Here is a 57671-nt window from a genome sequence, read left to right on the forward strand (position 1 = left end):
ATATGCGGTCTGCCGTTCTCATCTACCGTCACAAGCAACATTGCTTCATGAATCTTTTGATCAAGATCATGTCCATTCAAAAATGTACAAAGGCCTTCAGATAGACCATTCATATTCAATCCCCCTCAAAAATCGATCAATGTGGAGAAGATAGGACAAAAGTATATGAGTCACAAAATCATCCGAACTTGTTGGTGAATCCGTTCGGATGATTTGTTGAAAATCGTCATTCCTGTCATCGCGTCGTCAAAATCCTTCGCTTGCCGAGGCGTCTACGGATTTTGACGACGCTTAGAACGTGCTTTCATATCTTATTGTTCAGCTTCCTGAGTCTCCTGTTTTAGATTTGTCCCAGCCTCGTCCGTCCTAAATTACTTACCTTTTTCAGTATCAGGTAACCTTTCTGGTACAGCAGGTACCTCATGGGCATTCGGAACATCTTCAGGATCAACCTTGAAAGCTGGATTATATTTTTCCGGGTTAACCATGGCTTCAGGCTCAGATGAACGCCATGTATACAAACAAACTGAGCATAGATAAACTTCCCAAGTCCCTTGGACGGGTGACTCACTCACCATCGTCGCTTTCTTTGACTCGCAGCGTGGACAGATATGCATGGTCATCACTCCTCATTATTTTTCATTTTATCTTGTAAAATCTTTTCCCATTTTTCCGTTGCTACTGGAGAATCAAGCGGCTGTGAATAATGGCCTCTTGTCTCTGGTGCTGTCGGTGTGGTCGCATCCAATATCATTTTATCAGTGATGCCCGCTGGTTCAGAACCTGGATCAAGCGGTAGAACAGATAAGTTCGGAATCGTGATGGCGTCATGTTTCGGATGCATTTTCGTCGAAATCGCCCACATGACTTGTGGTAAGTTAAATGGGTCAACGTTTTCATCAACGACAATCACTGTCTTACAATAACCTAAACCGTGTGGCGTTGTCAGCGCTCGCATGCCAACAGACTTCGCAAATCCGCCGTAACGATTTTTCGTCGAAATGATAGCCAAAAGACCGTGGGTGTACATCGCATTGACAGCGACAATTTCTTCTGGATAGGCTTCTTTAAGCTGCTGATAAAGAGGCACACACGTATTGATGCCCATCATATAATCGATCTCTGTCCATGGCATACCGAGATACAATGTTTCAAAGATTGGGTTCTTACGATGATAGACACGGTTGACTTTGATCACAGGCATGCTGCGGCCGCCGGAATAGTGACCGGTAAATTCGCCAAACGGTCCTTCATATTCCCGCTCACCAGCAAGAATTTCACCTTCAAGAACAACTTCAGCACCCCATGGAATATCCAAATTGGAATCCTTGGACTTCACAATTTTATAAGGTTCACCTTGAATAGCTCCAGCCATTTCATATTCGGATTGATCATAGAGAATCGGCGTTCCCGCAATCGTTGTGATCACCGGTTCATTTCCAAGCGCAATGGTCACGGGTAAATTTTCGCCACGCTCCTCGGCTTGACGCAAATGAATCGCGATATCGTGTTGAGGGACGGGTTGGATACCCAGGCGGTCTTTTCCTTTGACTTGCATGCGGTAGATACCTAGATTTTGCTTTCCGAAGTTCTCCGAATCTGTGTAATCACGGGAAATCACACAAGCCTTGTCAAGGTAAAAGCCGCCATCACCTTGATTCAAACGGAACAACGGGAGCATATCAAACAAGTTAATATTTTCGTTCACTTCACATTCGTGGAACGGAGCGGTTTCCTCGCGTTGAACACCAACCGGGAATTGATCATAACGGCGGGCAAATTCAAAAAATTGATCTTTAACTGGTGTATTCTTGTCCATCCCCATCATTAAGGCGTGGTTGGACCATGAACCGATGATATTCAAAGCGATTTGCGCATTGTTATAACCGTTAATATTGTTAAATTTAAGCGCAGGTGTTTGTTCGCCAAGATTACTGATAGCTCTTGCCGCTGATCCAATATCCGGTTCAGGCATGACTTCCTCGTCAATGTTCAAAAGTTGCCCTTCTTCTTCAAGCTTTGATAAGAAATCGCGAAAATCCTTATAGGCCATGTCAGTACCTCCTAATATGTTTCTTTAATCGTTTTTCATTCCCTGCCAGCGTTTGGCTTCTGGGATATGGATACCAAATTGATCAAGTGTCCTAAATGCGACATGATCGATCAATTCATCAATCGTTTGTGGATGATTGTAGAAAGCAGGCATTGGCGGGCAAATGATCGTCCCCATCCTCGATAATTCAAGCATATTTTCTAAATGGATCGTGCTGAGCGGAGTTTCTCTCGTTAACAGCAACAATTTCTTTCGCTCTTTTAACATCACATCCGCAGAACGGGTTAACAAATTATCAGCGAGCCCCATGCGAATGGCGGCCATTGATTTCATGCTGCATGGCGCAACAATCATACCATCGACTTGAAAAGAGCCACTCGAAATTCTGGCAGCCTGATCTTTATGTGAATAGGCATAATCAGCCAGTTGTTTGACATCATCTACAGTGTAAGATGTTTCATGCTTGATGGTGGCCATCGCCCAGGATGATAAAATCAAATGGGTTTCCACGTCGGATGCTTTAAGTAGTTGCAATAGCCTGATGCCGAAGATCGCTCCAGTTGCACCAGAAATGCCGACAATCACTTTCATAACGTCCCCCCTCACCTGAGTGCCTAATGTCCCTTTCACTTCTCAATTGTACTCTGTCAGTTTTCATATTGGAAATATCTATTAAATCTATTTATAATACTTAATAGGTATTAAAAGGAGGGCATTCGATTGGACATCCGGCAATTAAAATATTTTGTCGCCATCGCTGAAGAAGGTAACATAACGAAAGCAGCCCATCGTCTCCACATGGCTCAACCGCCTCTAAGTCGACAATTAAAACAAATGGAAGATGAACTCGATGTTCAATTATTCGAAAGAAACAAGAAAAAGCAGGTGACCTTAACTTACGAAGGCAACGTATTTCTCAATCGGGCCAAAAACATCTTAAATCAATTTGAGGATTCAATCATTGAAGTGCAAGAATTGAAGGAAAAAGTCAGCGGGACTCTAGCTATAGGCTCTACAATTTTTTGTGCAAATATGATGTTATCGAAGATTGTCTCCCTTCGTGAAAACCATCCTGATTTGACATTTAACATCTGGGAGGGTGATTCGGTTCGTTTAAACGAGCTATTGGAGAACAGACAAATTGAGATTGCGATTACATCAAGCCCTGTACCTAAAGGGAATATCGAAAGGAAAAAGTTATCATCCGATCCTTATGTCTTGGTGTTGCCTAAGAAATGGTCCATTGATATACCTGACAACATCGAATTAGCTGGGATTTCTGACTTGCCTTTGGTACTGCTCAGGCCTAACCGGGGTATTGGCCTGTATGATCACGTCATTCTTGAATTTAATCGTCGAGACCTGCATCCGAATATCCTTTGTGAATGTCATGATTCCGTTCTCTTGTTCAGTTTGGTGGCGGCAGGATTCGGGGCGACAATATTACCATCATCCATGCTGTCGCTGAGTGACATCAGCCAGTTCCGAACCATTAATATCAAAAGCAATCCTCTATTATTAGAACCAGCCATTCTTTGGCGCTCAAATAGTTACCTATCGAAGCCGGCACAGGAATTTATCGCGCTTTTTGGTGATGATTAATATAGCGGAATCGTGCACACCTCGCTCTTATGGGACATCCCGCTGTCTATGGGACAGTCTCGGGACACAATAACTGCTTTGTGGGACAGAATGATGTCAGTTTGGGACAGTTTTATTTCAGTGCGGGACAGCCTTGGGACATCCCGCTTCCTATGGGACAGTCTCGGGACACGATAACTGCTTTGCGGGACAGAATGATGTCAGTTTGGGACAGTTTTATTTCAGTGCGGGACAGCCTTGGGACATCCCGCTTCCTATGATAGAAGACACCCTATCTCATCTTCTCTAATGGCCAGATTCTAACGTCTTTTTGCTTAGAAAAACGTAACAAGGGCGCCGGATCCTCCTTTATTTGGATACGGCGGTCAATCATTGTATTTTTTTCAATATGCGCTTCTGCTTTCTGTAACAACCATGGCTGATGATGAATGTTACAGCGGTAAACCCTTTGATTGTGAACCGTGTAAAGGCAGTATCGCTCGGCTAACCAGTAGTCCAGTGTCCCTTTTTCTGCTTGATAGGGTTCCGATATAGCTTGGTATTGACAGCGGAAGTCTCGTTGACCATTATATCTTTTACTTGTATACGACACCTTTCCCGACTCGGACGTCACATTCATGCGGGCATGAAAATACGGCAAGTGGTAGGCAATCCCTGCCAGCTTAACAGCCATCCAACTGGCTGCATCAAGGCTAAAAAAATACACCCCGGGTTTGCCGTCCACTGTAACATAGGTCCGGACATTCAATTCGGGAAAACGTGACATGAACGGAACTGGTGGAATACCACGTGGCCGGACACCACTCATGCTAAGAGCAACTAAACTGATCCAAGCATCACCCTTGTATGTATCTAGCGGCAATGAATTTGGAAGGAAGCGACCGAGCATGTCCGGATCAACAGGCCAATGAGCAAACAACAGATCATGCCACGTTTGTTTCATGATCCACGGCTGATTAGGCAGCGGCCATGGTCGATGAGTCGTGTCTAATCCCATGAATGACCATCCTTTCAACGAGTCTTCAGTCAATGACTTCAATCAAGCGTCGATCGTGATCATTTTGTCTCGTGGCAATTAGTTTACCAATTCTCTGCGTTGTTTTCCCCAAATTGATAATAAAATATGTTTAAAAAGACGGGACAAGATCCCGCCTTTTTGTAAATGCCTTTATTTTACAATATCCTTATGATAGTCGGTGTTGCCAACATAGCCCGGAATACTCCAGATATTCTTGTCTTTACGCTGAGCGATACTCTCAACATCCCTTAGTGTATTAATATATTTTAAGTTGGGAGGGTATATATAGGCCAGACGCGCCAATCCTTCTCTCAGGATCATCTGATTATACATCTTGCCGTCAACATAGACATAAGCTAATAAACGGTCATATTTGCCACGTTTCGGATCGCCGATTTCTAATTTAATGTTTTTCCCATCAAGGAGCTTCTCTGCAAATGCCGTTGCCTCTTTACCATATGGATCGTGACCGGCATAAGTTTCCGGCGTGTCGATCAAAAGCATCCGGATCGTTTCTTTTTTGCCATTCATTTTGACATCAATTGTGTCGCCATCCGTGACATCGATCACTTTCGCTGATACAGCATTATCTGGAGGATCGATGGGCTCTATTTCTTTCTGTGGCGATTGGGGCTGCTCAGTTCCCTTGTCAGGATTTGTGCTACATCCTGCTAACATCATGGTCATCATTAAGGCGATTAACCATTTCTTCATGTAATCCCTCATTTAATTTAGAATGATTAAGGTTCATACAAATTTTACATGACGAAGTTGGTTATGAATACGGATATTTGCTTAAATTCGATTTTTTAAAGAGAAACCGAATTAAGGCACATTAAATTTGCGTTGGGGTACATTTCATTTAATTAAGGAGCATAAGTGAGGTTAAAAGGCCCAATCAGAAAGGTAAGAAACAAAAAAGTAGTAGGGGGCGTCTCAAAAGTTTCAATCATCCTTCTAAGCCGCCCCTTTCCACCTGTTTTTAATTGTTAATAGGATCACTAAGTTATTCCCACTCAAACGGCGTCTCTTGATACACATAATAGTTCAGCCAGTTCGAGAACAATAGATGGGCATGCGAACGCCAACGATTGAGCGGTTTATTGTCTGGATTATCACCTGGAAAGTATCCTTTGGGTATCGCAGCATCCAAGCCTCGATCAATATCGCGCCTGTACTCTTCAGCCAGTGTTTCAGCCCCATATTCTAAGTGCCCAGTAATCATGACATGCCGTTCGTCTTTTGATAACATCATAAACGGTCCGGCATCTTCTGATGAAGACAACAATGTCAATTCAGGATGAGCAAGAATCTCTTCTTCTAAAACGTCAGTATACCGGGAATGCGGTGCTAAGAATTCTTCATCAAACCCTCTCACAAGTTTGACCGTTGAATCGGCAAGCTGATGTTTGAAAATGCCTGTACACTTTTCTGGAAGATCGAATTTGCCTATGCCATAGTGATAATAAAGGGCCGCTTGGGCTCCCCAACAGATATGTAAAACAGAGGTGACATGTGTTTTCGTCCATTCCATAATTTCAGTGAGCTCTTGCCAATAGTTCACTTCCTCGAAAGGCAACTGCTCTATTGGGGCCCCAGTAATAATCATCCCATCAATCCGGCGATCTTTAATGTTAGAAAAGGTTTCATAGAACTGTGCAAGATGAGACTGACTTGTACTTTTGGACTCATGCGTAGCAGTACGAAGAAAAGTAACATTCACTTGCAGCGGTGTGTTCCCCAATAGACGCAAGAGATGGGTTTCCGTTTTTTGCTTTTCCGGCATGAGATTTAAAATCACAATATTTAATGGACGAATGTCTTGAGTCACCGCCCGCTCATTCTCCATAACAAATATGTTTTCCTTTTCAAGCGTATTGCGCGCAGGCAACAACTTAGGGATGTTAATCGGCAATGGGATCCCCCCTATATAAAATGTCAATAATGATTCATAAAATGATGTGAATAGTATTAATCTGTTCTTCGAGTTTTCCCTAGCTTTAAACGGTCAACAAATGAATATCAACATTATAACGTATGATGCTTTCATTTGTTAATGTTTTAACTCAGTTATCCAAAGATTGAAATGCCTCGCACCATGTATAATTCCAAGCGTTTGAATCAAAATAGGGAGGCATTTGACATTTTTTGAAGGAGTGGCATGACTATTGGGACAACCCAAGCCATCGGCATGGACCGTGATGGCCATTGCATCAATCCCCTTAATTATGACATTGGGGAATTCCATGCTCGTTCCAGTTTTTCCACAAATGAAATCATCATTACATCTATCCCAATTTCAGGTAAGCTTAACGATTACCGTATTTTCTATTGCAGCGGCCATATTTATTCCTATTGCCGGCTATTTATCGGATCGGTTTTCGCGAAAAGCTGTCATTCTTCCATGTCTCATTCTATATGGAGCCGGTGGACTTCTTGGAGGAGCAGCGGCTGCGTGGTTTGGCAATCCTTTTCTCTGGATTATTGTCGGGCGCATCCTGCAAGGACTTGGAGCCTCTGGGACCGCCCCGATTGCGATGGCTTTAACCGGTGACCTATTTAACGGCAGTAAGGAAAGTAAGGTTTTGGGTCTCGTTGAGGCATCCAATGGATTTGGAAAAGTGTTATCCCCCATCCTTGGATCCCTCTTGGCGATCTTGGCCTGGTATATGGTCTTTTTCGCGTTTCCGGCTGTCTGTGTGTTGTCCATTCTTTTGACATGGATTTTTGTCAAAGAAAAAAAGAAGCAAAAGTCCGCGCCACCATTCGGGCAATATTTAAAAGGTTTAGGTTCTGTTTTTAAGCAGGAAGGCCGCTGGTTACTAACGGCCTATCTGGCTGGCGCCGTTTGTTTAATGACGATATTTGGGATTTTATTTTACTTATCAGATGTTTTAGAACAAAAATATAACTTAGAAGGCGTACCCAAGGGCGGTATACTTGCTATTCCGCTTGGCGTCATGTTATTGACGAATTACCTAACTGGAAGCTTAATTAAGCAAAATCAAAAACGAATGAAAATGTTTATCGTGATCGGTCTCCTACTCATGACAGCATCATTTTCTACATTAGTCTTCTTTCAAGCTCTGATTCCGTTCTTAGCAATCCTTGCCGTCAGCAGTGTTGGGACGGGCATGGTGCTCCCTTGTCTGAACACCTTAATTACGAGTGCTGTCGGCCAATCCAAGCGCGGATTTGTGACATCTTTGTATGGATCTGTCCGTTTCCTAGGTGTTGCTGCGGGGCCTCCCCTTTACGGCTTTTTAATGGAATGGTCAAGAACCGGCATGTTTCTTTCGACGGCAGGTCTAACCCTAGTAACGGCCTTCCTGTCACTATTATTAATTAAAGTCCCGAGCAAAGAGCCTGAGAAGCAAAAACAATCATTGTTCCAAAAACTTGAATTCAACACACAAAAATAGGAGGTTAATCTCAAGTGCCTACATTTTTTTCACCAGAAATTATGAACCCAAACTTTCACGTATTAAATGTTGTCGATTCAAACAAAACGCCTGTGGGTTATACAGCCTTTTTATTTGATGAGAAGAAAATGTATATTTACGGACAGGTGGAACAAGAAGGATTAGCCGAAGATTATAAGGACATGGTCAAACCCTATGTTGAGGGAATAACGAAAGCTAACCCTGATCTTAATGTGTATTCGTATTTTTCCATAGGCGGAAAACCATTTTCCATAGATACCCAAAAAGATGAAAGTCAATAGGGCACAACCCAGATCACACTGAATACTCTATTTCAGAAAGGAAAAGGACTGGAGGGGTATTCAGTGGATTATTTTTTGGAAGTATTACAATTGAACCATCTCACCTTTATTTTCCTAGGGGTTCTAGTTGGCATTATTGTGGGTTCCCTACCTGGTCTGACACCAACCATGGGCGTCGCTCTTTGCATTCCATTCACTTTTCCATTAGATCCGATTAACGGCTTATTAATGATCGGCGGGATTTTTTTCGGAAGTGTCTATGGGGGGTCGTATCCAGCTGTACTCTTTAATGTTCCTGGGGCGCCTGCTTCTGTGGCAACGACGTTTGACGGGTATCCCATGGCGAAAAAAGGTCTAGCCAGAAAGTGTTTAGAAATTGGGACTATGGCTTCGTTTATTGGCGGATTATTTGGCATCTGCCTGTTACTCTTCTTTTCACCTATACTTACTCAGTTTGCACTACAATTCGGGCCTGCTGAAAGCTTCTGGTTAGCCATCTTAGGGATTACGTTGATTGCAACACTGTCGCAAGGGTCGGTTATGAAAGACCTTCTGGGTGCATGTCTGGGCATTGCTTTCTCTTTCATCGGGATCAGTGTATTTTCAGGAACATCCCGATTCACCTTTGGCCTAGACGCACTCACGGGCGGATTCCATGTTGTTGCCGTTCTCGTCGGACTGTTCGCTTTCCCGCAAGCCCTTAACCTTCTTGAAGAGCTCCATCAAAGGAAAAAGCAACATCATGACCATTCTTCTGACACAACGAATATGAAACCATCATCTATCCGACAATCTTTAAGAACCTTAATCAAACATAGAAAATCACTGACGATAGGAAGCATTATTGGTGGATTTGTCGGTATTCTTCCAGGTGCCGGTGGTAACATCGCCAGTGTAGCTGCTTATAGTGAAGCCAAACGATCTTCAAGAAATAAGCATCTCTTCGGAAAAGGTCATCCTGAAGGGATTGTTGCCTCTGAGAGCGCCAATAACGCCCTCGTTGGTGGATCCCTTATCCCACTGTTAACCTTGGGCATCCCAGGATCACCGACAGCAGCCATTTTTCTTGGCGGGATTTTAATTCACGGCATATGGCCGGGAAGGAGTTTATTTGTTAACCATGCAGACGTGGCCTATCCATTTTTGTATGGCATGTTACTCGTGCCATTCGCCACGTTAATATTCGGGTTAGCCCTCATTCCCCTAGCCAGCCGGTTAGTCCGTATTCCAAGTTATTATATGGCTCCAATGATTATATCTTTCTGTATTATTGGGGCTTATGCCACTCAGAACAGCTTATTAGATGTCTATTCTATGGTTTTGATCGGTATCGGGATGTACATTCTGCACAAATACCAATTTGAACCAGCCCCCATTGCTCTTGGTTTTATACTAGGTCCGATTGCTGAACAAGGGTTATTGCAGGGGATAGCAATCGGTCAGGCTAATGGAAGTGTTTTATCCTACTTTACAGGCAGCTACTGGAACCTCATTCTCATCGCTATTATCGGGCTTTCCATTTTGAAGCCAATGATACAAGCACGTAAGCATTTAATTAAGCATTGGTCTGATTCACCGTTCTCTCCTATAAAGGGCTTGCCATGGTTTGTTTTCGCATTGATCATGGCCGGTGCCCTACTGTTTGTCTCTCAGTTTCAGTTTTCAGATCAAATCTTTCCACAAATCGTGTTTGCTTCAATGCTATTATTGTCGCTTATGCTGTTTATGAAAACGTCATTTAACAAAGAAGCCGTCCATAACAAGATCCGCTTTAACTCAAATCCGTCTTTCTATGCTCTTGTCGGTGTAATTAGTGTGATCAGTTTGATGATGAACCTCGTCGGCTTCTATATCCAGGCGCTGCTGTTAATGGCTGTTGTTCCTTTATATTACAAAATGCAGCGATATCATCACTCAACCCTCATGAGTATCAGCTTAATTGCTGCAGGGTTTACCTGCATTTTGTTCGTTGTGTTTACAACCGTCATGAATGTGCCCCTTCCTACAAGCATCTTCTTATACCCCGTTAAATAACATAGAATCAGCGCGGGCATTCATGTCCCGCGCTGATTACTGCGGTTCGTAGTTCATTTAGCATGAATGGTTTTAAGTAATTCTTCATATTTTTTTGTTCGTCGTTCAAACACTTTCATCACTTCATCCCGTTTCATGATCATAAGGTCCGCCCCGGCTTTTTTCATTTCCTTTTGAAATTGTTTATCTTGCAGTAATTGGTGAAACATGTGTTCAAGTTTTTTAATAATTGGCTTTGGAGTTCCTTTGACAGCTGCAATCCCTCTGTCGGTACTCATAATCACACTTGGATATCCCAACTCTTTAAATGTAGGCACGTCAGGTTCAAAGTGATGACGCTTTTCGCTTGCCACAGCCAGGATCCGGACATCATCGTTTCTACGATGCATGCCTGACAAATTCCCTGAAACGACATCAATATGGCCACCAAGTAATGAGGCCGTCGCCTTTGAAGCACCTTTGAAAGCAATCGCCTTTAAATCAATGCCCGCTGCTTCTTCAAGCTGTAAAATAGCCATATGTTGACCGACATATTTGCCTGAGTGTCCAATGGTTACAGAACCTGGATGCTCCTTAGCATACTGAATCACATCACTTAAGGTTTTAAAGGGGCTATTCTTTTTCACGGCAAACACGGTTGGATCATAACCCCAGTTCACAATGGGTTCGAAATCGTCTGTTGAATACGTGTCATAAGCCATTGGTTGCGTAATTATATGGGGTAAGTTGTAAGCCGATAAAATATATCCATTTTTTTTGACATTGGAAAAGTAGTTCCATCCGACTTGTCCTCCCCCGCCCGGTTTGTTAACCACAATCATGTCCTGTCCTAAATATTTTTTGGCATACTTTGCGATGATGCGGGCCTGCGTATCGGTCCCACCCCCTGGCGAATAGGAAACAATCAGTTTTAAGGATTTGTTAGGAAAGGCTTGGTTTGAATCTGATGAATCTTGTGAACACCCCGATATAACCAGGATAGCCCCCAGTAGCATCATGGCCAAAATGGCTTTCAATGGTCGCATACGTTCACACACACCCTTTCAAGCACGTAGTGCATCATATGCCTAAAAATTGGGCGCGTGTGATCGATTTTCACCGCTTGCGCCAACCAAAATTCATCATGATATCTTCCATTTGTAATTGTTGAACCATATCGATCATCCGTGTACCGATCCACTGAGTAATAAGAGCGTAGATAATGATTGGCAGGTCAACCACAATGGCTGTTAATAGCATCATCGATCCGTTGATCCAAAAAATGACGCGTCCAGGTGAGAAATGTCGATAGGTTGCAATGATTAAAGCTAAGATAACAAGACCGCCGTTGGAAGCCTTTTGCCGAACCATCATCCCCACTCCGATTCCGAAACAAAGCGCGCCCATCAGAATATCCAACCACAGATAAGGATGAGATCGGACCGTTAAAAAGCTTAACAGGTTGACGACAATAGAAACGACGGTAACAGCATACATTGTCCGAATGGCACTAGCCATGCCTAAGTATTTTCCAGCCATGATCAGCAAGGGGAAATTTACGAGCCATAAAGTGATACCTAACGGCAGCCCGAAAAAGTATTCAGCGAGAACGGCCATCGCCGCTGCACCCCCGGTCGGTATATCATGAGGAAATAAAAATATGGCAAGCGCGATTCCCTGAAGGATGCTACCTAATGTTAACCAAAAATACGATATCATCTGTTGTTTAGTCATAAACATTGACCTCTTTTTATAATGAGACCTGATAAGATATCTTATTTCTCTTTGGACAAAATTATGAGGTTGTACCCAAAACATAGCTTTTCTAGCAAGACAACCGATGTTTAGCTAAAGTTGAGTTAGTTATACTCATACAAGATTGAATCCGTTTAGACCTTTTACTGGTGGGAACACTGTTTATAAAAGGTATGAGGTGGTGAGATGATGTCCTTTTCCATACATATTAACAATCAATCCTATAAAGCTAAGGAAGGACAATCTATTTTTGAAGTTGTGAGAGATCAAGGCATCTATGTCCCTGGGATTTGTTCCTCCCAGCCGGACCTTGGCGTTGGTGCCATCCAGACGTGCGACACTTGTTATGTTGAAGTCGATGGCGAATTAAAAAGGTCGTGTGCAACCAAAGCAAGCCCCGGGATCAATGTCAAAACATTGTCAGATGACGTGCAAGAGGCTCAATATGAAGCGATGTCAAGAATTTTGAAAAACCATGAGTTGTATTGTACGGTCTGTGATAATAACAACGGCAATTGTGAAGTCCATAACACAGCCGAGTATCTTGGGTTAGATCATCAAAAATATGATTTTAAACCTAAACCCTATCCGGCCGATAACTCACATCCCTTCTATCGTTACGAACCCGATCAATGTATTCTATGTGGTTTATGTGTTGAAGCTTGTCAAGATTTACAAGTCAGCGAAGTTTTAAGTATTGATTGGGAACGCGAACAACCCCGTGTGATTTGGGATAATGATGTTCCCATCGATCAATCGTCTTGCGTTTCCTGCGGCCACTGTGTCTCGGTCTGCCCCTGTAATGCTTTAATGGAAAAGCCGATGTTGGGCGAGGCCGGCTACATGACGGGGATGCCTAAGAATATCCTGGAGCCCATGATTGATTTAACGAAAGAGGTTGAACCTGGTTACAATGAGATATTTACGATTTCGAACCTAGAATCCACCATGCGGGAAGATCGCATTGAGAAAACAAAGACCGTCTGCACCTATTGTGGCGTCGGCTGTAGTTTTGAAATGTGGACAAAGGATCGGAAAATCCTTAAAGTTCAACCCGATCCAGAAGCGCCGGCAAACGGTATTTCAACTTGTGTCAAAGGAAAATTCGGCTGGGATTTTGTCAATAGCGAGGAACGGTTAACCAAACCATTAATCCGGAAAGACGATCGATTTGTCGAAGCAACGTGGGATGAAGCTTTAACCTTAATCGCAGAAAAGTTCACCTCAATTAAAGATAACCACGGTCCTGATGCCACAGGCTTTATCGCCTCTTCCAAATGTACCAATGAAGAAAATTATCTTTTTCAAAAATTAGCCCGCGCTATTATGGGGACGAATAATGTCGATAATTGCTCTCGCTACTGCCAATCACCAGCGTCAACCGGTCTCATGCGGACGGTTGGCATCGGCGGTGATGCTGGAACGATTCAAGATATCGCGAGCGCTGAACTCGTCATCGTAGTTGGTGCCAACCCAGCTGAATCTCACCCGGTATTAGCGACACGGGTGAAGCGGGCACACAAACTTCATGGCCAAAAGTTAATTGTGTCCGACTTAAGAAAAAATGAATTGGCCCAGAAAGCGGATCAATTCATTCATCCCAAACCAGGTACCGATCTGATTTGGTTATCCGCTGTGACTAAATATATTATTGATCAAGGCTGGGCTGATGAGTCTTTTATTCATCAGCGTGTGAACGGCTTTGACGATTTTGTTCAATCTCTTGAGACATATACCCTCGATTACGCTGAAGAAAAGACAGGTTTAAGCCAAGACACTTTAAAACAGGTGGCTCAAAGCATTCACGAAGCTAATACGGTCTGTTGTCTATGGGCGATGGGCGTAACGCAGCATTCCGGTGGAACCGATACAAGCACGGCGATCTCCAACCTGCTATTGGTCACAGGTAACTATGGTAAACCAGGTACAGGGGCTTACCCGCTCCGGGGTCACAACAACGTTCAAGGCGCCAGCGATTTCGGAACGATGCCAGCCTGGCTGCCAGGCTATGAAGCGGTCGAAAACGATGATGTTCGCGCCCGATATGAGAAAGCTTGGGGAACGAAACTGCCAAAAGATCCAGGTCTCAATAATCACCAAATTGTTGAAGCGATTCAAGACGACAAAGTCAAAGGTATGTATCTCTTTGGTGAAGAGATGGGATTGGTCGATTCCAATATCAATTATGTTCATGAAGCTTTTGAAAAACTTGACTTTTTCGTCGTTCAAGATATCTTTTTCTCAAAAACAGCGCAATACGCCGATGTCGTGTTACCGGCGTCTCCAAGTCTTGAAAAAGAAGGCACATTCACGAATACGGAGCGACGGATTCAACGCCTCTATCAAGTGTTTGAACCGTTGGGCGACAGCAAACCTGATTGGCAAATATTCCAGGACATTGCCAACCAGCTCGGCGCTAATTGGCATTACAAACACCCAGGCGAGATCATGGCCGAAGCAGCTCAATTAGCTCCCGTTTTTGCTGGAGTTGATTATGACCGTCTTGAAAAGTTTGAAAGTCTCGTGTGGCCTGTCGCTCCTGATGGCACAGATACGCCGCGTCTATATGAAGATTCATTTGGCTTCCCAGACGGTAAAGCCCGGCTCTTCCCTGTTGACTGGACAGAACCGTTTGAACCCTCTGATGAAGCCTACGACCTTCATTTGAATAACGGTCGACTGCTTGAGCACTTTCATGAAGGTAATATGACTTACAAATCGGAAGGGATCACCCACAAAGTGCCCAACCCATGGCTTGAGGTATCGCCGGAGTTGGCTAAGGAACGCGGCATAAAAACAGGGGCTCTCGTCAGGCTGGAGTCACCATACGGTAAAACCAAAGTCAACGTGTGGGTGACTGAACATGTTGAAGGCAAAGAGCTCTATTTTCCGATGAACTCAACCGAAGAAGTTAGAGCCGTCAACAAATTAACAAGCAGTTACTATGACAAAGACACTCATACACCGAGCTATAAGGAAATGAACGTCAAAATGATCATCCTTGAAGCGGACGGCGTCTCCCCGCTTCCGGAAGAAAATCATCGGTTTGGCAATCGCCAACCTCATATTGGTGTCGAAACAGATAAAAAATGGAAGCGGGATGACTTCACGTCGATTCCGCAAACTGTCAGAAAGGAGCAACTCGATCATGGCGAAAGCGATCAAGCAAATTGATATCACCACACCCAGTCAAGAGGAGGAGCAAGCCGAAGCGGTCAATAAATTGATTGGCAAGTTGGCTGACAATCAAGAATCATTGACAAAGACATTGGAGATTGTCCAAGAACTTGATGGTGTGGGTATTCTCGATATGGCTAAAGGTGCCTTGAAGACAAGACAGGAACTGGGTGTGCTCGCCATGGATCAAATCAATCAGCCGGAAATGCACCGCATGATCAAAAACGGCATGATGATGGTGAGCTTACTTAATAAGATTGACCCTGATCAGTTAGAAAAGGTCTCTGATGCTATGAATCACGGACTCGAACATATGACATCATCGGATGAGGATGCACACCTCGGTTTATGGAAAATGGCCAAAGCCATGAAAGATCCCGACATCAATCGATCCCTCTATACGCTCTTTGAATTCTTAAAAGGATTTGGACAGGCGCTGGATAAAGCCGGTGATGACAAGTGAAGACGTTTAACTTATCGATTAAAGGAATGCAGGATTCATCTGACGCTGAAAAAGTGGACGCGGTCCTGCATGACGTTTGGGGCATTCGAAAAGCGGAAGTTAATTTAGAAACCGGACAAGCCGGCATCTCCTACGATGAAAACGCAGGTGCCGTCGAAGATTTTAAACAAGCGGTTCATGAACTAGGTTTTGAAGTCGACGACGGCACTGGTACATTAAACGAAGGAGAAGGTGACAAGTAAATGCCGAAAATCTGTGAAATATGCGGTCACGTCGAAACTCGAGATGAAGACGACAGCAACTACCCCATTCTTGGGGTTTGCGACAGCTGCGCCCAAGACCGGCAGCATGCGGTGAATTTTAATTTTGGCGAGAAAAATGAATGAGTGCACAAGTTGCGTTCCGGTGTAAAAATCACAATAGAGGCACATAAATTTTGAACTAAGTGGCATTTCATCAAGAATAGAGACAAAAGTGAAAGAGTAGGGATTATAACTGGGAACTAAGCAACATAATTTTAGTGGGAATCATAATAAAAAGGTGTCCTCAAGGTCTCACATCATCCTTCGAGGGCACCTTTTTTTCCGAAATAAACGGAGGGGCTTAAAACCCCTCCGTTCTTACATAACTTTATTCGATTATTCAGCATCGACGCTGAGTTCACCCTGTAGTTCCTTGGAATGCTTCCACAAATTCTCATGATTCGATTCTAAAAATGCCTTTAATAATCCCTTTGACTTGGCATCCAAGTTGTCGAGCACAAATTTTCCCTTCATGGCTTTATCTAAGTTATTCACATGCTCCGGCATCGATTTATAGCCAGGACGGATGCGGCGTTCTTCATTGGAAACTAAAATTTCGCAAGCCGCAGCGCCGTTGAAATAAGGCCCTTCTTCTCCGTGTCCGGCCGCGACCCATACAATCCAATAAAGATTGGCATCATCCAAACCTTCCTTCGATGGATTAAAGCGGACTCGCTTCTCCACTTTACTCTTGGCATGCATCGCTCCCATGTCAATAAAGACGTCCTCATTCTGTGGATCAATGATAACAGGAGTAATATGATCAAGACTGATGGTACCTACACCAAAACTGCCGTCACCGTCCGTCGAATCACCACTAAGGATGTTAAACTGATTTTTACTTTTATCATTAAAAAGGTCCTTCATAAATATAACCTCCCTTTAAGCTGTCTATATGATCTATACACGCTCATATACATGAACCCATCCAACAAGTGATTTTATTCATACACAGCCAATTCGGCTTCGATTTGCTGCTTAATTTTATCTAAACATGCTTCTGCCGTTTTTGCAAAGACTCGCTTGCCATTAACCATAGCATACGGACGGACTCTGCAGATACCGCAGTATGAAAGACATTCATTCTTAATAACAGCGACTTCCGGATATTGCGATTCCAGATCCTCTTCAACATCGAGAAGGTTAATTAAACTGGTTTCGCAGACTTCTACAACGACGATACCCATTTTTTCCACCTTCTTATCATCTATCGTCTGCTGACACTATTTTATCTATATGAATCGACTTTTACAAATAGGGTGCCTAAAAAAAGCTGTCGGGATGCACCCAACAGCTTTTGTTTCGATCTATTTGATTAATATTTTTGCGCTTCCTCTAAGTGAGCCTGTTTCTCCTTGTAAGCTTCTTTTATCGATGTCTTGTCAGAGACTTCAGCAACACCTACATGCCACCATGAATCATAGTCCCCTGTCATGGTCTTCGGCAAGACTTTTATATCAATCAATGTCGATCTTTCCTGCTGTTTTGCGTCCTCTAAAGCATGTTTTAAATCTTCAAGCGACTTGACTTGATACGTTTTAAGACCATAGCCTTCAGCGACTTTAGCAAAATCAACATTCATGATCTTACCATCATGCCTAGCAGCATCTTGATCGCGATGGCGGAATTCTGTCCCAATGCTTGGCATACCATTGCCCATCTGCAAATTATTAATGCAGCCAAATCCCGCATTATCAAATAACACGACATTAATTTTCTTGTCTTCTTGCAGACTTGTGATCAATTCGGAATGCAGCATGAAAAAGCTTCCGTCACCAACCATCGCATAGACTTCCTGATCTGGTCGAGCGAGTTTCACACCTAGTGAACCTGATATTTCATAGCCCATGCATGAATAACCGTACTCCATGTGATACGTGTTCGGACTTTTTGTTTGCCACATTCTCTGTAGATCACCCGGAAGACTGCCGGCAGCACCCACGATAATACTATCATCAGCAATCGATTGATTAACGACACCAATAACCGCCGTTTGCGTTAATTCTGTATCAAGTGATTCTGCATACTCAGGTAGTTGGTCATTCAAATGTCCGGCGACCTCTGGAGTATAATCTTGACCACTGAATTGGGTACTGTAAAGACGCTTAAGCTCCTTGTCCCAATCTCTTTTCGCCTCTTGAACGTCACCTTTATAGGCTGTTTTATAATCAACAGATTGCAAAGCCTTTGTCAACTGTTGTAAAGCCCCTGCTGCGTCAGCAACAACTTTCGTCGCATCAAATTTTCTTGCATGAAAGTCTGAGGCATTGATTGTTAGAAAATCAACTTCAGGATGACTGAATTGCGTTTTAGATGACGTGGTAAAGTCAGAAAAACGTGTGCCGACGCCAATAACGAGATCAGCTTCACGCGCGAGTCGATTCGCCGCTAAGTTCCCTGTCACCCCGACGCCGCCAAGATTAAAGGGATGATTACTGCGGACCGCGCCTTTTCCTGCTTGCGTTTCAACAAACGGGATATTATACGTTTCCGCAAACGTTTTGAGATCATCAGCAGCTTCCGCATACCGGACCCCTCCGCCACAAACGATTAGTGGTTTCTTTTTACTTGTGATCAGATTGACCGCATCATCCAGCTCAGCTTGCGTCGGCAAACGGCGTTCAATGCGATGCACTCGTTCTTTGAAAAACGCGGCCGGAAAATCAAATGCCTCTCCTTGTACATCCTGCGGCAACGCAATCGTGACCGCACCTGTATCCGCTTGGTTTGTCAGCACACGCATCGCATTTAGTAACGCTGTCATCACTTGCTCCGGACGGTTAATACGATCCCAATATTTACTGACGGGTCTGAGAGCATCGTTCGTTGTCACGGACGGATCATGGGTTTGCTCAATTTGCTGCAGTGCAGGGTCCGGCTGCCGCGTCGCAAACACATCGCCTGGAAATAGTAAAACCGGAATTTGATTAGCCGTTGCTGTGGACGCAGCTGTCACAAGATTGGCCGATCCCGGACCAATGGAAGACGTACAGGCCATAATCTGTTTACGATGATTTTGTTTAGCGAAAGCGACAGCCGCATGAGCCATCCCTTGTTCATTCCGCCCTTGATAAACATTCAGTTCACCTGGATGCTCCTCAAGAGCCTGCCCCATACCAAGCACATTACCATGACCAAAAATCGTAAAAACACCCTTAACGAATCGCTGTCTTGTGCCATCAAACTCAATAAACTGTTGATTTAAAAATTTCACGATAGCTTGAGCCGTCGTCAAACGGATGGTCTCCACGGAGAATCACCTCAATACTTGAATTTTAAGATTAAGCGCTTTCCCTTTAGTTCAAAATAAATAATAAAAGCATAGACTTTAAATAGTTAACCCCTACAACCTTTATTATTTACATTTTTGGCTATTTTGTTATAACAGCATGCCTAGATACAATGAAAATTACCCCATTAAACCTTACACAGCAAGACACACTACAAACGCTTTCATATTAACTATTATAAAGAAAGAGCCAACGTTATGAAACCCCTTTTTAAGAATCTTTTGTTTCATCCCACATGTCTAGTTACCTTTAGGAGACGCCGTTGAACCCCTAATAATTAATTCTGGCAACAGCTTAATTCGCTGTTTGGAAGCCCCTTTCCCTTGGATTTCTTCAACAAGCATATCAACGACCCTATTTCCCATTTCTTCCGTTGGTTGTGCTATTGTCGTCAAGGTCGGAGCTGAACTTGTTGATAAAATCGTGTTATCAAAGCCAGAAATAGATAGCTCTTCAGGCACTTTGATGCCTCTTTCTCCCGCCATTTGCATCACCCCGGCTGCCAGCAAGTCGTTGCACGCAAATATAGCAGTGGGTGGTACTGAAAGGTTAAAGAAATGGTCAGCACACGATTTTCCATTTGAAATTGAAGCGTTCGTTCTAACAATATATTGATCGTGAACATCGATACCTACTTCTTTAAGAGCGTCGCGATACGCGTTAAGTCTCAGATCACTGCTATGGACATTTTCAGCGATAATCGCAACATTTTTGTGGCCTAAAGACAAGAGATGATTCATCGCCTCATAACCACCCAAATAATCATCTATTGCGACAGTTCCTAAAGCTAAACGAGGAATCTCTTGGGCAAGCAGAGCAACGGGTATGTTCTGATCAACGATATCTTGGATGAGACTGACTGTCTTAAAACCAGATGAAAAAATCACCCCATCGACATTCTTTCGGATTAATAACGAAATATATTTTTCTTCTTTCTCTTCATCATAATCCGTATTACACATAACGACACTTAACCCAAGTTCATGGCTGCGATCCTCGATTTTTTTAGCTAACTCAGCGTAAAAAGGATTAGAAATATCCGGAATTAGCAATCCGATCGTCCCCGTTTTCTTACCGGTTAGAGCCGATGCTACTAGACTAGGATGATAATTCAACTCTTTCATGGCCAATAATACTTTCCGGCGGGTTTTCTCACCGATTCTTCCCGTTCCATTAATAACCTTTGATACGGTTGCAATCGATACATTTGCTTCCTTTGCGACGTCATATATCGTCGGTTTCATATCTCTCTTCCTCTCAAACATCGCCCGATACATATCACTGAATTGGGGATAGAACAGTATCTTGCACTATTATAACTAAAAAATTTAACTAAGGAAAACATTGACTCTCTTTATTTATAGCTGGCTGTTATTTAGACCGCAGCCCAAATAGACTCCACATCTGCTGAGCGAGTGGCAAGTCTGTTTAGAGTGACCCCGCAGAACGGAGTTCGAGGAGGCTCACGGGTCACTCAGCGAGCGCGTAGTGTATGTCCGGAGCGGTATATTACTTCGTATTTTGGTTCCACCATGAGGTTAAAAAGTAACAAAATTTACGAAAACAGCCTTATAAAAAAACGACGCCTCCTTAGAGAAGGTCATCGCCTTAACGAGCAAAAATCGTTCATTATTTTCAGCTATTAACCTTTTCTTTTTCTATTTTTGCAATCGTATGATCAAGGTAATCTTTCGCCATCTTCGCATATTTGTATGGCGGGGCAATATCCGGATCTTGTTCCGCTTCAACGATCGTCCAACCTTGATAGCCTCTCTCCATCAATGTTTTGATGATGGGTTCAAAGTCAATACAGCCATCACCAGGGACCGTAAACAGCCCTTCCAGGACACCTTCTCTAAAGTCCCATTGTTGTTCTTTCATCCGTTGCAATACGTCTTGACGAACATCCTTATAATGAACATATTTAATCCGGTCATAATGGTTCTGCAATTGTTCTAATGGATCATAGTTTCCGTAATAGGCATGGCCCGTATCATATAAAAGATGAACTAAATTCGGATCGGTTGTTTCCATGAGACGATCGACTTCCTCCTTCTGTTCAACAACCGTCCCTGCATGGGGATGAAAGACAAGCTCCATGCCTCGTTCTTGGCAGATTTCTGCAGCAAGATGGAGCCCTATAACCATGCTGTCCCATTCATTATCATTTAATGGAATGACTTCCTTACCATCCGGACGCCGTCGATCCCAATGCATGGAGCCGCCCCATTCACATGTAATCACATACTGGCAGCCCATTTGTTGTAGGAAATCCGCCCACTCTCGGAAATCTTCAATCTCCTTGTCTCTTAAAGAAGGATCGGAAAATAACACACCGACAAATTTACTGGCAAGTTCGAGATGATGATCGCCTAATAATTGCTTTAATACCTGAAGGTCCTGCGGAAAAGTCCTGCCCATTTCCGTTGCGATATAACCAATGGATTGCATATCCGATAAAATTTTCTCTAACGAATAGTGTTCACCTAGACCGATGATATCATCATTCACCCAACTAATAGCGGCAATCCCCGTTTTGAACTCATAGTTTAATGGACTCAAATTATACATCCTTTCCCTAAAAAGATAGATTTAGTTATTTTGTTAGCTGGCTTGGGATTTCTATTGATACTTTCTCCCCATCATTAAGGAAGGATTGGGTTGTCGCTAAGGCAATTTCCATCCCGATCTTCGAATCCAGTGCGTTCACTCTCGGCCTGCCGTTCTCCTGAACACATTGAATGAAATGCTCTAACTCGATTCGATAGGCATCATCGAACCTGGTTTGAAAATCCGGGATAATCTCGTAGTTGCTACCCGTGGCATTGAGCATCGTTACGTTTTGATTGCGCAGAGTACCGATAAAAAGTGACCCTTCCGTACCAATAATCTCGGTACGAATGTCATGGCCATAAGGTGACGTCCGGCTCGCTTCCACATCACCGGAAGCACCTGAATCAAATTCAATGTAACTAATGGCTTGATCCACATCATTATACTGTTCCATGAAAGGATGCTTTAATATTCGACCATGACCGGAAACAGACGTGATTTCCGCTCCCATAAGGTATCGAGCAATATCGTAGTCATGAATCGAGCAATCGAGAAAAATACCGCCGCTATTCTTGATGAATTCAGCCGGAGGCGAACCAGCGTCACGTGTTATGCCTTTGAAATAAATCGGCTTGCCAATGTCGCCTGCATCGATTCGCTTCTTAGCATCATAATAAGCCGGATCAAACCGGCGCATAAAGCCGACCTGACAAATGACATTGTTTTCATTAACCGTTTGAATCACATCATCGGCTTCTTCCAAGCTCTTCGTTAATGGTTTCTCTACAAAAATATGCTTACCGTTTTGTGCTGCTTTCTTGATCATGTCACCATGCGTACTTGTCGGTGTTACAATTATGACGGCATCAATGTCAGGATCTTGAAACACTTCATTAGGATCCTTCGTCCAGTTTTCAACCCCTAACTCCATGGCCACTGCTTTCGCTTGTTCTTCCAACGGATCAGCAACCGTAACCAGATGAGCCCCTTTCACTCTCTCTTTTAAGTTTTTTGTATGATAGTGCCCCAACCGGCCCAATCCAAGAGCAGCACACCGAATATCTCTAGACATATTTGTCCTCCTATCCTGTTCCCGAGTATACGCTTAACCCGTATACAAAATTAATGTTATAATCTCACAGCATCTAGCAGCTTAGAAACGTCGACCCATTGACCTTCTCTTGCTGATGTCTCAACAGCTTCCAACACCGCTTGGTTTTTAACGCCATCTTCAAAATGAGGCTCAGGACTGTCACCCTTAGCGATACCATTCATTAATTCCGACATCAAATTAATAAAGGTATGCTCGTAACCCATAATATGAGCAGCAGGCCAATAATTTCCGGCAAAAGGATGCTCTTCTTCCGTACAGTTAATGGTTCGAAACCCTTGCAAGCCTCGTTCGTCATCCTCTAGATAGACTTGTAGATTGTTCATATTTTCCATATCCCAGCGAACGGACCCTTTTTCACCGTTAATTTCAAAACGGTTGCCAGCCCTATTACCCCTAGCGTATCGTGTTGCCTCAAACGTGCCTAAGGCGCCATTTTCAAATCGAGCTAGGAAAGCTACCGCATCATCGACCGTAACATCGCCGTACTCATGACTTTCAATTTCAGGTTTTAAGTTACTGGTCATGCCACCAAGTGGACGTTTTTTAATAAAGGTTTCTGTCATTCCTGTCACTTCACTCAATTCCCCGACCAAAAAACGGGCCAAATCAATGATATGTGCACCAAGATCGCCAAGGGTTCCGGATCCAGCAACATCCTTTTTTAATCGCCAAATGAGAGGGAAATTGGGATCCATAAGCATATCCTGCAAAAAGGTGGCTCTAATGTGATAGATTTTTCCTAATCGCCCTTCATCAATGAGTTGCTTAGCCCATTGTACAGCCGGTGCAAACCGATAATTATGACAGATCATATTAACCACGCCGGTCTTCTTAACGGCATCCAGCATCTTTTGAGATTGTTCCAAAGTTAATCCCAATGGTTTCTCACAAATGACGTGCTTGCCCGCTTCAGCTGCAGCAATGGCGATATCGGCATGAGTATTATTAGGTGTGACAATATCGATCAAATCGATATCATCCCGTTCAATCAAACGTCTCCAATCAGTCTCGTACGAGGACCATCCCATTTTACTCGCTGCCGATGCGACTTTTTCTTCGTCGCGCCCGGCAATGGCTTGAAGCTTGGGTGTTGCATCAGTATCAAAATAAAACGGCACATCGCGATAAGCGTGGCTGTGTGCCTTGCCCATCATTTGATAGCCAACCATACCAACCCGAATATCCTTCCCTCCCATGGGAAACACCTGCCCTTTCTTATTTCATGGTAAGCGATTACATTAGATTCGTAACTTTATTTAGAAGATCTGGATACGGATCGCAAGTCAATTTGTTGTCCCGTCCTTGCACTTTCATAAATACTTTCTAGCAATTGAGTCGACAAATAGCCATCCTCTGCCGTAACTGGCTGTTTTGTCCCATTGATAATAGCATCAATAAATAATTGATCTTCTTCTATATATCCCCATTTCTCTTCAAACGGGACTTGGAAATAATCATCAATTTCAGCTTTTTGCTTAAGACCCGGTGCATACATAACCTTTTCGAGTTCTTCTGTTTCAATCGTGGAATATTTACCATACACTTCAATTTTTTCAAATGGAAAGCTCCAACCAGAATGAGCGGACGTTACAAACGTAACAATTGTTCCGGTTTCAAAAGTCAATAGAATGGCAAAATCATCTAATTCAGCCTCCGATATATTTTGCCTTGCTTCACATTTAACCGCTTCCACTTCTCCAAATAAATAGCGGCACATGTCCATAAGATGAAAAGGGGTTTCATAGAGAAATCCGCCAGTAGCTTTAGGATCAGCTGTCCATGCTGGGTTTAATAACTCTCCGCGATTCATTTTAAAAAGGGCCATATGAGGGGTCACTTCTTCAGTTGCAATCAAGTCTTTAACCTTTTTGTACACATAAGCATATCTACGATTCATGCCAAGGTTATAAATACCATTGGATTTCTGAGCGGCTTCTTTGATTTGTTCCGCTTCAGCTAAAGAAGTAGCCATGGGTTTCTCACTAAATACATTAATATCATTTTCCAAACAATTGAGCACAGGCTCGACATGCGTCGTATTTGGCGTTGTGACATATACCGTATTAACACCCAATTGAAATAATTCTTCCAAAGATTCGACGGCATGCACATGTTCACCGGCTTCTTTAGCTAAGGCTTCGGCTTTATCTTTAAAAATATCAGCAACGCCGATGATATCGACTCTTTCATCATTTTTTAAATTAGCGGTATGCACTTTCGCAATACCTCCAGCCCCCAAAATCCCTGCTTTGACTTTTACCATGTTATCTCCTCTTTTCGATAAGGGTAAGCGCTTAACTTAATTTAATTCTAAATGAAGTTTTTACGTTTTTCAAGTGAACTTTTATAATTCTTATTGTTTTTCTACAACGCTTCTGTTCCGCCAACGACCAATAAATAAGACCCGCCGGTAAGCAGGCCTGGATCACGTCATTTATTTGCTTCTGTCCTTGCAAACATTTTATCCGCAGCATTTTTGACATGACGCATCGATTCGTCAGCCAAGTCCTGTTTTTCCATTTTCCAATACTCGGGCCTGAATAATTCAAGACTCATCATCTTATCATATCCAATTTTTTGTAAAGCCTGCCCCATATTAAGTAATGGTAGCACACCCAGTCCTGGAAACAGACGATGAGCATCTGTAAGCTGTTCCGTGGGCACATCTTCAGCATCATTAATATGGAAGATAAAGAGTTTGTCTTGGTCGACTTGAGTGATTGATTCAAGCGTTGACCCGCCAGTATAAAAGTGATAGGCATCAACCACTAGACCGATATTTTCGCGGTCGACTACCTGCACAATTTGATTAGCCATTGATAACGTTCGAACCGAAAAATTGTCGAATCCAATGAATTCAAAGGCCAGATTGACGTTATAACGGGAGGCAATGTCAGACATGTCTCCTAGCATTTGTACGGTATCCGCTATGATATATTCATCACTGACACCATCCGTTAACGGGCTTGGAACAGCGATAACATAAGGACAGTCAATAGCCGAAGCAATATGACACCAATGTTCTGTTTCCTGAAGAACTTGTTCTTTTTCCCCTTCAGATTTTAGATTAAAAAACTCAATCGCATTTATTGCGTATGGCTGCACTTGCGATTGCTTAAAGGCGCCAGCTAAATCTTCCAAAGAATGTCGTTCAAAATAGGCATTAAGCTTATAAGTGCGAAGCTCTAAGATGTCAAAGCCTGCCCGATCTGCAACAACGATGTCCTCTTCCAGTGTACATTGGTCTGTTGTTGAGCCATTCAATCCTAATTTCATAAATGGGGTCTCCTCTCTTTCATTCGTATAAAGCGGTTTCATATTCTTTAAAAAAATAGTTTGTTCAGAAGTGAAATGAGTTTTTCAAGTAAGCGCTTAATCTAATTTTATGGATATTTCAGATCCAAAGAACAAAATGCTATAGATCTTTCGGAAATAAGTCAAGAGGCTGAATTGATACTATACGCCTATTTTCTTTTCATTGTCATATATCCTATCTTGTGGCTTTCCGATTCCCTTGAACATCATAAGAACGGAAGTGACGTTCTAGCTGTTCTAGGGTACGTCCTTTAGTTTCTGGCAAATATTTTTTCACGAATGCGATGGCTCCAAGCCCCAAAATGACAAAGATAAAAAATGTTGTAGACAGACCGGTCAAATCGAGTAATATTGGAAACGCTGTAGCAACCAAAAAGTTCGTTATCCAGAGGCAAAACACAGTGAGCCCCATCCCAAGACCTCGTAACCGCAGTGGGAATATTTCCGAAAGCATCAACCATGTGACCGGTGAGATGGCACCTTGTTGGAAAGCAAGAAATGTAACGGTCAAAGAAAGAACAACAAATGGAAGTGCTGCGCTCCCGTTAAGCAAGAGTGAGAATATCCCAATAAGTAGCAGTGCTGACGTCGTTCCTATCAGGCCGGTCAGCAATATTGGACGACGCCCTACTTTTCCAAGGAGCCAGATGCCGACAAATGTTGCTAACACCGAGATAACGCCATTGGCGATGTTACCTATAAGAGCAGCCTTTGTGCCAAAACCAGCATTTCTGAGAATTTCAGTACCGTAGTACATTATAGAGTTAACACCCGTAATTTGCTGCACGATTGCAATGCCAATTCCAATACCAACGATGCGACGGACCCATGGCACAGTGAGATCCTTATAGGTTGCTTTTTTCATTCGCGACTCTTCTGCGATAGCCGTTTTAATTTCACTGAGTTCCGCCCTAGCTTGATTTTCCTCACGTACTTGTTGGAGGATACGCAAAGCGTCTCCAATTTTTCCTTTTGATGCAAACCAGCGCGGACTCTCTGGTAAGATCAGCATGCCGAACCACAGGATAACCGCCGGCAATGTGGCAATGACCAACATGAATCGCCAAACATGGTCACTATCGCCAAGTGTGTTACCTAGGATAGCATTAAAGGTGAAGGCTAATAATTGCCCGGTAACGATCATCAGTTCATTCTGGGTTACCATCCGGCCCCGGCGCTCTGTTGGTGCCATCTCAGCTAAATAAGTCGGTACGATGACAGATGCGCCTCCTACAGCAATCCCTAACAAAGTACGGCAGATCACCATCACAGTCACGTTTGGCGCAAGCGTACATCCTAGTGTTGCAATAAAGAACACCACTGCGAGGTACAGGATGTTTTTACGACGGCCACTACGGTCTGACAAACGTCCGCCTAATACGGCCCCGAACGCAGCACCAAAAAGCAGTGAACTCGTAACAAGGCCTTCCGTAAACGCGTTGAGATTAAGCTGACCTGCTTGAGACATGTAAGGCAGGGCACCGTTAATGACACCCGTGTCATACCCGAAGAGAAGACCTCCGAATGTCGAGATGATCATAATAGTACGCAAAAATGCTTTATGATTACGTTTATTATCAGTACCCTTTGATCCTACAGGATCTGTGGCTAAGTTCCCAATGTCAGAACCATCCTTTTCCTGTCTTTTCATATCACTACTCCTCCTTCAACCATGTTTTTTCAAATATTGATAGCGTTTTCAAAAAAAATCGGCGAACGCCCCTTCAAAGTTTAAAATGGTGAATTTAAGGTCACTAAATCCGGAGATACCATTCGATGGAGTCATGACCTTCACTTTAGGGATAGCGCTTAACCTAAATGCCAAAAATAAATTGACAAGGACGCTAACATCTCATCAACATGAATCCCTCTCTTCCTTTTTAAATTGAAAGCATCGATCCTCCAATTATGGGAATTATCAATCGTCAAAGACCTATATCCAGCGCCTAAATCAATGCTTTTGCAAAAGAAGTAAGCGCTTTAATTAATTTTATCGTACATGATGTTATCTTGTTTTTCAATAGTGAGTTTGTTATTTTTAGAAAATTTATTAGCCTCTATGTTAGAAGTTTTTTATAGGAAAACGAGGCTGTCCACCTTAGAACAGCCCCATGCCAAAGCTATTATTTTTCTGTAACTAGAACAATATTCCTACTACCAACGAGCGGTAACCATTTTCCTTCTCGTATAGAATTCAACACCGTCGCTACCGTTCACATGCAAATCACCATAAAACGACTTTTTCCAACCCGAGAATGGGAAGAAAGCCATAGGCGCAGGTACTCCAAGGTTAATGCCTAACATCCCTGAATCCATCTCTTCCCGGAACTGTCTAACGTTACTGCCATCTTGGGTGAATAGACACGCACCATTGGCGAATTCAGAGGCGTTTGCCAGTTCAATTGCCTCATCCAACGATTCGACTCTAACAATGGATAGAACAGGCGCAAATATTTCATCTTGCCAGATGGCCATATCTTTATTGACATTGTCGAAAATGGTTGGTCCGACGAAATAGCCATCTTCAAGTTGCTCGATATCTTTTCGTCCATCACGGACCAATGTTGCGCCTTCTTCAACGCCTTTTTTGATATAACCGAGTGTCCGTTCCTTGTGCCCTTCTCTAATCACTGGCCCTAGAAAGACATCTTCATTCAAACCATGACCGATTTTGATGTCATCGGCGGCTTTGACCAAACGATCCAAAAGCTCATCAGCAATGTCACCGACAGCCACGGTTACTGAATTCGCCATACAACGTTCACCAGCTGAACCAAAGGCACCGCCAATCATTTGCGGAATCGCTGTATCAAGATCAGCATCCGGCATAACAATCGTATGGTTTTTGGCACCCGCTAAGGCTTGCACGCGTTTACCGTTGGCCGTTCCTGTCTTATAGACGTATTCGGCCACCGGTTGTGAACCAACAAAAGAAATCGCTGGTACGTCTGGATGTTCTAACAAACCGTTAACGACATCATGCGCACCGTGAACGATATTGAGCACACCTTCAGGCAAACCCGCTTCCTGTAAAAGTTCAGCTAAACGATTGGCTAAAAGCGGGGTCCGTTCCGATGGTTTTAATACAAACGTATTGCCACAGGCAATCGCTAGCGGAAACATCCAGCATGGCACCATCATTGGAAAATTAAACGGTGTGATACCGCCAATAACACCGACAGGATAACGATACATCCCTGATTCAATGTTTGTTGCAATATCCGGTAATTGCTCGCCCTTCATAAGATTGGGAGCCCCAGTGGCAAACTCGACATTTTCAATGCCGCGTTGCACTTCACCATAGGCCTCTTTGTAACTTTTTCCGTTTTCTTTCGTCACAATTTCAGCAAGTTCTTCCCAGTGATCAACCAATAATTGATGATATTTAAATAGAATACGAGCCCGCTTAGGTACAGGTGTCTTGCTCCATGTCCGGAAGGCTTCTTTGGCAACCTGGACAGCTTGATCTGTGTCTTCTTTTGATGAAATCGGTACGTATGCTAACGGTTGACCCGTTGCTGGATCGGGGACAACGTCTGTTTGACCGGAAGTTGATGCGACCCACTGACCCCCCACAAAATTTTGAATAGTTGTGACTTCAGTATTCGTTGTCATGTTATTTCCTCCTTTGGAGTCATGGTCCTCGATTGACCATATGAAACTATTTCAATGACTTCGACTTATATTTATGGACATAGTGTTTCACTTGAGAAGCTGATGGCATCGCATCACTCGAACTATGGCTGGAAATCACGATTGCCGCTGAGGCACTCCCTAACTCCATCGCCTCCGGAATCGTATAGCCTTCCATTAATCCATAGATCAATGACGACGCATAGGCATCTCCTGCACCAAATGTTTTGACAATGTCAGCAGGAAAGATAGCGCCTTCAAACGTTTCGCCATCCTTAGTGTAGGCCATCGAACCTTCCTCACCATGCTTGATGACAACCAATTTGGCATTATAGCCAAACCAGCGATTCGCTGTGACCTTGTCGGCGTTCTCTGGGTTGTTATAAAACATTTCCATAAGGTCAAATTCCTCTCGCGTGCCAATGATAACATCACTTTTCTCTGCAGCCAGACTATAATAAATTGCTGTTTCCTGCTCATCGGTCCAGGAGTAGGGGCGGTAGTCAATGTCAAAGAACACAATGACATTGTGTTTACGAGCATATTCTAAGGCTAGAAAGACTGCATCCCGGGATGGACTCTGTGATAAAGCGGTTCCCGAAATGAGTAAAGCCTTTGACTTTTGAATATAGGCTTCACTGACGTCATTGGGATGGAGCTTTAAATCAGCTACATTATCACGATACATGAGAATGCTGCAGTCCGTCGGGCTTTTGATTTCTGTAAAAGCTAATCCCGTTACCGCACCTGATTGATCTGTTACCACATTTGATGTATCAATATGGCGATCAGCGAGATAGTTTTGAATAAAGCGGCCCATCTGATCATCGGACACACGACCGATAAATCCCGCCTTTTTACCTAAATTCGAGAGACCAATCGCAATGTTGGCTGGTGAACCGCCAACATATTTGGTGAATGTTTGCGTTTCCTCCATCGGCCTGTGAATTTCATTCGCATTTAAGTCAATGCATAATCGGCCGACGCCTATTAAATCCATCTCACGGTCTTGCGGAAAATTGAATAATGTCATCGATTCTCTCACCTACTTGTTCATTTTTTCAAACAGCCATTCATGATCAGGATCATTCGTAAACTGCCATGTTCGTACCGGTCCTGCCATCACATTAAGATAGTAGACGTCATAGCCTGGAGGTGCAGAGACTGGATGGTAGCCTTTTGGAACGAGCACCGTCTCATTATGATGAACGGCCATGGCTTCATCCAATGAACGATCGTCCGTGTAGACACGATGAAACAAGAATCCGCTTTCAGGATTGATTTTATGATAATAGGTTTCTTCTAAATAAGATTCTTCCGGGAGACGATCCTCATCATGCTTATGCGGGGGATAGCTTGAATAATTTCCATCCGGCGTGAACACTTCCACAACTAGTAAACTGTCTGCTGGATTTTGTTCTGGTAAAATATTATGAACTTGCCGCTGCATATGACCTGCGCCTCTATGTTCCACACCAACATCATCTGGAGCAATCAATCTTGCTTCATAAGTTCCCTGTCCTGGAGCCAGACAAACAGCGATTTCAAGGTCAGTCAAAGCTTCAACCGAAAAGCTGTCGCTGGACGGAACATAGACAGAATATGGAGGTGTTTTCTCAAATACGTTCATCCGATGGCCGAGATTGTTCCACTGCTCATTTTGCGTAGCAATATTGGCCTTACCACTCAAAATAACAATGCAGGCTTCATTGTTCTCTGTTTCATCTTGAATGGTTTTTCCTTTTTCTAATGAATAGACTTCAAATCCGACATACTTCCAATTGGCTGATTCCGGCGTCACTCTTAAAACTTGACCATTTTCATCCGGATTTCCGCTTGGAACGATTAAGTTTGCCAAAGAAAGGTCCTCCCTTGCAAAATTTTAGAAACCGTAATAACAGGCATGTTGTCAATGTGCCGATTTTCAATACCGTCGAAAAGGATGGGGAAAGCGCTTAACTTATTCCATTATAAAACTTAACATTCAAAAATTAAAGTGTTTTTTATGATTTAATAGATAATTTTTTGAGTTAACCTTGGTTCACGTCTGAAACGGTCCCCTTGTCATAGGTCACTGATTCAATACTTATTTGAAGACCTTGAACACCCATCAACACATGCAAAAAAAGCTGTCAGCATCATGCTAACAGCTTCTCAACAATCGGTTCTTCATTTACGCAGAAGGCGTTTATTCTCGAAGTATAGCGTCTAACTAAAGCCTCTCCACCTGTCCCTTTCCTTCAACATCAAACATGACGATTGCTTCTTTGTAGATCTATCATTTGACCATCAGCAAAACAATGAACGCCTTGAAATTGATTGACTTGAGCGGCCCATTCAAGTTCATGCCCATACCCCTGATCAACCATGAGACGGCCAAGTCGTGACCTGCGCAAAACAGATAACGGTGTGTTCTTATAACTGTCATAAAACATATACGCAGACAACGCCGCATCTGTCATCCGCCAAGTCATGCCAGCCTGAATGCATTCATATAAAAAACACCCTGCTCCATAAAAGTCTTCGAGCGCAAATGTGCCACCGGAACCGGCACAAACCAATAGAATTGTCTTGTCTTTATGATCATCAGCCATGTGCTGGGCTAACCTTTGGGCATTTAACAATGAACCGATATAAATATGGTCCGCCTGCTGTGACTTTCGAATCGCCACCGTGCCATTCGTCGTTGACAGAACCAGTCGCTGCCCCTCGATTTTGTCCTTTAAATCAGTCGGACTTGGATCTAAAAATCCATCAACGGTGCGTCCGTTGAATTCTCCGGCAATCATTTTAATATCCCTTTCAGCAGCTAATCGGTGTGCTTCCGTGTCATTTAAGGCAGGAATAACTTCTTTTGCACCATGTTCCATCACAGTAACCATTGTCGTTGTGGCTAGCAGGACATCAAAGACAACCGCTATTTTTCCCTCTAACAGGTCAGGGTCCAGTGCCTCTTTGTTCGGTATGAGATGAATTTTGCCTGCCATCTATAATTGACCCTTTTCAGCCGTATGGTTCGCATGATCAATTAAACGATGGACAAAGTCACCCATCCCGGCAAAACGCGCATCTTGTGTCTGACCTTTTTTCCAACGATAGTAGATCTGCTGACAAATCACGGCTAATTTAAAATAAGCGAATGTTAAATAATAGTTCATATGACTGGCGTCGCGGCCTGTTTTCTTAGCATACGTTTCGACTAATTCACGTCGGGACAAGAAGCCGGAACGAACGGTAATCGGTTCATGACCGAAGCCATATCGCAAAAAGTCAGGATCACCGGGTTCCACCCAATAGCTTAAGGTACAGGCCAAATCAGCTAACGGATCCCCTACAGTGGCCATTTCCCAATCAAAAATCCCGACCATATGCTTCAGATCCTTATCGAACATAACATTATTAAACTTATAGTCATAGTGAATCATCGCTGGTTTCTGAGACTCAGGCAGATGGTCAACTAACCATCGTTTAAGCGCCTCTTCACCTTTGACATTATCCGTCTTTGACTTGTCGTAGCGCTTGATCCACCCGTGAATCTGGCGTTCCAAAAATCCGTCTGGATGGCCAATGTTATCTAATCCTGATTCACCCAAATCGATTGAATGGAGTTCCGCCAAACTAGAAATAAACGTTTTTGATAGGTGACGACCCTGTTCAGAGGTTAACTGCGCCCCATCCTCGACCGCATCTAAAACAACGCCGCGGCGACGTTCCATAATAAAAAACGGACGGCCGATGATGGATGCATCATCACAATAGACGAACGGTTCGGGTGCCAATGGATAGACCGAATGCAAGTGACTGAGCACTCGAAATTCGCGGCCCATATCATGAGCCTTAGGGGCCACTTGTCCGAGCGGCGGCCGTCTTAGGACTCCTTCCCAGCGGCCTATCTTTAGTAAATAGGTGAGATTAGAGCGGCCGGAGGCAAATTGTCGAATTTCAAGTGGCTCTCCATCTAAGGCAAAGTGATCACGGAGATAAGCTTCCAATTTGGCGGTGTCGAGTTCTTCCCCTTCTCTCACTTGAATGATGTCTGATTGCATCATACGATCCCCCCCTATACCGTTTCCCGGGAACGTTGATACGGGATTAACTGGTTTTTTAGCGACTCAGGCATAGATTCGCTTTCCTGTGTATCAAAGTTAAAGTAAACGAGAACAGCCTCTCCTTCTACAACGGTCTCCCCTGTCTCTTTACGGTAGATCCGGTGAACCAAGGTAAAACTTTTCGTTCCGATGCGTCTAATGTTTGTCGTGACGTTAAGCCGATCGTTAAAATAGGACTGACCCACGAAGTCAAGATTCATGTGAACGACGACAAACTTCCAATCGCTAATGGTCATGGCAGTCCCGAGTGATTCCAAGAATTCGATTCTTGCCTGTTCGAGATAAATATAATAGCTTACATTATTCACATGACCGATAGCATCCGTTTCTACAAAACGAACTTTCAATTCTGTTTCATGTTGCACCCATCATTCCTCCTTTTGATTGATTATCAATCTTAATTTGGCGGGATTATCGTCTGGATCGGCGGGATTATCACCCTATTTAGCGAGATTCCCTTCTGATTTGGCGAGATACTCTCTACATCGCATGCGTGCCGCCATCAATGGTCAATACATGACCGGTCACATAGTCAGACGCCTTGGAAGCGAGATAAACGACGGCCCCTTTAACATCATCATCGTTGCCGAGCCGACCCAGCGGTGTGTAATCGAGTAGTTTATCCTTACCTTGTTCAATCACGACTTTGGTCATTTTGGTCGGAAAAAATCCGGGTGCAATCGTATTGACATGGACATTATTTTTCGCTAATTTGACGGCAAAATCTTTGGTCATGGCGACGACAGCGCCTTTACTCGCATGGTAACCGACGGCATTCAACACCTCTGGATCCGTCCCAAGCAATCCGGCGATCGATGCAATGTTAATGATCTTGCCACCACCCTGGTCAACCATGCGCTTGCCCGCAGCTTGTGTCATTAAGAAGGTTCCTGTCGCATTGACATTCATGACTTTTTGCCAAGCGTCGAGCGGCATTTCGAGCGCGGGTGCGCCCCATGAAGCTCCGCTATTATTAACAAGAATATCAACGGAACCGAGCTCATCAACCGTCGTCTGAACCACGTGTTCTACCGCATCCGGATCTGTAACATCACACGCTAAGGCGATTGATTTCACATTAAGCGCTTTCAATTTTTCGCTAACGCCAACGCAGGCTTCTAATTTCCGTGAACAGACAACGACGTTAGCACCCGCTTCAGCAAGAGCGATAGCCATTTGTTCGCCAAGCCCTCTGCCTCCACCCGTCACAATCGCATTCCTTCCTGAAAGGTTAAACAACTCATTAATATGCATCCTAGCTCCCCCTCTAATTTTAATACATAAACATTTTTGACTATTTCATGACTGTATGAACCTGTTCATTTCGCATCATACTGACCGGTTGGTTAATGTTATTTTATTATATATTTTTGCAATTTTCAATGCCTCAATGGGGCAACTGATTCTAAAACAATCTAAAAAGAAGCACCCGTAGATGCTTCTCTTTTGGCTGGTCATCTCCTTATGTATGCGTTGCTCAAGAATCCGATGACACTTGCTCTTTAAAATGTTTAAGCTTTTCGATGGTTTCTTCGACCAAACGCTGCAAATTATCGACATTCGGTTGGTCTTTTTTGGCCTCCGCGATTAATGGATACAAACTTTCTTCAATATTCGTATAGTCGTCTGGGTATCGTTCCTCGACCTGTTTTTCAATCCGATCCCAGTTTTCTTCAATCTTTTTTCCCTTTGCATTGATTTGACTATACGCCTGTGGGGACGTTTCGATTGTTTGCTTTAATTCTTGAACAATCGTAAGAACTGTTTCTGTTCCTTTGACCAGATCAACTTTTTTGCCTTCATTGACAGAATTGTCCACGGGTTGTGCTTCTTTAGATTGACTTTGAACCTCACCGGAATTCTCATCACGTTGATCCGAGCTACAACCTGCTATAACGCCCACAATCAGCAATAATGATAACATTAGAAAGGATAATTTTCTCATCAAGCTACCTCCTTTTGTTTTGTTATCATTTTTTCCCTAATTTGATGATTTAAACGTGACAATCATTACAAAAAATGTGACCCTATATACCACCATTTTTCTGTTATAATAGACCGAAAGAGTTCGAAATTCCCACCTCTTTTAAAAAAACTAGGGAGATTGTGAAGCATGAAGATACAAACACCTCCCCTTTAACTTTTAAGGGGGGAGTTTGCTGTTTTCTTGGCTTCCAATCCGATTGGAGTCGAAAAACTTATGTACCAAATACCAGAAAAGGCCCAGCAGCTGGGGGCGGATATCCAACGTGATGAGTTGAAATATCACCAAAAACGCGTGGCTGTGACCAAGACCTTTACGTTTGATGCCGCACACCACTTGCATGCTTACGAAGGCAAGTGTAAGAACATGCACGGTCATACTTATGAGGTCGTGCTCACAATGAGTGGTTATACAAATGATATCGGCATGGTCATCGATTTTGGTGAGTTAAAGCAGTTATACCAAGCAGCTATCGCCAACCGGTTAGACCACCGATATCTGAATGAAGCTCTACCACCCATGAATACAACCGCAGAAAACATAGTTGTGTGGATGTGGGAGACGATGGCGTTGGAGATTGAAAAGTCAGGGCCTGCAACCAACGGCTTACGTTTAGAAGAAGTCACTCTGTATGAGACACCCACAAGCTCGGCAACAATCAAAAGAGAATGGATGATGGATCATGCCTAAAACAATGACAGAATGGCAATTGCCCGTCTCATCAGAATATCTTCAGTGGAAACTACCCATGGTGGAAATCTTTGAAACGATCGAAGGTGAAGGCACAGGACAAGGCTTTCCGACAGTGTTTGTTAGGATGTTTCATTGCAATCTCAGATGCAGTTGGTGTGATACCCCTTATAGTTACGCACCGGATAAGCCTGAATATGAGGCGACGATTGCGGAGATTATTGAACGGATCAGCCAGTTTTCCAGTCAACGCATTTGTTTTACCGGCGGCGAGCCACTGATCCATCGTGAAAAGTCAGCTGCCCTTCTGCAAGCTATGGCGGACCTTGATCATATTCAAGATATTCATATTGAAACCAATGGCGCCATCGACTTAACCCCTTATGAACATATGCGGCATACCAATGCTCACATCAATGAAAAAGTTCGATTTGTGATGGACTACAAACTCCCAGACTCTGGTGAAACAAGCAAAATGATCCACACCAATTTTGATCTGCTCACAGACATTGATGAAGTGAAGTTTGTCATTGGTAGTGATGAAGATTTTAGTTATACGAAGCAAATCATTGACCAATATCATGGGTACGGACAAGTACTGCTAAGTCCGGTTTGGGACACTATGCATCCGCAAACTTTAGTACAAAAGATGCTAGCTGAACCTATGCCCAATGCCAAACTCAGCATGCAAATGCACAAAGTGATCTGGCATCCGGACACACGCGGCGTATAATCAAATTTTCGAGGGCCTTATCATGTCAATATACTGGGGTGATAGGGGCCTATTTTCATTTCTTTGAACCTAGAAGATTATTTGGAGTATAGAACTCACACTTCAACCTTCGAAAATCCTTTTCATTCCAGGTTATGACGTTTAAACCACTGCCCTGGGCCTTTTTAGCAAGATAGGCATCAATAAAGTCAACATTGTTATCCGCGAAATCGTTTAGAGCATTAATGATCCAGGGTTCCTCCACTTCCACCCCATCTGACTGTAGAAATTCTATTAAGGTATCCGCTATTTCCCTCTTTGAGACTTTATAATAAGACTCTAAAACCCAACACGATTCAGCCACAATCATTGACGGGACATAGAACGATAGAACCCCTTTCTCAACTTCCTGCACGAGCTGCTCGGCTTGTTTAAAAAGTTTGTTTGGATCTCCTGTTAACAATCTAATAATAATATTGGTATCAATGGCTAACTTTTGTTTCACTGGCGGTTCTCCTCATCTAGATCCTTTAATAAATTGGCTTCTGCCATCTTTTTATAGACCACGTCCTTTGATTCGCTAGAAATAGTGGATTGGTTTGTCTGCAGCTTACCAACGACATCTTTCAGTGACTTTTTTTTCACAGTCTGAATATTATATAGGGCACTCCCTTCATGAACAAATTGAATGCGGTCCCCTTCTTCTAGATTTAATTCTTTACGTATTTCAGCTGGAATGGTGACCTGCCCCTTACTTGTAATCCGTCCTGAGATATGATAATCACCCATTGCTATTACCTCCCTCTGATGTATTACAATTATATAGTATTACTTAAGGTAATACAAACAATAACTCTCACTTTTTCAACTTAAATAAAAAGGATGCTCCAAAGCCATCTTGGCCATGGAACATCCTCTGTCGCCCTCGGAAAATCCCTAAAAAATGCTGAATATCACTATCCTGAATGAACAGAATTCCTTTCAATAACCTCATACGGAATCATCATACGTTTTGGTTCCGTTTCAGGATCAGTAATCTTCTCTATTAAACAGTTAACCGCTTCAAAGCCAAGACTAAAAATATTAATACCTACAGAGGTCAGGGATGGGGTCGACAATTCTGCCAGCATGACATTGTTAAAGCTAACAACAGACATGTCGTGTGGAACGTCAACCCCCATTTCATTTAAAGCATTCAATATGCCAAGAGCCATTAAATCATCGGTAACAACAAGCCCTGTTGGAGGCTCAGAAATGGATAGCAATTGATTAACGGCCTGCCGTCCGCCTTCTTCTAGAAATTCACCATGAACAACATAATCACCGTTATAACTCAGTCCGGATCGTTCAATCGCCTTTTGATAACCCTGTAAACGGTCCACTGTTACCACGAGATCAAGGTCGCCTCCGACAAATCCGATTTGCCGATGCCCCCTCTGAATCAAATACTCCGTAGCTTGTTTGGCCGCTCCAATATTGTCATTGTCTACATGAGTAATGCCCTCGACATTTTGATATGGCTTTCCAATCACCACAAATGGAAGATCGCTCTCCTGTAAATAAGCCATAATTTGATCATTCACACGTGAGTACAGAAGGATAATCCCATCCACACGCCGACCTTGTACCATGTCGATAACACCGTCTAATATCTCTTGTTCTGAATTGCCCGTTGTCATGTAAAGAGCAAACTGATGATCGTGGGCTTTCGCACTAATGCCACGAATGACCTCCGGGAAGAACGGATTTTGAAATGTCTTATTCCCTGAACTCGGCATGACAACACCGATAGCCTGTGTATTCTGATTAGCAAGGCTTCTCGCACTAAAATTTGGATGGTAACCCAGCTTGTTCATGGCTTCCCTTACTTTAGTTTTTGTTGCCTCACTGATTCTAGGATTGTTTGCGATGACTCTTGAAACAGTTGATGGTGCAACATTTGCTGTTTTTGCGACATCCTTAATAGTAACTCCCATGCAGTGCTCCCCCTCAGATCGAAAGTGACACGATTATCTATGTGCTATTCTAAAAGTTGTTGTATTGGTTTTATTGTCAAATGTCAGTTCACTTTCATTCATGTGGGAACCATTATAAAAAATATTGGCTATTGTTAGCTGATGAATCTCAAACAATAGTTCCTTCCATGCTGGTTGAAAGCGATCTATCCTTTTATTCACATCTATTTTAACTGAATTTTCCTCAAAACAACAATCAATATCTAGCCCTATGGAAAGACCATCTTGATAACCAAAGGTTTCTCCATCATCATCATATAGTGTATAACTTAAATCCTCACCCGTGGAAGGATAAATATGAAACTTGATTTGTTGATCCGCAACATTCGCTGATGACTTAATGTCCCCATGAGGTACAATTGAACCCGCTTTGATAAAGATTGGAAGTGTGTCTAAGTTCGCTTCTATTAACCAATGTTGGCCGCCTTCGTATTGACGATCCGTCCAGTAATCATACCACTGACCTTTAGGTAAATAGACAACCCGATGATTCGTATCAGGCTTTAATACTGGTGCAATAATAACCGTGCTTCCGATCATAAATTGATCAGAAAGATTATACGTGTTCTCATCCTGCGGATATTCCATGAATAAGGGGCGCATCACGGGAATGCCTGTTTCACTCGTTTTCTGGAATAAGGTATACAAATGCGGCAGCCATTTGTAACGCAACTCAATATACTTTTTAATAATAGATTCGTATTTGTCTCCAAAAGACCACGGCTCTTGTCTGGCAAAATCAAGAGCACTGTGATTCCGGAAATACGGTGTGAAAGCACCGAACTGCGTCCACCGCGCTAACAGCTCACCTGATGAGTCATGGGCGAACCCTCCAACATCAGGACCGGCAAAAGCAACACCAGATAGTCCCAGATTCATGCACATGGGCAATGCCATTGACAAATGCTCCCAAAAGCTGCGATTATCTCCCGTCCAAACAGCCGCATACCGTTGGACCCCAGCATAACCAGCACGTGTTAATAGAAACGGGCGATGGCCAGACAAAAGCGATTTCATCCCATGATAAGTTGCCTCACCCATGTATAAACCATAGACGTTGTGCAATTCTCGATGCGTCTTCAAATCACCATCGTTATTGTGCATCACCTTAACATCCATCGTTTTCGTTTCATTGAAAACAGCAGGTTCATTCATGTCATTCCATATACCTTCAATGCCTAAGTCCGTATAAAATTGATGTTTCTGACCCCACCATCGTCGAACAGCTTGATTCGTAAAATCAGGAAAAGCACTGTTCCCCGGCCAAACATCTCCAAAAAAGATACGACCATCAAGATACTTGCAGAATAGATCCCCTAGTATACCTTCTTGGTAAAGACCATATTCAGGATCTTCTTTGACACCTGGATCCACGATGGGAACCGTCCGGATTCCTTTTTCTTTCAAATCTTGAACGAGTTTTTTCGGATCAGGAAATCGGTCGTTATCAAACGTAAAGACGCGATAGCCATCCATGTAGTGAATGTCTAAATGAATGGCATCAAGTGGAATGCCTTTTTCTATAAAAGAATCAGCCAATTCACGAACTTCTGCTTCCGTCTTATAGCTATAGCGTGACTGGTGATAACCAAGGGCCCATTTAGGCGGAATCGGCATTTTTCCCGTTAAATCGGTATATTGCTCAAGAACATCTTTGGGTGTCCGACCGGCTAAAATGTAATAGTCGATGTCACCCCCCTCAGCTGAAAAGGAATACTCATCCGCTTTGCTTTTCATATCAAAAACCGACTTGAAGGTATTATCAAAAAAGATACCATGAGCTTGACCGTCACGAAGCGTCATAAAGTAGGGAATCGATTGATAAAGCGCATTAGTCTCAGGATTATGCGGTGCATACACATCCGTATTCCACATCGTATATTTCTCATCGCGTTTATCCAGAAAACCCGCCTTTTCACCAAAACCGTAAAAGTGGTCGTCAGGATTCATTTCTTTAAAGCAAATGACCTTCCCCTTTTCATTAAAGGCCATTCCCTTATCATTTTCTATGACAAGTGGACGATCATTAACGTCGTAAGCTGAGATTCTCAGCGGATATTTGTCTATCGTTAGTTTCAATTCATCACTAACTACAGTCAATGCATTCTGCATGTCCTGAACAACAGGTATCACGTCTTCAGGTTGTTTGACAAGCGCTAAACTGCTCTGCATTGATGGTGTCGCGAAAGGATTCATAACAATGCGTACAATATCATGCCGGTAAAAGCGGATGGTCACATACCCTCGTTCACAAATGATATGAACATCATTTTCTTCTTGTTTAAAGTTATTAATGTTGCCAATGTCTTGATATTGACTTGGCATTTCTTTTTTATTGCCTGGATGGATCGCAAAACTTGTGTCTTCCATTATTGTCTCCACTCCTGTCTATTTATCTCTTTAAATAGTGGTCATATCATTGGACTATCCCTTTGTCCCCCCAGCTGTCAGGCCGGAGATTAAATATCTTTGTAATGATAAAAATAACAACCCAATGGGAATGGCGATTAGCACAGAACCTGCCGCAAATTTCGTGAATTCAGCACCGAAATCATCGGCAACTAATGCATAAAGCCCCACGGCAAGCGTGTATTTTGATTCAGTTGATAAAATAATCCCCGCAAGAATGAAATCAGTAAACGGTGTAATAAAACTAAACAATGCAACAACAGCAAGAATGGGCTTCGCAAGTGGCAAAACAATTTGCCAAAAGATCCTTAAATGACCGGCACCGTCCATTCTTGCCGACTCGTCCAATTCCTTCGGGATCGTATCAAAATAGCCCTTGGCAAGCCATGTGTTCATCGGCAGCAAACCGCCGACATAGAGCAAAATCAGTGCAAAGTGCGTATCAAGTAAGCCAGTGACTAATGCCAGGACATAAATGGCAATTAAAGCTGCGAAGTTCGGAATCATTTGTAGAATCAAAAAAGTCATTAATCCGTATTTACGACCGTGAAAGCGATACCTGGAGAAAGCATAAGCCATTAAGGCAATCATTGTTACCGCTACAACCATCGTAATGATACAGATTTTCAACGTGTTCCAGTACCAAAGCAAGTAATTGCTTTTTTCAGTATTAAACAGTTCTATATAGTGTTTAAAAGTTGCATCACTCGGTATCATTGAAGCACCTGACAAACTGTTTCCGGGATTCAGTGACGATCCTATAATCCATAACACAGGGTATAAGACGATCGCAATCACCACGAGAATAGTCATATAAGAAAGTGTCAGTCGAATGAATTTTTGCGTTTTCATATTCATATTACATCATATCCTCTTCTTGGAATGACTTCGTTCGCTTAAACTGCCAAAGAGCGATCGATATGACAATCACTGAAAGAACCATCGTGATAGCAGCCGCCTTTGCATATTGGGCGGATTCTAATGTCAATGAATAGATCCAAGAAATTAAAATATCGGTTGATCCAGCAGTTGAGCCTGGAATAGCAGGTCCACCACCGTTAAATAAGAAGATGACATTAAAGTTATTAAAATTAAACGTATATTGTGTAATAATGATTGGCGCTGTTGCAAACAAGATCATAGGCAACGTGATGTTGCGAAATTTGTGCCACAACGAAGCACCATCCATCGTTGCTGCTTCATACAGTTCATCCGGAATGGACTGCAGTACACCTGTTGTCATTGCAAAAATAAATGGAAAGCCAAGCCATGTTTGAATCATAATCAACGCAACCTTCGTCCAGAACGGATCCAGCAACCATTCAATTGGACCAATGCCTAAAGGTTCCAGAAGTTGGTTGTTTATGGCCCCGAACGTACCGTTAAACATCCCGGCAAAGACAAGGATTGAGACAAACGCCGGAATCGCCCAAGGTAAAATAAAAAGGGTCCGGATCGGTTTCTTGAACTTCAAATCCTTTTGATTCATCAGTACTGCCAAGAAAATGCCAACCGCAACTTGAAGTGTTGTTGCACACAAAGTCCAAATAATGGTCCATGCAAACACATCCACAAACGTTTGCCGCCAAAGATCAAGTCCGAAAATGTCAATAAAGTTTTGAAAACCGACCCAATCGACTAGATTTCCTGGTGGTGTGTGATATAAATCATAGTTTGTAAATGAAAGAAGCACCACAAAAAGAATCGGAAAGATAATCACAAAAATCAGTAATAAAAAACCTGGTGACAACATGAGGTAAGGAAAGCCAGTATCAACAACATTTCTGTATTGTTCTTTAAGCGACCCTAACCTCATTTTCAAATCCCGTTTCTTACCGTTCTTGAAGGCATCAATTAAATTAATGGCATAGACACCCAGCCCTAAAATGATAACAATAAGAGCAATAATTCCTTTAACTAATAGAAAAATGGAATGATCTCGTGGCGTTTCTACACCTAAAGTAACGATTCCCCATAAGCCGATATTAATGATATCGTGGAACGCTACAAAAAAGGATAATGCCAATATAAGGAATATGAACCCTTTAACAAACTGACGATTATAAAATTGTCCAAGGCCCGGAATAACCGACAATGCTAATGCAGATTTTCGATGTCTCGTATTGGTCTTTTCTAGTCCCATCGAACTACGAGCTCCCTTCTGCCTTCATTTTGACGATAAATAAAACATTTAAAGTGGGAAGCAGTATCTCGTGGACGATGAGACACTGCCATTCACTTTCAATGCATTACTTCATTGCTTTAATTTTTGTTTTGATTTGTTTCACTGCTTGATCAAGCGCTGACTCAGGCTCCTGTTTACCCGTCGCAACCAATTGAAGTGCGGATGCCATTGGTGACCAAACTTGACTCATTGCCGGAATATTTGGTGTTGGAATACCTCGTTTTGCTTGTACGAAAACTGCTTTTGCTTCTTCATTGTCTTGAATAAGTGGGTCGTTGATGAGTGATTTTATGGGTGGAATTTCACCTGTTTTTTTATAACGAATCTTTGCATTTTCCTTATTAGTTATCCATTTTACGAGTTTTGTTGACCATTCCTTATGCTTTGAGTAGGCACTGACATGCCAACCCTTAACACCGATAAACGTTTCAGGATATTCACCATTAGGCAGCTTTGGAAGCGGAGAAGCCCCGTATTCAATCCCGGCATCTTCCAGCGCTTGGAATGCCCAAGGTCCATCCATTTTTGAGGCTACCTTTCCATTAGTAAATAGCCCGTTCATCGTTGAACCACCGCTTTTTCCAATAATACCTTTTGGGAATAAACCTGACTCATACCACTTTTCAATATATTTTGTGCCTTTGATAGCACCCTTGTTGTTAATACCTAGATCAGTCTTGTCTAATGTACCGTCATTGTTTTTAAACGTATATCCACCAAATCCACCTGTTATAGCATGAGAATAGTAATAATTATCCCAAAGTGCTAAGAAACCATATTTCCCGTTTTTCGTGAATTCCTTAGAGAATTGCCACAACTCTTCGAAAGTTTCCGGCGCTTTGTCCATGTATTTTTTGTTATAAACAAATATTGGCGTCTCGACCGCTTTTGGCAAGCCGTATAATTGACCCTTGAAAGTCAATGCTGTAATTGAAGACTTTGTAAATTTGTCAATGACTGATTGCTCGACATCAATGGGTTCTAGCAAACCTTGAACAGCTAGAGCACCAATTTGATCGTGCGGCAGTGTTAGTACATCTGGCCCTTTTCCTGCCGGTCCATCAAGCCGAAGATCCTTCTTAATATCAATCATTGGAAATTCTTTATATTCAACTTCAATGCCGTATTTTTCTTCAAAACTCGCAATTGCTGGTTCTAAAGCGACGCCTCGATCTTCATCTTCCCAAACAACAAGTTTTTCAGGTTTTGTTGCTTCACCTGAATCTTTTGAACTCTTAGACTTGTCACTGTCTTCACTCGTGCCGCCTGACCCCGATTCGCCCGGTCCACATGCCGCAAGAACACCCATCAACATCACAAGGATTAATAGCAATGAAGCTATTTTTTTCACTTTGACCCCTCCATAAAATAATAATTAATGCAATCGTTTGCGCCACTCTCAAAAAAAAGAGAATGAAACCGTTTGCACTCTTAATTATAAATGCCTCTTTTTAATTGCGCAACCGTTTTCGTTATTTTTCATAAAATTTATTGACCTTCATTTTTGAAGTGTTAGAATGAATATTAATTAAAGGGCAATGCTTTGGTATTTTTACAACAACCCCGTTTTCCGAAACAGGATAAGGGTTGTTTTTTTGTGCGTCAAAGAAGGGAGAAGATTCAAATGTTAAAAGAAGCGATTGATCACCGCCCAAAGAATAACTTTGCTTACGCTTATGATGATGAAACCTTGCACATCCGCCTCCAAACAAAAAAGAACGATATCGATCATGTATCGTTAATTCATGGAGACCCTTACAATTGGAAAGACGAAAAATGGCAAACGTCCAAAACAGCCATGGAGCGGATTGCCTCCGACCACTTGTTTGACTACTGGTTTGTTGAGATCAAACCTTCCTATCGCCGTATGCGTTACGGATTTGAGATTGTAGACGAAAATGAAACGGTTGTTTTTACTGAGAAAGGATTCTATAAGGAAGCGCCAAGTCACACTGGATTTTACTTCTGCTTTCCATTCTTAAATGCGATTGACGTTTTTCAGGCTCCTGATTGGGTAAAGGACACGGTTTGGTATCAAATATTCCCAGAACGGTTCGCCAACGGGGATGCCTCCATCAATCCAGAAGGAACTTTAGAATGGGGAAGCAAAAAGCCGGGACAAAACAATTTTTTCGGCGGAGACTTTGAAGGCGTGATTGAACATCTTGATTACCTAACCGAACTTGGCATTAGCGGCATTTATTTCACACCGATCTTCAAAGCCTATTCCAACCACAAATACGATACCATCGACTACATGGAAATCGATCCGCAATTCGGTGATAAGAAAACGTTCAAGCGTCTGGTTCAAAAATGCCATGACAGGGGGATCCGTGTCATGTTGGATGCGGTGTTTAACCATAGTGGTTATTATTTCTCTCCATTTCAAGATGTCCTTGAAAAAGGTCAAGATTCCAAGTATACCGACTGGTTCCACCTTTGGGAATTTCCGGTACAAACTGAGCCGAAACCCAACTATGACACGTTTGCGTTCGAACCTAACATGCCAAAGCTCAACACGGAGAACCCGGAGGTCAAGGAATATTTACTGAATGTCGCAAAATATTGGATCGAAGAATTTGACATTGACGGGTGGCGGCTTGATGTTGCTAACGAAGTAGATCATCAATTTTGGCGTGACTTTCGGAAGGTTGTTAAGTCCGTTAAAGATGATGTCTATATTCTCGGCGAAATTTGGCACGACTCCATGCCGTGGCTGCACGGTGATCAATTTGATGCGGTGATGAATTACCCATTTACGACAGCCGCCCTAGAATATTTGGCAAAAGACGAACGGAAAGCTGAAGCCTTCGCCGATGAAATCTCTCACGTGCTTAATGCTTATCCTGAAAACGTTAATGAAGTCGCTTTTAATTTGCTCGGAAGCCATGACACCCCTCGAGTATTAACAGAGTGCGGCGGAAATAAGGATAAGGCAAAATTACTCTATTTGTTACAACTTTCTTTTGCCGGCACTCCTTGTATTTATTACGGCGACGAAATAGGTATGAGCGGCGGAGGAGACCCGGGATGCAGGGCATGCATGATCTGGGAAGAAGATAATCAAGATCGTGAATTATTCGAGTTTTTTAAAAGACTGATTTCACTGCGAAAAACGGAAAAGGCTTTTGGTAACAGCGGTAGTCTACGTTTTATCGAAACAAATGACACCACAAACCACATCCTTTTCTCCAAAAGTTATGAAAGCGAAACGATTCTGATTGCTGTTAACAATTTGAATCAAACATTGAACGTTGCTATCCCGAACGAATTCAACGGGAGAAACATCAAGAACCTTTGGACTGGCGTTGCCTTGTCGTCAGAAGTCAGTTCCTTAGAAATAAGTCCTTATGGCTTTGCAATGGTGAAAATCCAATAATTTATATTAGGCATCGGTTAACAACCGATGCCTTTTGAAGGAAGCCTCATTTCAAGGCTCCCTTTTTATAATCGGTGCGTCTGCTCTAAGATCAAAGCGAACAACGGATGATCTTGAGGTAATTGCGTGATATCAGCTAGCGTTGCTTCCAGCCCTTGTTCTTCAATGCTTGCTTGCAATTGAACCGCTTCTGGATCCTCACTATAGTCATATTGTAAGGCCGCGGCAATGCCTGTTGCTAAGTAGGTTACAGAGGATTCTTGGTTAATATCCAGTAGCTGCCTAGCTGGGCTAACCAAACGCTCATCATGGCCTAACTTTCGGATCGGCGTACGAGCAACCCTCGTGACCTCATCAGAGATATTGGGGTTACGGAACCGCTCAATAATTTTTTGCACGTACGCTTCATGTTCCGTACGATTAAAGCCATGCTTCTGTATGAGGAGCTCACCGGTTTCACTAAGAGCACACTCGACGCTCTCTCTTATAGAAGGTGTTTCAATCGCTTCTTTAATCGTTGATAAGCCTTTGGCATAGCCAAGATAGGCGGTGATCGCGTGCCCGGTATTCACCGTGAACAATTTACGTTCAATATACGGCTGTAAATCATCAACGTAAGTGATACCTTTCACGTCCGGTGCTTCACCCACTATCCCACTTTGATCAACGACCCATTCATAAAAGGGTTCAACCGCGACATCAATGCCTGCACTAGATTGCATGGGAACAATGCGATCAACCGCGGCATTGGGAAAACCAAATGGCTCGTCCCATGTATCCGGTTCAACTGATAGGTGTTCCTTGACAGCCGCCTTAAGAGCATCCCCGCCGCCGACCATATTCTCACAGGCAATCAAATTAAGTGGTGCAGCATGGGTAGATAACCGGCGATCCAGGCCTTCAGCAATCACGTCACTAATGATGGGTAAGACATTTGGCCCCACAGCCGTTGTGACAATATCGGCCTGCGCCATTTGTTCAACAACCTGTTGTCTTTCAGAGTTCGTATTCAAAGCCGTGACATGATCGATGGTTTCTGTTGTCTGTTCCTCACCCGCTAAAATGACGTTGTAGCTTTGTTCAGTCTTTAGCTGATTCACCACGTCATCATTGATATCAACAAAATAGACTTGATACCGGGATTGCGCCAGTAAAGCGCCGATAAAGCCTCGACCAATATTTCCAGCTCCAAAGTGGATTGCTTTCATTAGTCCTCACCCAAATCGAACAAAGAAAGAACGTCCTCTTTAGATGCGGCATTGACGATTTTGTTAACCTGATCCTGATCAGCCACAACTAAGGCAATTTTTTGTAGAATTTCAAGGTGTTCATTCCCTTTGCCCGCAATGCCGATAATAAGATGCGCTGTCTGTCCACCCCAATCGACACCCTTAGGAACCGTTACAATCGACAAACCTGATTCCTTAACAAAATCTTTAGCTTCATCCGTTCCATGTGGGATGGCGACCCCATTCCCCATAAAAGTTGAGACGGAGGCTTCACGTTGATACATCTCGTCAACATAAGACGTTTCGACATAACCGTTATCGACAAGCACTTGTCCGGCAAACTGAATGGCCTCATCTTTACTTGCAAAACTTTGATCTATATGGATGTTACTTTCTGACAGAATATTATTCATATGTCAATCTCCTTTGTGCTTATTGCATTCTTTCTATTAAATACTGACGAAATCGCCCCGATAACAAATCATGAATGGTCTTTTCAGTACCTGTTTCAAAGTCATTGGTGATCGATTCACTCTCAATCATTAATGCACTGATTAAACTGAGCAACTCAAGCCCTGTCTCTGAAAAGTCATCAGGTGATAATAGCAGCAATACCCTGTGAACAGCCTGCGAGCTCCCATCCATGGCTTGCACCGTTAATGGATGTTCCAATGCATAAATCGTAAAAGAAGGTTCGACAACTGCATCATTTCTTGCATGATATAAAGCTAACGTCGTTCCTGGAATGCCTAAACCACCTTGGCTTTCCCGTCGTTTGAGCTTGCGGACAATGGTTTCAGGCGTGGTAATTGCCCCTTTTTGAGCCAATGACTGACAGGCTTCCAGTAAAACCTCATGTGTGGTTTGTTTTCCGTCAATGGCCATCAATTGAAAGTGCTTCATGACCTTCATAATAACCGTTGAAGCTTCCTTAACGTTTTGAAAAAAGTTCAAATCAGCCTTTGTTTCCTCGCCATCCATTAGCTGCGTTTCCGTTGTTAACGTTTCACTTTTCTTCACTTCATATTGATGTTGGTTCATCGCGGCATGAATCTTTTGTGTATCTTCCTCAGTTAGGAACGGATTAACCAATATATACTCACTTTCTTCTATAGGAAGCGGAATCGTCGATATGATAACGTCAAAATGATGGACATCAATATGATTTAAGTCAAATAAGGAAGCGTTCTGTAACTGTTCAATCTCCGGAAAATCTTTCCGAATTCTGGTTGCTAACATTTTAGAAGAGCCGATACCACTTGAACAAATCGTCAATGCGCTTAGAGATTGGGCCGGACGTTGATACTCAAGAACGGAACCGATGTGCATCACCAAAAAGCCAATTTCTGCATCCGGGATATCTATATCAGGAAATAAATGATCCATACTTTCCTTGACAAGGATAAACAGTGTTGCATAGTCTTCCTTGACTTTGCCTAGCAATGGATTATCAATGCGCAGATGCTGCTGAATTCGATATAAAGCTCGCTCCAAATGAACAACCAACCCTTTGAAAAGGGAAGGGTCCGTTGATAATTCTGTACCCGTCTGTTTCTCCATCGCTTTGATTAACTGTTTGACCTTTGTCGCCACTTCCATATTTGTATCTTCAAGTACGAAAGCCTGGTCGTTGCGTAACTTAGCCCCTCGTAAATGCATGGTAATAAAGCCAATTTCTTCATCAGGCACTTTAATGTTGAATTGCTCCTCAACCCTGTCAGCTAATTCTTGGGCATAAGCATACTCTTCCGATGCCTGTAAAATTTGAAGAGTTTCCGGGTCAAACGCGATCTCTTCCCCCTGTATCAATCGCTCTATCGCCAAAGCAAGATGGACAGTTAATCCGATAAATGCGCTATCTGCGATTTTGTAAGGGAACTTGGCAACCAATTGTTCAGTAATCGCCTCAACTGTTCGTAAGCGTTGTTCATGAACAAGTCCCAGCAGCCGGTTGGATATAAGATTTTGGCGATGCGTCACTTTATCTTGAAGATTTTGTTTCACAACCGAGACAAATGTTGATTCATCAATATTGTTGACTAACAGTTGACTTAAAGCTCGCCGCCTTGCCCGCTCACTGCCTTCGACCTTGACACCATAGCCACGTTTACGAATTAACTCAAGTCCCAATGACGTCAACCATGTTTCCAGTTCATCAAGATCATGACTCACCGTTGCTACTGTCACCTTTAAATCATGAGATAACGCATGAAGCTTAACCGGTTCATGGGCATCCAATAGCTCACACAGCATATAGGCGCGACGTTCTTTTGGTGTGTATTCCACACCAGCCATCTCATCAAGAGATGATAATAGCCGTCTTTTTTGTTCATCGGCCCCTTCAATACGAACGCCTGTCCCTGACTTTTTAGTGAGTGACAATTCATAGGCATTTAGTAAGGTGTCCAAAGCTTGCAAATCTCTATGAACGGTCCGTGTACTCACCTCTAATTGAGCAGCCAGATCATGAACCGGTATTGCTTCATTATGAGTTAGGATCACTTCGATCAATTGTCGTTCTCGTGCAGATACATACATGTCGCATCCATCCCTGCTCCAGGATGTTTCCCTATTTATTCCTCATCCTTCTTTAATTGTTCCATCAATTCATCATATTTTGGACTACTTAAGAAGTTTTCTACAGATACATGTTGCGCATCTGGTAACTTTTCTTTGGCACGCTCCGTTAGATCTTGATGCGTCACAACCAAATCAGCATCATTTGGCAGCTGGTTAATGGCTGTATTTGTTACTTCAACTGAAAGCCCGGCTTTTTTCACCTTGTCTTTTAGAAGCGATGCGCCCATGGCACTCGAACCCATACCGGCGTCACAAGCAAACACAATTTTATCAATGTGATCCGCGGTAACTTCGGATGACTCCTGCTTAAGGGTATCGCCGACACTGCTTTCCTTGCCTTTCATTTCTTCCATTTTCTTCGTTGCTTCAGACAAATCTTCTTCATTATCGTCATCTTTGCTCCTCTTTAAAATGAAGCTAGAGACAACAAAGGAAACAACCGCCGATACAATGACGCCCACAATAACCCCAATAAAATTGCCTTTAGGGGTCATCAACAATAATGCAATAATACTCCCTGGCGATGGAACAGCTGTAAGACCAGCATCAAACAAACTAAAGGTAAATACGCCGCTGACACCACCCAAGATGACTGAAAGAATCAACGCAGGCTTCATCAAAACGTATGGGAAGTAAATTTCATGAACCCCACCGATAAGGTGAATGAACGCTGCTCCCGGTGCCGAAGATTTAGCAGATCCTTTCCCTGCAAACCAAAAAGCAAGCAAAATGCCCAGTCCGGGACCTGGATTGGGTTCTAAAAGATATAAGATAGACTTACCCGTTTCTGCTGCTTGCTCAGCTGCAATCGGAACTAACACACCGTGATTAATCGCATTATTTAAGAATAAGACTTTCGCGGGTTCAATAAATATACTGGCAAGTGGTAATAAGCCAGCATCTAAAATGAGTTGAACCCCTTGTTCTAAGATTGCACTTAGGCCTTCAATAACCGGCCCAATGGCTAGAAAACCTAGTATGGTCAAAATTCCGCCGAGAATCCCAGCTGAAAAATTATTGACGAGCATTTCTAACCCTTGTTTTATTTTACCCTCGATCGCATCATCGAATTTCTTAATCACATAACCGCCAAGCGGCCCCATAATCATGCCGCCTAAGAGCATAGGCATATCCGCACCAGCAACCACACCAATGGTGGCTAAGGCACCGACGACGCCGCCTCTAACATCGTGAATGATTTTACCGCCAGTGTAACCAATTAACAAAGGCAATAAATAATTGATCATTGGATCAACCAATTCTGCCAGATGCTCATTAGGGAACCATCCACTTGGAATGAATAAGGCAGTAATCAGTCCCCAAGCAATAAACGCACCGATGTTCGGCATCACCATACCACTTAAGTAACTGCCAAAACGTTGCACTTTGGCTTTGACACCTTTATTACTTCCGCTGTTCGTCCCAGCGGTTGCCGTTTCTTGTGACATTCTTCATCCCCCTCTTACATGTCTTTCTCACTGATTCGACAATAAGTATAATCACTCTTATTATGTTAAATCCTAGTACCGATTATCACAATAAAGACTTAATCGCCTTTCGTCATAAGCATTGTTGACAAAACTTAATAGATGAATAAACAAAAAAAAAACTGCCGCCAAAAAGGCGACAGTCATATCTATGCTTTATTTATTATCTGCTTTTTTATCTCTTGTATAATCATAGTCATCCGGATTGACCGGTGTAAAACCTTTTAGATCATAGAAGCGAAGTAAGTCACCGTAGACAATTTTATCAGAGAATTTCAGTTCATCACGGGCAACCTTCCCAGCTGGCTGACATTGCTGCTTATCGACGACTTTACCTGTCGGATTCTCATAACACTTATCATCAATCGATGTGTAGTTAGGGGTAACAAAGTTACCATTACGGAACGGCACGATTTCTTGGTGATCAGGTGATAACAAGTCTGAACCTAAAGAAATATAATCATTGGTCTTAAGACCTAATAGATGAAGCACCGTCGGACGAACGTCAACTTCACCACCATATTGGTGAACAACATTCCCTTTCACACCCGGTACGTGTATGAATAGGGGTACACGCTGCAATTGGGCATTTTTATATGGGGTGATCGGATCACCCGTCACTTGTTTCATGGCTTGGTTGTGATTCGTTGAAATCCCATAGTGATCACCATACATCACCACAACCGTATGATCATACAAGCCTGATTCTTTTAAATAACCGAAGAACTGTTTTAAAGCTTGATCCATATAGTGGGCCGTCTGGAAATACCCATTAACAACACTGTCATTTGTCCCGGCAGAAGGGAAATTGACGTCACCCTTATCCAACTCGAATGGAAAGTGATTTGACAATGTTAAAAATTTAGCTTCAAACGGTTCTTTTAAATCTTTCAAATAAGGCATGGATTGTTTAAAGAACGGTTTATCCTTCATTCCATAATTAATAACATTCTCGTCACTCATATCGTAATAACTTGAATCAAAGAACTTTTGAATACCAAATGACTTATACATTTGATCACGGTTCCAGAATGTTTTGGAGTTACCGTGGAACGATGCCGTCGTATACCCATTTTGATTCAGAATGGCCGGTTGAGCTTGGTACGTATTTTGTGCTTTTTGCATCGACACCGCACCGCTCGGCAAAGGATATAATGAATTGGCCATCATAAACTCAGCATCAGATGTTTTTCCTTGTCCCACTTGATGGAAAAAGTTATCAAAATAAAATGTGTTCTGGTCATGGGTAAGATGATTTAAGAACGGTGTAACCTCTTGACCCTTAATTTTTTTACCTATAACAAAGTTCTGCAACGATTCCATCGAGATATATACCACATTCATATCTTTGGCGGCGCCAAAATATTGCTTAGATGGTTTCGTTTGATTAGCATCCACAAAGTTTTTGACTTCGGTCAAATCATTACTACTTGCCAACGCACGTTGAGTTGATGATTTAACACTCGTCACCGCATCATACAACTGATAATTATATTGACCTAGATATTTGACCAAATAAGTCCGGTCAAATGAACGCGTCAATAATTGCGGGCGGTCCGCTTCAGCAAAACCTAGGTTTGCTGCAAAAATAATGATAGCGGAGGCAAACACCAATCCGATTTTGCGTTTTTTTATAGGAGCAGTTTGGTGAGGTTGAACGGAACGGAAAACAACCAACAATATGAGAATGATTGTATCCAAGAAATAGAAAATATCTGCTCCATGCATAAGTGCAAAGGCACTATCCTTTAGCTCACCCGCATCATTAGGATGCATGATCGTCGGTAGCGTAATGAAGTCATTGAAAAAACGATAATAAGCAACATTGGCATATAATAAAAACGACATGACAAAGTCAATAACAATAATCGCCCAATATCGCTTTCTACCTTTGAAAAATAAAGCTATTCCTAAGAAAAATAATGCCGAGCTGATCGGATTAATCAATAAAAGAAATTTTTGAAGGGTATTCTCAATACCTAAGTTAAATTCAATTTGATAGACAATATAAGATTTTAACCAGAGTAAAACAACAGCTGTGTAGAAAAACAGCAATTTACGATCCAATAAAGCATTTTTTACTTTAGTTAACCAATTCAATTCTAATGACCTCCCAAACTATTGAAAACACTAGTCATTTATTTATATAGTAGGTCTTTGATTATCACATTTTATTATCATAACATATTTTCACATTTTGAAAACATCTTTTGATCATTTTTTTAAATCATTTTCCTTGAAAATCACACTTTGACTAACTAAAATATGTTTATTAACTATTTATTAGAAACGGGGTGACAAGAGGTGAAGACGAACCAATCCAATGACCCACTCATCGGCGCACTAGCAGCCGTCGGCGCTTATACCCTATGGGGAGTTATGCCGATTTACTGGAAATTAATCGATGCAGCATCTGCTCAGGAAGTACTCGGACACCGTATTGTTTGGTCCTTTGTCTTTATGATCGTTGTTCTACTTGTTAGTGGAAAACTGAAGCGTTTCTTTACTGACCTTCGAGCCATAGTCAAAACACCTAAAAAGCTGCTCATCATCACTGGAGCATCCATTGTGATCAGCATCAATTGGTATACTTATATTTGGGCTGTTGGCCATGATCACGTTGTTCAGGCAAGTCTTGGATATTATATTAATCCACTGATCAGCGTTCTATTGGGGGTATTATTTTTAAAAGAAAAGCTATCATTCTGGCAAATCATATCCTTTGTATTAGCTTTTATCGGAGTATTGATGATGACCATACAAGTCGGGGTCTTTCCTTGGGTTGCCCTTATGCTGGCCATGAGCTTCGGGCTTTATGGTCTATTGAAAAAACTTGTCAAAATGGGAGCAATGACAGGCTTAACGATCGAAACATTAATTATGACACCCGTTGCCTTATTGTACCTATTTTACATTGATACCAACGGAGGCGGTGCATTTACGTTCACTGAACCTAAGGTGGCGTTGTTATTAATTGGAGCAGGTATTATCACGGCGGTCCCTTTACTCCTATTTGCTACCGGAGCTAATCGTATTTCACTCGCGATGGTCGGATTTTTCCAATACATTGCCCCTACCATCATGCTTATTCTCGGGATTATCCTATATCACGAGCCGTTTAACCATGATCGATTGCTTTCTTTTATATTAATATGGGTATCACTGATCCTGTTCAGCCTTTCCCGGACAAGATGGCTTGTCCGTCTTGAAAATAAGTTATTTCGAAAACATTCAAACAGCTATGCTAAGTAAAGAAACGCAGAAGTCTCAGAGGCTTCTGCGTTTTTTCTAGGCTGTTTTATCAAAGATTGTTGTTATGCAGAAAAACTATAAAATACCAAATAAATAAGCTATGTTGATTGCCGTTCCTGGCAGTCACTCTCCGGAGCGGTTACTACGATGCACTTCGAGGTCAAAAAGCAACATCATTTACGAAAACAGCCTTTATTAAACTAATCTAAAAATATTTTACCAGGATTAAGCAGATGCTTTGGATCCAAGGCTTGCTTAATCGTCTTCATGACATCAACACCTTGACCGTGTTCCTTCAATAAATATTCCCGTTTCCCAATTCCGACACCGTGTTCACCCGTAGAAGTGCCCCCTTTACTAAGCGCATAGTCAACGATTTGATGATTCACTTCTTTGTAGGCGGCCACTTCATCAAGATTGTCCCGGTCAACACCGATGACGACGTGAAAATTACCGTCACCAACATGCCCGAATAAAGCAGCTTGTGTATAATGATGCTGGTCCAATAATTGTCTTGTTGTAACAATGGCTTCAGTGAGTTCTGAAATTGGAACCGCAACATCAGTAGAGGTCAGCATTTTGCCCGGAGTCAAACCGACAACGGCTAACGCCGCCTCATGCCGAGCCCGCCAAAGTTCGTTGCGGGCTTGCTCATCTGCCTCAAACTGCATAGAAACAAGGTTTTCCGACTGCATAATGTCTTGTGCAAAATCAATTTGCTCGTTAACGGCTTGTTCTCCCCCGGCAAACTCCAAGAACAAGGATGGGGCTTCAGGATAATCGGTCTGACTATGCTCATTAACCGCGGCCACCGTATACTCGTCAACGAGTTCCATCCGACTCACCGGAAGGCCAGCTTTTAAAATATTTTCCGCGGCGGCCCCCGCGTCTCTCACAGATGAAAATACAGCCTTACCCGCTTTAGTCACTTCTGGAATCCCCGTCAATTTCAACGTTAACTCGGTGATGACTCCTAATGTCCCCTCAGAGCCTATGATGAGATCTTTGAGATCGTAGCCTGCCGATGTTTTCAGTGCCTCACTACCCACATCAATCACACGACCGTCAGCCATTACAACTTTAAGGGCTAGCGTATTTTGCCGCATGCCACCGTAACAAACCGTATTAGTTCCGCTTGCATTGGTTGCTGCCATACCACCAAGACTCGCATCAGCACCTGGATCTACCGGGAAAAACAGGCCATATCTCTTTAATGATTGATTCAGTTGATGACGTGTGACGCCTGGCTGTACTTTAACCATAAAATCGTCAGGACGAATATCAATGACTTGGTTCATCTCTGCAAAATCGACACTAATTCCCCCCTCAACGGGAAGAATATGTCCTTCTAGGCTGCTTCCCACACCGTAAGGCACAATGGGGGTCGCTGTCCCCACAGCCCACTTAACAACTTCAGCCACGTCTTCAGTACTTTGTGGAAAAACAACAGCTTCAGGCTCAGCTAAAGGATGATATGTCATATCTCTACCATGTTCGTCGATAGCCGACGGTCCCGTTTTAACTTGATCCGCACCACCTAATAGACTTTTCAATGCTTCAACTTCTACAGTCATAGGTTCCCCTCCGGAATTTTATAAAAATAAGTTTTATTTCAATTTTATTCGCTT

Annotated in this window: 51 protein-coding genes (1 of these 51 only partly in view); 11 read left to right on the forward strand and 40 right to left on the reverse strand. The window is 42.8% G+C overall.

The features are described from left to right. The 4 genes from B9Y89_RS17990 to B9Y89_RS18005 all read right to left on the reverse strand — a co-directional run. Positions 1-113 carry the beginning of a pyridoxamine 5'-phosphate oxidase family protein gene (locus tag B9Y89_RS17990; RefSeq protein WP_085524553.1) on the reverse strand. Its footprint begins 343 nt before the window's first position, so the window shows 113 of its 456 coding nt (coding positions 1-113); its start codon is at positions 111-113; the stop codon falls past the left edge of the window. Between the two features lie 258 nt (positions 114-371). Further along, entirely contained in the window at positions 372-617 is a 246-nt protein-coding gene (locus B9Y89_RS17995; protein WP_085524554.1) for a non-oxidative hydroxyarylic acid decarboxylases subunit D, read from the reverse strand. 5 nt (positions 618-622) lie between these two features. After that, on the reverse strand, positions 623-2053 hold the full coding sequence (locus tag B9Y89_RS18000) for a non-oxidative hydroxyarylic acid decarboxylases subunit C (RefSeq protein ID WP_085524555.1): 1431 nt from the start codon (positions 2051-2053) through the stop codon (positions 623-625). A 24-nt stretch (positions 2054-2077) separates the two neighbouring features. Then, positions 2078-2644, reverse strand: a complete 567-nt coding sequence (locus B9Y89_RS18005) for a non-oxidative hydroxyarylic acid decarboxylases subunit B (RefSeq protein ID WP_085524556.1) — start codon at positions 2642-2644, stop codon at positions 2078-2080. A gap of 129 nt (positions 2645-2773) precedes the next feature. On the opposite strand from B9Y89_RS18005, the gene B9Y89_RS18010 reads away from it, so the two are divergent. Then, positions 2774-3655, forward strand: a complete 882-nt coding sequence (locus B9Y89_RS18010) for a LysR family transcriptional regulator (RefSeq protein WP_085524557.1) — start codon at positions 2774-2776, stop codon at positions 3653-3655. 271 nt (positions 3656-3926) lie between these two features. Here B9Y89_RS18010 and B9Y89_RS18015 read toward each other — a convergent pair whose 3' ends face one another. The 3 genes from B9Y89_RS18015 to metA all read right to left on the reverse strand — a co-directional run bounded on the left by B9Y89_RS18015 (position 3927) and on the right by metA (position 6588). Next, entirely contained in the window at positions 3927-4652 is a 726-nt protein-coding gene (locus B9Y89_RS18015; RefSeq protein ID WP_085524558.1) for a YqjF family protein, read from the reverse strand. Between the two features lie 171 nt (positions 4653-4823). Next, entirely contained in the window at positions 4824-5387 is a 564-nt protein-coding gene (locus B9Y89_RS18020; protein ID WP_176222284.1) for a thermonuclease family protein, read from the reverse strand. Positions 5388-5679: 292 nt separating this feature from the next. Next, positions 5680-6588: a homoserine O-acetyltransferase MetA gene (gene metA, locus B9Y89_RS18025; protein ID WP_085524560.1), complete on the reverse strand. Its 909-nt coding sequence runs from the start codon at positions 6586-6588 to the stop codon at positions 5680-5682. A gap of 253 nt (positions 6589-6841) precedes the next feature. On the opposite strand from metA, the gene B9Y89_RS18030 reads away from it, so the two are divergent. The 3 genes from B9Y89_RS18030 (at position 6842) to B9Y89_RS18040 (ending at position 10431) form a co-directional block, all read left to right on the forward strand. Continuing rightward, the gene (locus B9Y89_RS18030) at positions 6842-8095 is read left to right on the forward strand and encodes an MFS transporter (protein WP_441351498.1); all 1254 of its coding nucleotides are present in this window, start codon (positions 6842-6844) and stop codon (positions 8093-8095) included. A 14-nt stretch (positions 8096-8109) separates the two neighbouring features. Further along, the gene (locus B9Y89_RS18035; RefSeq protein WP_139822835.1) at positions 8110-8397 is read left to right on the forward strand and encodes a hypothetical protein; all 288 of its coding nucleotides are present in this window, start codon (positions 8110-8112) and stop codon (positions 8395-8397) included. Between the two features lie 63 nt (positions 8398-8460). Beyond that, positions 8461-10431 carry a tripartite tricarboxylate transporter permease gene (locus B9Y89_RS18040; protein ID WP_085524561.1) on the forward strand — a complete coding sequence of 657 codons (1971 nt, stop codon included), beginning with the start codon at positions 8461-8463 and terminating at the stop codon, positions 10429-10431. Positions 10432-10484: 53 nt separating this feature from the next. Here B9Y89_RS18040 and B9Y89_RS18045 read toward each other — a convergent pair whose 3' ends face one another. Together B9Y89_RS18045 and B9Y89_RS18050 are read right to left on the reverse strand one after the other, a co-directional pair. Beyond that, entirely contained in the window at positions 10485-11456 is a 972-nt protein-coding gene (locus B9Y89_RS18045; RefSeq protein ID WP_085524562.1) for a tripartite tricarboxylate transporter substrate binding protein, read from the reverse strand. Between the two features lie 70 nt (positions 11457-11526). Next, positions 11527-12144, reverse strand: a complete 618-nt coding sequence (locus B9Y89_RS18050) for a YitT family protein (RefSeq protein ID WP_085524563.1) — start codon at positions 12142-12144, stop codon at positions 11527-11529. A 210-nt stretch (positions 12145-12354) separates the two neighbouring features. Between B9Y89_RS18050 and fdhF the strand changes: the two genes are divergently transcribed. The 3 genes from fdhF to B9Y89_RS18065 are packed head-to-tail and all read left to right on the forward strand — an operon-like array spanning position 12355 to position 16047. After that, positions 12355-15339 (forward strand): formate dehydrogenase subunit alpha, encoded by a 2985-nt coding sequence (fdhF, locus tag B9Y89_RS18055; protein ID WP_441351499.1) that lies wholly within the window; start codon positions 12355-12357, stop codon positions 15337-15339. Beyond that, positions 15314-15805: a helical membrane plugin domain-containing protein gene (locus tag B9Y89_RS18060; RefSeq protein ID WP_176222285.1), complete on the forward strand. Its 492-nt coding sequence runs from the start codon at positions 15314-15316 to the stop codon at positions 15803-15805. The genes fdhF and B9Y89_RS18060 overlap by 26 nt, the downstream gene beginning before the upstream one ends. Then, positions 15802-16047: a heavy-metal-associated domain-containing protein gene (locus B9Y89_RS18065; RefSeq protein ID WP_085524566.1), complete on the forward strand. Its 246-nt coding sequence runs from the start codon at positions 15802-15804 to the stop codon at positions 16045-16047. Before B9Y89_RS18060 ends, B9Y89_RS18065 begins: the two co-directional genes overlap by 4 nt. Positions 16048-16443: 396 nt before the next feature. Here B9Y89_RS18065 and B9Y89_RS18070 read toward each other — a convergent pair whose 3' ends face one another. From B9Y89_RS18070 to B9Y89_RS18155, 18 genes are all read right to left on the reverse strand, one after another. After that, positions 16444-16974, reverse strand: coding sequence for a YwhD family protein (locus B9Y89_RS18070; protein ID WP_085524567.1), 531 nt, complete (start codon positions 16972-16974; stop codon positions 16444-16446). Positions 16975-17048: 74 nt separating this feature from the next. Then, positions 17049-17294 carry a YuzB family protein gene (locus tag B9Y89_RS18075; protein ID WP_085524568.1) on the reverse strand — a complete coding sequence of 82 codons (246 nt, stop codon included), beginning with the start codon at positions 17292-17294 and terminating at the stop codon, positions 17049-17051. Positions 17295-17422: 128 nt separating this feature from the next. After that, the gene (gene iolD / locus B9Y89_RS18080; protein ID WP_085524569.1) at positions 17423-19357 is read right to left on the reverse strand and encodes a 3D-(3,5/4)-trihydroxycyclohexane-1,2-dione acylhydrolase (decyclizing); all 1935 of its coding nucleotides are present in this window, start codon (positions 19355-19357) and stop codon (positions 17423-17425) included. A 279-nt stretch (positions 19358-19636) separates the two neighbouring features. After that, positions 19637-20641 (reverse strand): LacI family DNA-binding transcriptional regulator, encoded by a 1005-nt coding sequence (locus B9Y89_RS18085; protein ID WP_085524570.1) that lies wholly within the window; start codon positions 20639-20641, stop codon positions 19637-19639. A gap of 391 nt (positions 20642-21032) precedes the next feature. Beyond that, positions 21033-21959, reverse strand: a complete 927-nt coding sequence (gene iolE, locus B9Y89_RS18090; protein ID WP_254901290.1) for a myo-inosose-2 dehydratase — start codon at positions 21957-21959, stop codon at positions 21033-21035. 34 nt (positions 21960-21993) lie between these two features. Then, positions 21994-23022 carry a Gfo/Idh/MocA family oxidoreductase gene (locus B9Y89_RS18095; RefSeq protein ID WP_085524572.1) on the reverse strand — a complete coding sequence of 343 codons (1029 nt, stop codon included), beginning with the start codon at positions 23020-23022 and terminating at the stop codon, positions 21994-21996. Between the two features lie 56 nt (positions 23023-23078). Next, a complete protein-coding gene (locus tag B9Y89_RS18100) occupies positions 23079-24260 on the reverse strand; it encodes a Gfo/Idh/MocA family protein (protein WP_085524573.1) in 1182 nt (393 codons plus the stop codon). A 56-nt stretch (positions 24261-24316) separates the two neighbouring features. Beyond that, positions 24317-25327 (reverse strand): Gfo/Idh/MocA family protein, encoded by a 1011-nt coding sequence (locus tag B9Y89_RS18105; RefSeq protein WP_085524574.1) that lies wholly within the window; start codon positions 25325-25327, stop codon positions 24317-24319. 167 nt (positions 25328-25494) lie between these two features. Next, complete coding sequence (locus tag B9Y89_RS18110; RefSeq protein ID WP_176222286.1) at positions 25495-26340, reverse strand: sugar phosphate isomerase/epimerase family protein; 846 nt, start codon at positions 26338-26340, stop codon at positions 25495-25497. A 214-nt stretch (positions 26341-26554) separates the two neighbouring features. After that, on the reverse strand, positions 26555-28030 hold the full coding sequence (locus tag B9Y89_RS18115) for a sugar porter family MFS transporter (RefSeq protein WP_085524576.1): 1476 nt from the start codon (positions 28028-28030) through the stop codon (positions 26555-26557). A gap of 503 nt (positions 28031-28533) precedes the next feature. Further along, positions 28534-29994: a CoA-acylating methylmalonate-semialdehyde dehydrogenase gene (locus B9Y89_RS18120; protein WP_085524577.1), complete on the reverse strand. Its 1461-nt coding sequence runs from the start codon at positions 29992-29994 to the stop codon at positions 28534-28536. A gap of 46 nt (positions 29995-30040) precedes the next feature. Beyond that, the gene (gene iolC / locus B9Y89_RS18125) at positions 30041-31045 is read right to left on the reverse strand and encodes a 5-dehydro-2-deoxygluconokinase (RefSeq protein WP_085524578.1); all 1005 of its coding nucleotides are present in this window, start codon (positions 31043-31045) and stop codon (positions 30041-30043) included. A gap of 12 nt (positions 31046-31057) precedes the next feature. After that, positions 31058-31870 (reverse strand): 5-deoxy-glucuronate isomerase, encoded by an 813-nt coding sequence (gene iolB / locus B9Y89_RS18130; RefSeq protein ID WP_085524579.1) that lies wholly within the window; start codon positions 31868-31870, stop codon positions 31058-31060. A gap of 388 nt (positions 31871-32258) precedes the next feature. After that, on the reverse strand, positions 32259-32999 hold the full coding sequence (locus B9Y89_RS18135; RefSeq protein WP_085524580.1) for a 2-phosphosulfolactate phosphatase: 741 nt from the start codon (positions 32997-32999) through the stop codon (positions 32259-32261). Continuing rightward, positions 33000-34061, reverse strand: a complete 1062-nt coding sequence (locus tag B9Y89_RS18140; protein ID WP_085524581.1) for a phosphotransferase family protein — start codon at positions 34059-34061, stop codon at positions 33000-33002. Between the two features lie 11 nt (positions 34062-34072). Further along, on the reverse strand, positions 34073-34486 hold the full coding sequence (locus B9Y89_RS18145; RefSeq protein WP_085524582.1) for an acyl-CoA thioesterase: 414 nt from the start codon (positions 34484-34486) through the stop codon (positions 34073-34075). A 115-nt stretch (positions 34487-34601) separates the two neighbouring features. Then, positions 34602-35375: an SDR family oxidoreductase gene (locus B9Y89_RS18150; RefSeq protein ID WP_085524583.1), complete on the reverse strand. Its 774-nt coding sequence runs from the start codon at positions 35373-35375 to the stop codon at positions 34602-34604. Positions 35376-35598: 223 nt separating this feature from the next. Beyond that, positions 35599-36066, reverse strand: coding sequence for a hypothetical protein (locus tag B9Y89_RS18155; protein WP_085524584.1), 468 nt, complete (start codon positions 36064-36066; stop codon positions 35599-35601). Positions 36067-36321: 255 nt separating this feature from the next. Here B9Y89_RS18155 and queD point away from each other — a divergent pair, with 255 nt between their 5' ends. Next, entirely contained in the window at positions 36322-36795 is a 474-nt protein-coding gene (gene queD / locus B9Y89_RS18160; RefSeq protein WP_085524805.1) for a 6-carboxytetrahydropterin synthase QueD, read from the forward strand. Next, a complete protein-coding gene (locus tag B9Y89_RS18165) occupies positions 36788-37528 on the forward strand; it encodes a 7-carboxy-7-deazaguanine synthase QueE (RefSeq protein ID WP_254901291.1) in 741 nt (246 codons plus the stop codon). Before queD ends, B9Y89_RS18165 begins: the two co-directional genes overlap by 8 nt. Before the next feature lie 55 nt (positions 37529-37583). On the opposite strand, the gene B9Y89_RS18170 is transcribed toward B9Y89_RS18165, so the two are convergent. The 7 genes from B9Y89_RS18170 to B9Y89_RS18200 form a co-directional block, all read right to left on the reverse strand. Then, complete coding sequence (locus tag B9Y89_RS18170; protein WP_085524585.1) at positions 37584-38012, reverse strand: PIN domain-containing protein; 429 nt, start codon at positions 38010-38012, stop codon at positions 37584-37586. Further along, a complete protein-coding gene (locus tag B9Y89_RS18175) occupies positions 38009-38296 on the reverse strand; it encodes an AbrB/MazE/SpoVT family DNA-binding domain-containing protein (RefSeq protein ID WP_085524586.1) in 288 nt (95 codons plus the stop codon). Before B9Y89_RS18175 ends, B9Y89_RS18170 begins: the two co-directional genes overlap by 4 nt. Positions 38297-38463: 167 nt before the next feature. Further along, entirely contained in the window at positions 38464-39483 is a 1020-nt protein-coding gene (locus B9Y89_RS18180; protein WP_085524587.1) for a LacI family DNA-binding transcriptional regulator, read from the reverse strand. 33 nt (positions 39484-39516) lie between these two features. Further along, the gene (locus B9Y89_RS18185; protein WP_085524588.1) at positions 39517-41892 is read right to left on the reverse strand and encodes a glycoside hydrolase family 31 protein; all 2376 of its coding nucleotides are present in this window, start codon (positions 41890-41892) and stop codon (positions 39517-39519) included. Positions 41893-41946: 54 nt separating this feature from the next. Next, complete coding sequence (locus B9Y89_RS18190; protein WP_085524589.1) at positions 41947-42789, reverse strand: sugar ABC transporter permease; 843 nt, start codon at positions 42787-42789, stop codon at positions 41947-41949. Position 42790: 1 nt separating this feature from the next. Then, positions 42791-44074 (reverse strand): sugar ABC transporter permease, encoded by a 1284-nt coding sequence (locus tag B9Y89_RS18195; protein WP_085524590.1) that lies wholly within the window; start codon positions 44072-44074, stop codon positions 42791-42793. A gap of 106 nt (positions 44075-44180) precedes the next feature. Next, positions 44181-45467 carry an extracellular solute-binding protein gene (locus tag B9Y89_RS18200; protein ID WP_085524591.1) on the reverse strand — a complete coding sequence of 429 codons (1287 nt, stop codon included), beginning with the start codon at positions 45465-45467 and terminating at the stop codon, positions 44181-44183. A gap of 273 nt (positions 45468-45740) precedes the next feature. Between B9Y89_RS18200 and B9Y89_RS18205 the strand changes: the two genes are divergently transcribed. After that, positions 45741-47495, forward strand: a complete 1755-nt coding sequence (locus tag B9Y89_RS18205) for an alpha-glycosidase (protein WP_085524592.1) — start codon at positions 45741-45743, stop codon at positions 47493-47495. Between the two features lie 65 nt (positions 47496-47560). Here B9Y89_RS18205 and B9Y89_RS18210 read toward each other — a convergent pair whose 3' ends face one another. The 5 genes from B9Y89_RS18210 to B9Y89_RS18230 form a co-directional block, all read right to left on the reverse strand. Further along, complete coding sequence (locus B9Y89_RS18210; protein WP_085524593.1) at positions 47561-48703, reverse strand: mannitol-1-phosphate 5-dehydrogenase; 1143 nt, start codon at positions 48701-48703, stop codon at positions 47561-47563. Next, on the reverse strand, positions 48703-49137 hold the full coding sequence (locus tag B9Y89_RS18215; RefSeq protein ID WP_085524594.1) for a PTS mannitol transporter subunit IIA: 435 nt from the start codon (positions 49135-49137) through the stop codon (positions 48703-48705). The genes B9Y89_RS18210 and B9Y89_RS18215 overlap by 1 nt, the downstream gene beginning before the upstream one ends. A 19-nt stretch (positions 49138-49156) precedes the next feature. Next, positions 49157-51262 (reverse strand): BglG family transcription antiterminator, encoded by a 2106-nt coding sequence (locus B9Y89_RS18220; protein ID WP_085524595.1) that lies wholly within the window; start codon positions 51260-51262, stop codon positions 49157-49159. A 35-nt stretch (positions 51263-51297) separates the two neighbouring features. After that, positions 51298-52752 carry a PTS mannitol transporter subunit IIBC gene (locus B9Y89_RS18225; RefSeq protein WP_085524596.1) on the reverse strand — a complete coding sequence of 485 codons (1455 nt, stop codon included), beginning with the start codon at positions 52750-52752 and terminating at the stop codon, positions 51298-51300. 195 nt (positions 52753-52947) lie between these two features. After that, on the reverse strand, positions 52948-54891 hold the full coding sequence (locus B9Y89_RS18230) for a lipoteichoic acid synthase (RefSeq protein WP_085524597.1): 1944 nt from the start codon (positions 54889-54891) through the stop codon (positions 52948-52950). 204 nt (positions 54892-55095) lie between these two features. On the opposite strand from B9Y89_RS18230, the gene rarD reads away from it, so the two are divergent. Further along, positions 55096-56043 carry an EamA family transporter RarD gene (gene rarD, locus B9Y89_RS18235; RefSeq protein ID WP_085524598.1) on the forward strand — a complete coding sequence of 316 codons (948 nt, stop codon included), beginning with the start codon at positions 55096-55098 and terminating at the stop codon, positions 56041-56043. A gap of 200 nt (positions 56044-56243) precedes the next feature. Here rarD and B9Y89_RS18240 read toward each other — a convergent pair whose 3' ends face one another. Then, positions 56244-57617 carry an FAD-binding oxidoreductase gene (locus tag B9Y89_RS18240; RefSeq protein ID WP_085524599.1) on the reverse strand — a complete coding sequence of 458 codons (1374 nt, stop codon included), beginning with the start codon at positions 57615-57617 and terminating at the stop codon, positions 56244-56246. Between the last annotated feature and the right edge of the window lie 54 nt (positions 57618-57671).

Source organism: Tuberibacillus sp. Marseille-P3662 (assembly GCF_900178005.1).
GTDB lineage: Bacteria > Bacillota > Bacilli > Bacillales > Sporolactobacillaceae > Marseille-P3662.

What these genes read in the sequence shown, in the direction of transcription:
- B9Y89_RS17995 (WP_085524554.1), bottom strand. Translation starts at nt 617, where the DNA reads ATGCATATCTGTCCACGCTGCGAGTCAAAGAAAGCGACGATGGTGAGT.
- B9Y89_RS18000 (WP_085524555.1), bottom strand. Translation starts at nt 2,053, where the DNA reads ATGGCCTATAAGGATTTTCGCGATTTCTTATCAAAGCTTGAAGAAGAA.
- B9Y89_RS18005 (WP_085524556.1), bottom strand. Translation starts at nt 2,644, where the DNA reads ATGAAAGTGATTGTCGGCATTTCTGGTGCAACTGGAGCGATCTTCGGC.
- B9Y89_RS18015 (WP_085524558.1), bottom strand. Translation starts at nt 4,652, where the DNA reads ATGGGATTAGACACGACTCATCGACCATGGCCGCTGCCTAATCAGCCG.
- B9Y89_RS18020 (WP_176222284.1), bottom strand. Translation starts at nt 5,387, where the DNA reads ATGAAGAAATGGTTAATCGCCTTAATGATGACCATGATGTTAGCAGGA.
- B9Y89_RS18045 (WP_085524562.1), bottom strand. Translation starts at nt 11,456, where the DNA reads ATGCGACCATTGAAAGCCATTTTGGCCATGATGCTACTGGGGGCTATC.
- B9Y89_RS18050 (WP_085524563.1), bottom strand. Translation starts at nt 12,144, where the DNA reads ATGACTAAACAACAGATGATATCGTATTTTTGGTTAACATTAGGTAGC.
- fdhF (WP_441351499.1), top strand. Translation starts at nt 12,355, where the DNA reads ATGTCCTTTTCCATACATATTAACAATCAATCCTATAAAGCTAAGGAA.
- B9Y89_RS18060 (WP_176222285.1), top strand. Translation starts at nt 15,314, where the DNA reads ATGGCGAAAGCGATCAAGCAAATTGATATCACCACACCCAGTCAAGAG.
- B9Y89_RS18070 (WP_085524567.1), bottom strand. Translation starts at nt 16,974, where the DNA reads ATGAAGGACCTTTTTAATGATAAAAGTAAAAATCAGTTTAACATCCTT.
- B9Y89_RS18075 (WP_085524568.1), bottom strand. Translation starts at nt 17,294, where the DNA reads ATGGGTATCGTCGTTGTAGAAGTCTGCGAAACCAGTTTAATTAACCTT.
- B9Y89_RS18085 (WP_085524570.1), bottom strand. Translation starts at nt 20,641, where the DNA reads ATGAAACCGACGATATATGACGTCGCAAAGGAAGCAAATGTATCGATT.
- B9Y89_RS18095 (WP_085524572.1), bottom strand. Translation starts at nt 23,022, where the DNA reads ATGTCTAGAGATATTCGGTGTGCTGCTCTTGGATTGGGCCGGTTGGGG.
- B9Y89_RS18100 (WP_085524573.1), bottom strand. Translation starts at nt 24,260, where the DNA reads ATGGGAGGGAAGGATATTCGGGTTGGTATGGTTGGCTATCAAATGATG.
- B9Y89_RS18105 (WP_085524574.1), bottom strand. Translation starts at nt 25,327, where the DNA reads ATGGTAAAAGTCAAAGCAGGGATTTTGGGGGCTGGAGGTATTGCGAAA.
- B9Y89_RS18110 (WP_176222286.1), bottom strand. Translation starts at nt 26,340, where the DNA reads ATGAAATTAGGATTGAATGGCTCAACAACAGACCAATGTACACTGGAA.
- B9Y89_RS18115 (WP_085524576.1), bottom strand. Translation starts at nt 28,030, where the DNA reads ATGAAAAGACAGGAAAAGGATGGTTCTGACATTGGGAACTTAGCCACA.
- B9Y89_RS18120 (WP_085524577.1), bottom strand. Translation starts at nt 29,994, where the DNA reads ATGACAACGAATACTGAAGTCACAACTATTCAAAATTTTGTGGGGGGT.
- iolC (WP_085524578.1), bottom strand. Translation starts at nt 31,045, where the DNA reads ATGACATTATTCAATTTTCCGCAAGACCGTGAGATGGATTTAATAGGC.
- B9Y89_RS18135 (WP_085524580.1), bottom strand. Translation starts at nt 32,999, where the DNA reads ATGGCAGGCAAAATTCATCTCATACCGAACAAAGAGGCACTGGACCCT.
- B9Y89_RS18140 (WP_085524581.1), bottom strand. Translation starts at nt 34,061, where the DNA reads ATGATGCAATCAGACATCATTCAAGTGAGAGAAGGGGAAGAACTCGAC.
- B9Y89_RS18150 (WP_085524583.1), bottom strand. Translation starts at nt 35,375, where the DNA reads ATGCATATTAATGAGTTGTTTAACCTTTCAGGAAGGAATGCGATTGTG.
- B9Y89_RS18155 (WP_085524584.1), bottom strand. Translation starts at nt 36,066, where the DNA reads ATGAGAAAATTATCCTTTCTAATGTTATCATTATTGCTGATTGTGGGC.
- queD (WP_085524805.1), top strand. Translation starts at nt 36,322, where the DNA reads ATGTACCAAATACCAGAAAAGGCCCAGCAGCTGGGGGCGGATATCCAA.
- B9Y89_RS18165 (WP_254901291.1), top strand. Translation starts at nt 36,788, where the DNA reads ATGCCTAAAACAATGACAGAATGGCAATTGCCCGTCTCATCAGAATAT.
- B9Y89_RS18175 (WP_085524586.1), bottom strand. Translation starts at nt 38,296, where the DNA reads ATGGGTGATTATCATATCTCAGGACGGATTACAAGTAAGGGGCAGGTC.
- B9Y89_RS18180 (WP_085524587.1), bottom strand. Translation starts at nt 39,483, where the DNA reads ATGGGAGTTACTATTAAGGATGTCGCAAAAACAGCAAATGTTGCACCA.
- B9Y89_RS18185 (WP_085524588.1), bottom strand. Translation starts at nt 41,892, where the DNA reads ATGGAAGACACAAGTTTTGCGATCCATCCAGGCAATAAAAAAGAAATG.
- B9Y89_RS18190 (WP_085524589.1), bottom strand. Translation starts at nt 42,789, where the DNA reads ATGAATATGAAAACGCAAAAATTCATTCGACTGACACTTTCTTATATG.
- B9Y89_RS18195 (WP_085524590.1), bottom strand. Translation starts at nt 44,074, where the DNA reads ATGGGACTAGAAAAGACCAATACGAGACATCGAAAATCTGCATTAGCA.
- B9Y89_RS18205 (WP_085524592.1), top strand. Translation starts at nt 45,741, where the DNA reads ATGTTAAAAGAAGCGATTGATCACCGCCCAAAGAATAACTTTGCTTAC.
- B9Y89_RS18210 (WP_085524593.1), bottom strand. Translation starts at nt 48,703, where the DNA reads ATGAAAGCAATCCACTTTGGAGCTGGAAATATTGGTCGAGGCTTTATC.
- B9Y89_RS18215 (WP_085524594.1), bottom strand. Translation starts at nt 49,137, where the DNA reads ATGAATAATATTCTGTCAGAAAGTAACATCCATATAGATCAAAGTTTT.
- B9Y89_RS18220 (WP_085524595.1), bottom strand. Translation starts at nt 51,262, where the DNA reads ATGTATGTATCTGCACGAGAACGACAATTGATCGAAGTGATCCTAACT.
- B9Y89_RS18225 (WP_085524596.1), bottom strand. Translation starts at nt 52,752, where the DNA reads ATGTCACAAGAAACGGCAACCGCTGGGACGAACAGCGGAAGTAATAAA.
- B9Y89_RS18240 (WP_085524599.1), bottom strand. Translation starts at nt 57,617, where the DNA reads ATGACTGTAGAAGTTGAAGCATTGAAAAGTCTATTAGGTGGTGCGGAT.